General features: G+C 72.6%; 49 protein-coding genes and 1 pseudogene. 20 read left to right on the forward strand and 30 right to left on the reverse strand.

Annotated features, from left to right (window positions below):
• Positions 1-497 (reverse strand): flavoprotein (locus PV721_RS09250; RefSeq protein WP_319722369.1); only part of this gene is annotated, 497 nt, incomplete at its 3' end.
• 59 nt (positions 498-556) lie between these two features.
• Here PV721_RS09250 and PV721_RS09255 point away from each other — a divergent pair.
• The gene (locus tag PV721_RS09255) at positions 557-967 is read left to right on the forward strand and encodes an SgcJ/EcaC family oxidoreductase (RefSeq protein ID WP_319722370.1); all 411 of its coding nucleotides are present in this window, start codon (positions 557-559) and stop codon (positions 965-967) included.
• A 365-nt stretch (positions 968-1,332) separates the two neighbouring features.
• On the opposite strand, the gene PV721_RS09260 is transcribed toward PV721_RS09255, so the two are convergent.
• Positions 1,333-1,518: a hypothetical protein gene (locus PV721_RS09260; RefSeq protein ID WP_319722371.1), complete on the reverse strand. Its 186-nt coding sequence runs from the start codon at positions 1,516-1,518 to the stop codon at positions 1,333-1,335.
• 96 nt (positions 1,519-1,614) lie between these two features.
• Between PV721_RS09260 and PV721_RS09265 the strand changes: the two genes are divergently transcribed.
• Complete coding sequence (locus tag PV721_RS09265) at positions 1,615-2,574, forward strand: hypothetical protein (RefSeq protein WP_319722372.1); 960 nt, start codon at positions 1,615-1,617, stop codon at positions 2,572-2,574.
• 37 nt (positions 2,575-2,611) lie between these two features.
• Here PV721_RS09265 and PV721_RS09270 read toward each other — a convergent pair whose 3' ends face one another.
• Positions 2,612-3,670 carry a VWA domain-containing protein gene (locus PV721_RS09270; RefSeq protein WP_319722373.1) on the reverse strand — a complete coding sequence of 353 codons (1,059 nt, stop codon included), beginning with the start codon at positions 3,668-3,670 and terminating at the stop codon, positions 2,612-2,614.
• A 136-nt stretch (positions 3,671-3,806) separates the two neighbouring features.
• Between PV721_RS09270 and PV721_RS09275 the strand changes: the two genes are divergently transcribed.
• A complete protein-coding gene (locus tag PV721_RS09275; protein WP_319722374.1) occupies positions 3,807-4,499 on the forward strand; it encodes a DUF6882 domain-containing protein in 693 nt (230 codons plus the stop codon).
• Between the two features lie 47 nt (positions 4,500-4,546).
• Here PV721_RS09275 and PV721_RS09280 read toward each other — a convergent pair whose 3' ends face one another.
• From PV721_RS09280 to PV721_RS09305, 6 genes are all read right to left on the reverse strand, one after another.
• Complete coding sequence (locus PV721_RS09280) at positions 4,547-5,791, reverse strand: PP2C family protein-serine/threonine phosphatase (RefSeq protein ID WP_319722375.1); 1,245 nt, start codon at positions 5,789-5,791, stop codon at positions 4,547-4,549.
• Positions 5,792-6,007: 216 nt separating this feature from the next.
• A complete protein-coding gene (locus tag PV721_RS09285) occupies positions 6,008-6,247 on the reverse strand; it encodes a hypothetical protein (protein WP_319722376.1) in 240 nt (79 codons plus the stop codon).
• 349 nt (positions 6,248-6,596) lie between these two features.
• A complete protein-coding gene (locus tag PV721_RS09290) occupies positions 6,597-7,166 on the reverse strand; it encodes a hypothetical protein (RefSeq protein WP_319722378.1) in 570 nt (189 codons plus the stop codon).
• An 83-nt stretch (positions 7,167-7,249) separates the two neighbouring features.
• A complete protein-coding gene (locus tag PV721_RS09295) occupies positions 7,250-7,684 on the reverse strand; it encodes a DUF1963 domain-containing protein (protein WP_319722379.1) in 435 nt (144 codons plus the stop codon).
• Positions 7,657-7,908, reverse strand: coding sequence for a hypothetical protein (locus PV721_RS09300; protein ID WP_319722380.1), 252 nt, complete (start codon positions 7,906-7,908; stop codon positions 7,657-7,659). Before PV721_RS09300 ends, PV721_RS09295 begins: the two co-directional genes overlap by 28 nt.
• Positions 7,909-8,027: 119 nt before the next feature.
• Positions 8,028-8,303, reverse strand: coding sequence for a DUF6355 family natural product biosynthesis protein (locus PV721_RS09305; RefSeq protein ID WP_319722381.1), 276 nt, complete (start codon positions 8,301-8,303; stop codon positions 8,028-8,030).
• A 198-nt stretch (positions 8,304-8,501) separates the two neighbouring features.
• On the opposite strand from PV721_RS09305, the gene PV721_RS09310 reads away from it, so the two are divergent.
• Positions 8,502-8,738 carry a hypothetical protein gene (locus tag PV721_RS09310; protein WP_319722382.1) on the forward strand — a complete coding sequence of 79 codons (237 nt, stop codon included), beginning with the start codon at positions 8,502-8,504 and terminating at the stop codon, positions 8,736-8,738.
• 26 nt (positions 8,739-8,764) lie between these two features.
• Here PV721_RS09310 and PV721_RS09315 read toward each other — a convergent pair whose 3' ends face one another.
• Positions 8,765-9,175 carry a C40 family peptidase gene (locus PV721_RS09315; RefSeq protein ID WP_416371066.1) on the reverse strand — a complete coding sequence of 137 codons (411 nt, stop codon included), beginning with the start codon at positions 9,173-9,175 and terminating at the stop codon, positions 8,765-8,767.
• Positions 9,176-9,621: 446 nt separating this feature from the next.
• Here PV721_RS09315 and PV721_RS09320 point away from each other — a divergent pair, with 446 nt between their 5' ends.
• The gene (locus PV721_RS09320; protein WP_319722384.1) at positions 9,622-10,950 is read left to right on the forward strand and encodes an MFS transporter; all 1,329 of its coding nucleotides are present in this window, start codon (positions 9,622-9,624) and stop codon (positions 10,948-10,950) included.
• Complete coding sequence (locus PV721_RS09325; RefSeq protein ID WP_319722385.1) at positions 10,947-12,137, forward strand: anhydro-N-acetylmuramic acid kinase; 1,191 nt, start codon at positions 10,947-10,949, stop codon at positions 12,135-12,137. The genes PV721_RS09320 and PV721_RS09325 overlap by 4 nt, the downstream gene beginning before the upstream one ends.
• Positions 12,138-12,189: 52 nt before the next feature.
• Here the strand turns inward: PV721_RS09325 and rox are convergent, their stop codons facing one another.
• Entirely contained in the window at positions 12,190-13,635 is a 1,446-nt protein-coding gene (gene rox / locus PV721_RS09330) for a rifampin monooxygenase (RefSeq protein ID WP_319722416.1), read from the reverse strand.
• Between the two features lie 169 nt (positions 13,636-13,804).
• Here rox and PV721_RS09335 point away from each other — a divergent pair, with 169 nt between their 5' ends.
• Positions 13,805-14,359 (forward strand): YbaK/EbsC family protein, encoded by a 555-nt coding sequence (locus PV721_RS09335; protein WP_319722386.1) that lies wholly within the window; start codon positions 13,805-13,807, stop codon positions 14,357-14,359.
• Between the two features lie 86 nt (positions 14,360-14,445).
• On the opposite strand, the gene PV721_RS09340 is transcribed toward PV721_RS09335, so the two are convergent.
• From PV721_RS09340 to PV721_RS09350, 3 genes are read right to left on the reverse strand one after another with little or no spacing between them, the layout of a single operon-like run.
• Entirely contained in the window at positions 14,446-15,423 is a 978-nt protein-coding gene (locus tag PV721_RS09340; RefSeq protein WP_416371065.1) for an ABC transporter ATP-binding protein, read from the reverse strand.
• Positions 15,420-18,305, reverse strand: a complete 2,886-nt coding sequence (locus PV721_RS09345) for a hypothetical protein (protein ID WP_319722387.1) — start codon at positions 18,303-18,305, stop codon at positions 15,420-15,422. The genes PV721_RS09340 and PV721_RS09345 overlap by 4 nt, the downstream gene beginning before the upstream one ends.
• Entirely contained in the window at positions 18,302-21,625 is a 3,324-nt protein-coding gene (locus PV721_RS09350; RefSeq protein ID WP_319722388.1) for an ABC transporter permease, read from the reverse strand. Before PV721_RS09350 ends, PV721_RS09345 begins: the two co-directional genes overlap by 4 nt.
• Before the next feature lie 212 nt (positions 21,626-21,837).
• Between PV721_RS09350 and PV721_RS09355 the strand changes: the two genes are divergently transcribed.
• Positions 21,838-22,599: an ABC transporter ATP-binding protein gene (locus PV721_RS09355; RefSeq protein WP_319722389.1), complete on the forward strand. Its 762-nt coding sequence runs from the start codon at positions 21,838-21,840 to the stop codon at positions 22,597-22,599.
• Here PV721_RS09355 and PV721_RS09360 read toward each other — a convergent pair.
• The 4 genes and pseudogenes from PV721_RS09360 to PV721_RS09375 form a co-directional block, all read right to left on the reverse strand.
• A complete protein-coding gene (locus tag PV721_RS09360; protein WP_319722390.1) occupies positions 22,589-22,786 on the reverse strand; it encodes a hypothetical protein in 198 nt (65 codons plus the stop codon). The two genes, PV721_RS09355 and PV721_RS09360, sit on opposite strands and share 11 nt — an antisense overlap.
• A 63-nt stretch (positions 22,787-22,849) precedes the next feature.
• Positions 22,850-23,179, reverse strand: coding sequence for a glyoxalase/bleomycin resistance/dioxygenase family protein (locus PV721_RS09365; protein WP_319722391.1), 330 nt, complete (start codon positions 23,177-23,179; stop codon positions 22,850-22,852).
• 732 nt (positions 23,180-23,911) lie between these two features.
• Positions 23,912-24,169: pseudogene (locus PV721_RS09370) on the reverse strand (carotenoid oxygenase family protein); the annotation flags it as partial.
• Between the two features lie 204 nt (positions 24,170-24,373).
• Positions 24,374-24,775 carry a hypothetical protein gene (locus PV721_RS09375; protein WP_319722392.1) on the reverse strand — a complete coding sequence of 134 codons (402 nt, stop codon included), beginning with the start codon at positions 24,773-24,775 and terminating at the stop codon, positions 24,374-24,376.
• Positions 24,776-25,183: 408 nt separating this feature from the next.
• Between PV721_RS09375 and PV721_RS09380 the strand changes: the two genes are divergently transcribed.
• A complete protein-coding gene (locus tag PV721_RS09380) occupies positions 25,184-25,564 on the forward strand; it encodes a hypothetical protein (protein ID WP_319722393.1) in 381 nt (126 codons plus the stop codon).
• Positions 25,565-25,674: 110 nt separating this feature from the next.
• Here PV721_RS09380 and PV721_RS09385 read toward each other — a convergent pair whose 3' ends face one another.
• Positions 25,675-26,208 carry an AAA family ATPase gene (locus PV721_RS09385; protein WP_319722418.1) on the reverse strand — a complete coding sequence of 178 codons (534 nt, stop codon included), beginning with the start codon at positions 26,206-26,208 and terminating at the stop codon, positions 25,675-25,677.
• 203 nt (positions 26,209-26,411) lie between these two features.
• Here PV721_RS09385 and PV721_RS09390 point away from each other — a divergent pair, with 203 nt between their 5' ends.
• The gene (locus PV721_RS09390; protein WP_319722394.1) at positions 26,412-27,956 is read left to right on the forward strand and encodes a glutamate synthase subunit beta; all 1,545 of its coding nucleotides are present in this window, start codon (positions 26,412-26,414) and stop codon (positions 27,954-27,956) included.
• 73 nt (positions 27,957-28,029) lie between these two features.
• On the opposite strand, the gene PV721_RS09395 is transcribed toward PV721_RS09390, so the two are convergent.
• From PV721_RS09395 to PV721_RS09410, 4 genes are all read right to left on the reverse strand, one after another.
• Entirely contained in the window at positions 28,030-28,551 is a 522-nt protein-coding gene (locus tag PV721_RS09395) for a hypothetical protein (protein WP_319722395.1), read from the reverse strand.
• 173 nt (positions 28,552-28,724) lie between these two features.
• Positions 28,725-29,723: a type I glyceraldehyde-3-phosphate dehydrogenase gene (gene gap / locus PV721_RS09400; RefSeq protein WP_319722396.1), complete on the reverse strand. Its 999-nt coding sequence runs from the start codon at positions 29,721-29,723 to the stop codon at positions 28,725-28,727.
• 125 nt (positions 29,724-29,848) lie between these two features.
• Positions 29,849-30,805, reverse strand: a complete 957-nt coding sequence (locus PV721_RS09405) for a GlxA family transcriptional regulator (RefSeq protein WP_319722397.1) — start codon at positions 30,803-30,805, stop codon at positions 29,849-29,851.
• Positions 30,806-30,896: 91 nt separating this feature from the next.
• On the reverse strand, positions 30,897-31,862 hold the full coding sequence (locus PV721_RS09410) for a TetR/AcrR family transcriptional regulator C-terminal domain-containing protein (RefSeq protein WP_319722398.1): 966 nt from the start codon (positions 31,860-31,862) through the stop codon (positions 30,897-30,899).
• A gap of 179 nt (positions 31,863-32,041) precedes the next feature.
• On the opposite strand from PV721_RS09410, the gene PV721_RS09415 reads away from it, so the two are divergent.
• A complete protein-coding gene (locus tag PV721_RS09415) occupies positions 32,042-33,259 on the forward strand; it encodes an FAD-dependent monooxygenase (RefSeq protein ID WP_319722399.1) in 1,218 nt (405 codons plus the stop codon).
• A gap of 61 nt (positions 33,260-33,320) precedes the next feature.
• Here the strand turns inward: PV721_RS09415 and PV721_RS09420 are convergent, their stop codons facing one another.
• A complete protein-coding gene (locus tag PV721_RS09420; RefSeq protein ID WP_319722400.1) occupies positions 33,321-35,216 on the reverse strand; it encodes an ABC transporter ATP-binding protein in 1,896 nt (631 codons plus the stop codon).
• A 549-nt stretch (positions 35,217-35,765) separates the two neighbouring features.
• On the opposite strand from PV721_RS09420, the gene PV721_RS09425 reads away from it, so the two are divergent.
• Positions 35,766-36,947, forward strand: coding sequence for a PP2C family protein-serine/threonine phosphatase (locus tag PV721_RS09425; protein ID WP_319722401.1), 1,182 nt, complete (start codon positions 35,766-35,768; stop codon positions 36,945-36,947).
• Between the two features lie 300 nt (positions 36,948-37,247).
• Positions 37,248-38,414, forward strand: a complete 1,167-nt coding sequence (locus PV721_RS09430) for an alanine--tRNA ligase-related protein (RefSeq protein WP_319722402.1) — start codon at positions 37,248-37,250, stop codon at positions 38,412-38,414.
• Between the two features lie 125 nt (positions 38,415-38,539).
• Here the strand turns inward: PV721_RS09430 and PV721_RS09435 are convergent, their stop codons facing one another.
• Positions 38,540-39,157: a TOPRIM nucleotidyl transferase/hydrolase domain-containing protein gene (locus tag PV721_RS09435; RefSeq protein WP_319722403.1), complete on the reverse strand. Its 618-nt coding sequence runs from the start codon at positions 39,155-39,157 to the stop codon at positions 38,540-38,542.
• A gap of 151 nt (positions 39,158-39,308) precedes the next feature.
• Between PV721_RS09435 and PV721_RS09440 the strand changes: the two genes are divergently transcribed.
• The 4 genes from PV721_RS09440 (at position 39,309) to PV721_RS09455 (ending at position 42,164) form a co-directional block, all read left to right on the forward strand.
• Positions 39,309-39,782, forward strand: coding sequence for a hypothetical protein (locus PV721_RS09440; protein WP_319722404.1), 474 nt, complete (start codon positions 39,309-39,311; stop codon positions 39,780-39,782).
• 164 nt (positions 39,783-39,946) lie between these two features.
• The gene (locus PV721_RS09445; protein ID WP_319722405.1) at positions 39,947-40,690 is read left to right on the forward strand and encodes a class E sortase; all 744 of its coding nucleotides are present in this window, start codon (positions 39,947-39,949) and stop codon (positions 40,688-40,690) included.
• A 213-nt stretch (positions 40,691-40,903) separates the two neighbouring features.
• Positions 40,904-41,443: a hypothetical protein gene (locus PV721_RS09450; protein WP_319722406.1), complete on the forward strand. Its 540-nt coding sequence runs from the start codon at positions 40,904-40,906 to the stop codon at positions 41,441-41,443.
• Positions 41,444-41,585: 142 nt separating this feature from the next.
• Positions 41,586-42,164 (forward strand): hypothetical protein, encoded by a 579-nt coding sequence (locus PV721_RS09455; protein ID WP_319722407.1) that lies wholly within the window; start codon positions 41,586-41,588, stop codon positions 42,162-42,164.
• A 42-nt stretch (positions 42,165-42,206) separates the two neighbouring features.
• Here the strand turns inward: PV721_RS09455 and PV721_RS09460 are convergent, their stop codons facing one another.
• Positions 42,207-43,166 (reverse strand): SDR family oxidoreductase, encoded by a 960-nt coding sequence (locus PV721_RS09460; protein ID WP_319722408.1) that lies wholly within the window; start codon positions 43,164-43,166, stop codon positions 42,207-42,209.
• Between the two features lie 577 nt (positions 43,167-43,743).
• Here PV721_RS09460 and PV721_RS09465 point away from each other — a divergent pair.
• On the forward strand, positions 43,744-45,981 hold the full coding sequence (locus tag PV721_RS09465; RefSeq protein WP_319722409.1) for a DUF6777 domain-containing protein: 2,238 nt from the start codon (positions 43,744-43,746) through the stop codon (positions 45,979-45,981).
• A gap of 218 nt (positions 45,982-46,199) precedes the next feature.
• The gene (locus tag PV721_RS09470) at positions 46,200-46,877 is read left to right on the forward strand and encodes a hypothetical protein (RefSeq protein WP_319722410.1); all 678 of its coding nucleotides are present in this window, start codon (positions 46,200-46,202) and stop codon (positions 46,875-46,877) included.
• A 68-nt stretch (positions 46,878-46,945) separates the two neighbouring features.
• On the opposite strand, the gene PV721_RS09475 is transcribed toward PV721_RS09470, so the two are convergent.
• Together PV721_RS09475 and PV721_RS09480 are read right to left on the reverse strand one after the other, a co-directional pair.
• A complete protein-coding gene (locus PV721_RS09475; RefSeq protein WP_319722411.1) occupies positions 46,946-48,178 on the reverse strand; it encodes an FAD-dependent oxidoreductase in 1,233 nt (410 codons plus the stop codon).
• A gap of 189 nt (positions 48,179-48,367) precedes the next feature.
• Positions 48,368-48,715 (reverse strand): putative quinol monooxygenase, encoded by a 348-nt coding sequence (locus tag PV721_RS09480; protein WP_319722412.1) that lies wholly within the window; start codon positions 48,713-48,715, stop codon positions 48,368-48,370.
• A gap of 101 nt (positions 48,716-48,816) precedes the next feature.
• Here PV721_RS09480 and PV721_RS09485 point away from each other — a divergent pair, with 101 nt between their 5' ends.
• Positions 48,817-49,134, forward strand: a complete 318-nt coding sequence (locus PV721_RS09485; protein WP_319722413.1) for a helix-turn-helix domain-containing protein — start codon at positions 48,817-48,819, stop codon at positions 49,132-49,134.
• Between the two features lie 111 nt (positions 49,135-49,245).
• On the opposite strand, the gene PV721_RS09490 is transcribed toward PV721_RS09485, so the two are convergent.
• Positions 49,246-49,419, reverse strand: coding sequence for a CsbD family protein (locus tag PV721_RS09490; RefSeq protein WP_319722414.1), 174 nt, complete (start codon positions 49,417-49,419; stop codon positions 49,246-49,248).
• 101 nt (positions 49,420-49,520) lie between these two features.
• Complete coding sequence (locus PV721_RS09495; protein WP_319722415.1) at positions 49,521-49,886, reverse strand: PRC-barrel domain containing protein; 366 nt, start codon at positions 49,884-49,886, stop codon at positions 49,521-49,523.
• Positions 49,887-50,286 lie beyond the last annotated feature (400 nt).

Here is a 50,286-nt window from a genome sequence, read left to right on the forward strand (position 1 = left end):
GGGAAGTGGGGCGGGGCGTCGGGGCCGGCCGGACCGGGGACGAAGCCGTTCTCGCCGTAGAGGAGTTCGACTCCGGCGCCGCGCAGCGTGGCCAGGGAGGTGTCGAACTGCGGGTGGGCGGCGAGGGCGGTGTTGGTGCAGGGCATGGCGACCGTGGGGGTGTTCTTGCCCAGGGCCTCGGCGGCGACGCCGACCACGAAGCGGTCGGTGAGGCCCAGGGCCCAGGCGTTGATGGTGTTGAAGGTGGCCGGGGCGAAGAGGAGGGCGTCGGCGGAAGGCCATACGTCGGCCTCGCCCGGGAATTTGTACTGCCAGCGCACCGGGTGGCCGGTGAGGGCGGCGAGTCCGTCCAGGCTTTCCGAGACCCAGTGTGCGGCGGTGGGGGTCAGTCCCAGGCATACGTCCCAGCCGCGGGTCTGGGCGTCTTCGATGACGTGGGCGACGTCGAAGACGGGCGGGGCGGCTGAGCAGAGCAGGTAGAGGGTCTTCGTGGTCATGGGGCAATATGATCATATCGCTTGACCTCAAGCATGGTTGAGGCAGCATGATCGCGCCCATGAACATCGAACAGGCGGCCAGAGCCGCTTCCATCAAGGCGATCGAAGAGGTCGTCGCCACGGTCGAGCGCACGCAGCGGGCCAAGGACGCCGAGGGCTTCCTGGCCCTGTTCCATCCGGATGCGCTGTGGACGACGGCGCACGGGAAGGTCCTCGTCGGCTTCGAGGAGATCGCCGCGTTCACGCGGACCGTGCTGCCGGCGGCGAGCTGGGACGGGGAGGTCACCTACGAGGTGGTACACATCCAGTTCCTGCGGCCGGACGTCGCGGCGGTGAAGGTACGCCAGCTCTACCGCGGGGCCGACGAGACCAGTGAGGGTGCGCCGCTGTACGTGATGACCCGCGAGCCGGAGGGACGCTGGCTGCTGACCGCCTGCCAGAACACCCAGGTGGCGTCGACCGCGGCCTGAGCTCCGCCGGGGCCGCGCCGCACGAACGAGTGCGCTCCTCCCGCCGACGGATCAGCTCCTCGACCGCGCTCGGGAGGGTCGTCTCGAAGTCGATCAGCTTCGCCCAGGTCGGGGTCACGACGATCCGGACCATGCCGTCGTAGAGCGAGCGGACCTCGGCCTCCCACGCGGCCCGCTGCTCGGGCGTCATCGTGTACGTGCTGTTCGCCTGAAGGAACTCGTCCGGGATGCCCTCCACGAAGTCCAGCTCGGCCCGTCCGCGGACGAGCAGGTCTTCGGCGGGTGCACCTCGGTGTCGATCTTCAGGGCGACCGCCGGGTTGTGGCGCAGGGTCGGCAGCTTCGGGGCGTTCTTCGGTGTGCACATCACGATCTCCGAGCCGTTCCACGCGAGGCGATCGGAGCGACCCGGGGGGTCCCGTCCTCGGCGACATAGGCCAGGCGGGTCAGATCGCGGGCCAGGAGTTCCCGGCTGATCGGGTGGTTCAGGATCTCGCTGATCTCGTTCGGCTGCACGGTCGGACCCGCCTTCCAGTGATCGTCGGCCAGCACCGCCCAGACTGGGATGTAACAGGTGTCTTCGCTGGATATGGGGCGGGAGCGGCAAAGATATCCCCCGGATGCGTCGCCCTGCCGCGTGACCGGCCGGTGCGTGCCGAAACGCCGCTGGTGGGGGACAGTGGTGTGGTGGTCGACGTCGACGCGGTGGCAACCGAGCTGTACGGGCTCAGGCCGGAGGAGTTCACGGCCGCCCGGGACGCACACGTGGCCGGGGCGCGCAAGGCGGGGGAGCGGGCCGAGGCGAAGCGCATCGCGGCCCTGCGCAAGCCCACGCTCGCCGTCTGGGCCGCGAACCTGCTCGCCCGCGCCGACGCCGACCAGGCCCGGCGCCTGCTGCAGCTCGGCCAGGAGCTGCGCGAGGCGCACCGGACCCTGGCCGGGGAGGACCTGCGGAAGCTGTCGCACCAGCAGCACGTGGTGATCGCGGCGATGGCCCACGAAGCCCGTCGCCTGGCCGGCGAGGCGGGGCAGGAGGTCTCCGAGGCGGTTGAGCGCGAGGTCGAGCAGATCCTCCGCACGGTCCTCGCCGACCCCGACGCCGCCGAAACCTGGGCAGGGGGCGTGCTGGCCAAGGCCCCGCCCCAGGTCGTGGGCTTCGACGAACTGGCACCCGTACGCGTACCCGGCACGGCTGCGCCACAGGCGCAGCCGCCATCACCGTCACCGAAGCGACGGAAGGCAGACAAGGCAGACAAGGCCGAGAAGGTCGATGCCAGGGTCACGGAGGCGCAAGAGCGGGCACGCGCCGAGGCCGAGCGGACGAACCGGGAGGCGGAGCGGGCCGAGGAAGCGCTCGCCCGGGCGGAGGCGGAGCGGGAGCAGGCCCGCGCCGGGCTCGGTGCGCTCGACGAGCAGATCGCGAACTTGCAGGAACAACTGGAGCGGGCCCAGCAGGAGCACGACCGCCTCGGCGCCGCCGCGGAGGCCGCCGACCACCGCCACCAGCAGGCCGCCCAGGAGGCGAAGGCTGCGCGAACAGCCGCCCGGAAGGCCCGACGCGCCCTCGAAGTACGTGATGGCATCACCCCGAGGGCGCGGCGCCGCTGAATTCACGCTCGAGTTGCGCACCGGCTCCGAGTGGAATTCAGAGCATGATGAGCAGGCGCGTCTTCGGCTTGAGCTTTCGGTTCACCGAACGACTCTGCACGTACACCTCCAAGGTGGGATTGTGCCCCGCCTTCACGGAAACGGTCCCCTGAACACCCGTGCCGAACAGAAGGCTGCGGGCCGCGTTCCCGGTATATGCGCGGTCGGTGTCCTTCTCGACCACGATGACTTCCTTGTCGGGCTGAACCTGAACCCGGGTGCCCAACTGGTAATAGCAGGACCCGCGTTCGTACGTCACGCCGGGATGCGAATCGACGAAGGCCCGAATTTCGACCTCCGTATCGACCTTCAGGAGCCGGTACTTGTCGGCCGGGACCGGTTCGAGGTTCGCCCGCACGTCGTCGACGGATATGTCCTGGCCGACCGCGAAGAGGTTCTTCGTGCCGCGCACGCCCTTCTCGCGGCCCCGCAGGAAGCTGGTGGCGGCGGCGCGCACGGTGCCTATCGCCTCCTCGACACCCTCCTGGGAGTCCGCGTCCCAGATGGCGATGTTCCCGGCCGGGAAGCCGTAGTTCTGGGCGGTCCGCTTGGCCAGGGAGTTCGGCACGAGGATCGCGGAAGTCCAGTGCCCCGGAAGCGCACCCATCTTCGCCGCGATCTTGTCCAGCCAGGGGCCGAGGATCGTCATGTCCCCGTCGTGCCGTCTGTCGCCGCCGGAGGCGTTCTCCTCGCCGTCCGTCACCACGATCTGGAGGAAACTGTGCTCCCCGTATTCCTCCCAGATGTGGCCCAGGTCGTCCAGGGACTTCAGGGAGGCCTCGATGAGGGCCGTAGCGCCATTGTTCACCTTGTAGAGGCCCCGCATGGACGGCAGATGCTTCACGTCCATGTCCCAGACCAGGTTCTCCACCCTGTGGTCGAAGGAATAGAGACTGATCCGGGTCTCATGACCAAGGCTGTCCGACTCGGCTTTCAGGCCCGCTACGAACTCGTCCACGACGCGAATGAGTTGACTCTGGTGCTGATGCATGGAACCCGAACTGTCCACGACCAGTGCGACGTGATTCACCTTGTGCTGGATCTTCTTGACAGACATGCTTCCGCTCCCCCTCCGAGGTTCCCCGAGTGATGTCTCCACACTATGGGGAGGCACTGACAATGGAGCTTGACGGACCCTCACCCGGCAGCCCCCGCGGCAGGCGTCGGGACGACAAGGACTTAGGGTCGTGGGCATGATCACGATGAATCAGTTCAGTGACGCGTTCCTCCTGGAGGCGGAACGACATGCGGCCTGGGGCGCCACCCAACTCCAGGCGCTGACGGAGCACATGCCGGAAGGCCCCTGGACGGCGGACCTCGAGGCCTGTCTCTACCGCCAGGGCGGTCTTGAGCTGCGGGTCGCCGTGCTGGGCACGTACGACGTGCAGGACCGGTCCTGGATGTGGGGCTGGGCCAATCCGGGACTGCGCGGCACCGAGGTGGTGGCGCTGACCGGTGCGATCGAGCGCTACGGACGGAAGCACGGGATCGCCGAGTTCACCGCCGAAACCCTCGACCTGTCCGGTTTCGCGGACCCCCGGCGGGCAGCCGAGACACTGGCCTTCGCCGGTATGGGTGTGGCCGAGGCGCCCGGGTACCTGGGCCTCCCGGCGGGACCGGACAGCCTGGTCTACTTCCTGCCGGACGACCCGCAGGTTCCGAGGGCCGGCCTCGACACCGTCGCGCTGCCGCGGGAACTCCTGACCGGGGCCGGCCTGATCGGCCGTTCGGCCCGACGGGTGGTCACCGGCTACCTGGAGCACCACGGCCTGTCCCTGCGGGAGGAGGGCGACCGGATCTTCGCGGATCTACCCGGTGGCAGCGCGGCGGAGATCGAGTTCGACCACGCGGACCGCATCGCCGCCGTGCGCCTGACCGCAGTCTGAGAACAGCCCGATCCTGTGCGCGGCGGCGGCAATGCCCAGCGGGGCGGTCACGATGGCGCGGTCCCGGTCCCGGTCCCGGTTCCGGTGCCGATGCCAACGTCATAGCCGGCGGCCCCGTGGGACGTCCGGGTGCGGAGGCGGGCGGCGAGGACGGCGACATCGTCTTCGGCGTGCTGTGCGTCGAGTCCGCCGCAGACCGCGTCCACCACGTCCGAGACTCCCGCTCCGGCGGTCATGCGGAGCGCGGCGAGCCGGGCCAGGGAGGCGTCGATGTCCTCGCCGCGGCGTTCCACCAGGCCGTCCGTGTAGAGGACGATCGTCTGACCGGCGGTGATCGGCAGGGCGACGGCCTCGTATCCGCCGACGCCCGTGCCCAGCGGAGGGCCGACGGGAACCTCCAGCAGCTCGCCCGGGCCGTCACCGCTGAAGACGGCGGGCGGCAGGTGTCCGGCGCTCGCGTACACGGCCGTACCGCGGGCCGGATCGACGCGGACGAGGAGGCAGGTCGCGGGGCGGCGGCTGTCGTCCGCGGCGGACAACGCGTCCAGCTGACGCAGGACGCGGTGCGGGGCGAGATCCGTGGAGGCGACGTCGCGCAGGAGGGAGCGGTAGGCGTTCATGTCGACGGCCGCTTCCAGGCCGTGGCCCATGACGTCTCCGACCACCAGCAGGGTGCGGCCGAAATGCAGCCGCACGGTCTCGAACCAGTCGCCGCCGACGAGGGCGCGCGCTCCGGCCGGCAGGTAGCGGCTGGCAACCTCCAGGTTCGGGTGCGGCCGGCCCGGTTCGGCCACCAGGGCGCGCTGGAGATCGAGTGCGATCTCCTCGGTCGCCGCCTGGCGCCGCGCGTGTCCGATGTGCACGCACGCGAGCCGAGCGGCGAAGTGCAGCGTCGCCGTCTCGTGGTCGCTGAAGCCACTGTGGGCCCGGGCCGCGAGGAGTCGTCCGTAGAGCTCGCCCCGGCCGATCAGCGGCACGGAGACGAGCTGCACGGGCTCTTCTGTGCCCCGGCCGCCGTACGCGTGTACGGGATGTTCCTCGTCCAGTGCCCGGACCGCGGGGCTGATCTCGGTGGCGGGGCCGCCCAGGAGATCCGTGGCGCCGACCGCGGCCACGCGTTCGTTCCTGGCACCGCGGCCGATCAGTTCCACAGCCGCGGCGTCGCACAGGTTCCGGAACACGAACCCCGCGAGCTCCCGCCAGGTCTCCCGCTCGGCGAAGGACGTTCCGACCTGCTCGAGCGCCTCTTCCATCGCGCGCAGGCGTGCCTCCAAGCCATCCGCTTCCGGCACGACGCCTCCATAACCCCTGGTCCGACCCGGGGAGCCCGACGAGGAAGGCATTCCATCAGCCCCGTCCGTTCCGGTGACGAACGCGGGGCGCGGCCTTGACCCGATCGAGGTCACACCAACCTGTCTGGGGGCGGCCGGACCGTGGTAGCCGCGGGGGCCGGGGGCAAGGACGGCAACGCCGGAAAGGATGGCGAGGACGCGTGGATCCGCGGCACGTCACACCGCGTCAGGCGCGGTCCTGCTCGGGACGGCAGGAGTGGTACGTGCCTGCGAACAGCTCCGGACGCCGGGCCCGGCCGACGCGGCGCACCGGTCGACGGTGGCGTCGGTTCGGGCCGCCCGTGCACGCTGTCGCCGCACGTGGCGGGCGCGCAGGACGGCGTACAGCGCGGCGGTGGCGACGGCGGCGGCGCACCAGGCGCCGAGGATCACGGCGATCGTGGTGAGGACGGCCACGGGTACTCCTCGGGTGGGGAGACGGCGGGGGCAGCAGCGACAGCTGCTGGCGGAGGCACGGGTGAACTCGCCCCGTGGCACCGTGCGTTCCTGCAGTCGCTGTGCGTATGCGCGCCGAGGAACGACGATACATCTGTGAGGGTCACCATGAACCGCCTTCGGGCAACGATCGTGAGCGGCGCCGCCGTTCTTGCCGACGACGCCAAGCCCGGGGGAGCATCACTCGGCGGCGGAGTTCCGAGCCGAGCCGGGCCGTGTGGTGCTCACCGTGAAGGACAAGTACCCCACGGGCGCGGCCTTCACGCTGGCGAGCCCCGACGGCCGGCGTGGGGGCGGGCGGCGCGGGCTGTCACAGCGCCTCGTCGGCGGCTCTGTCCATGTAGGTCTGCAGCGCCGCCAGTTGCCGGTGCAGGGCCTCCGAGAACGCGGCTCCGGTCTTCTTCAGGTCGACGGCCTCGGGACCGTCGGTGTACTCGGCCGTCGCCCACTCTCCTACGCGAGTGGAGCGGGTGCTGATCTCTTCCAGGTCGCGCCTGCCCTCCGGCGTCGTCACCAGGCGCACCGTCGTGAGGGCCCGCGCGAGGTCCGTGTTGGCCGGTGCGTACCTGTCCTCGAACTGGCGCCGCCTCTCCTCCGGCGTCTTGGCGGGGTCGAGGCTCACGCTCAGCAGTTGGGTGGCCTGCTGCACGAACTTGTTCGTGCTCCCCGCGAGCTCGACGTAGGCGGCCCGCCGGATGTCCGCCCGTCGTGCGCCGGCTTCCTCACGGTGCGTGTCCTTGGCCTCGAAGTAGGCGAGCGTGCTGCCCGTGAGGCCGGCCAGGGCGCCGATCAGTGCTCCGGCGAGGGCGGCGAAGACGGTTCCCCGCTGCCTCGGCCGCTCGGCGGTCGCGTCGCCTGCCGTGTCCTTCTTCTGGGTCATGCAGCATCGGTACCGCGGCCGGGAGGGCCCGGCACCCGCAACCAACGGGAGGCACGCATCGCGTCCCGCACCGCGGCGCCGCGTCAGCAGCCCTGCCAGGTGAAGAGGGCTTCCTCGAAGCGGCCCGCCGCCAGGTCGGCGGGGCGGATCAGCCAGTACAGGGTGCCTACGTCGCCCCACGTCATGTCCGCCGCGCAATCGGTGTCGATCTGCGCGAGCAGCACCCACTTGGCGGCCTCTTCGTTCACCCGGGGGTCCTGCCAGGAGGCACCGGGGCCGAGCACGGCGTGGGCGACCTCCCACTCCACCGCCCCTTGCACGGGCACGGCGCGGCCGCCGAGCCCGTGCCCGGAACGGCTGGGTTCGGGATCGAGGGCCGTGAGGGCGTCGCAGAAGGGTCTGGCGTTGACCGGGTGGCGCCTCCACTCGCGGGGGTGGACGGCCTCGCCGAACACCGCGCGCATGCCCGGGGCGTCGGACGCCGGTACGGTCAGCCCCGCCTGCGCGGTGAGCGGCACCTCGGGATACGAGGGCGGCCCCGCGGGGGACGGTGCCGGCGGACCGGCCACGGCGTGCCGACGGGCAGCTCCGGCAGCCCGCCGAGGCGCCCCGCCGCCGCTCCGTCACCGGCGTGTGCCAGGCGCAGGCCCGGGGCGAGCGTGCCGATCCGTCGCGCGGCGTCGTCGGGGGAGAGGAGGCGGTGGGCGAGGTCGTGCAGGGCCTCCGCGGGAGCGTGCGTCATGGGTCGATCCTGCATGCCGGCACTGACAGCGGCCGCGGGGGCCCGGCGCTGCGCCGGCACCGGGCGTGGTTCCCACGGGACCGGTGCGCCCGCGTGCGTCGGCGCACCGCCCGCCCGGCTCAGCAGGTGCGCCCGGCGTACCAGGCGTTGCTCACCTTGCTGCGCGTTCCGAGCCACGTCTTGCCGGGGGCCACGCACTTCTCGTAGTTGGGCCCGAACACCTCGACCTCGATGATGACCCGGGAGCCGTCGTTCGTGCAGTGGTTGTAGAACGAATCGGACCCGGTGGCGAAGTACCCGCACGGATCGGCCGTGGCCGGCGCGGCGGTGACCAGCCCGCCCGCGAGCATCAGGCCGGCGGACAGCAGGGCGGTGGCGAGGCGACGAACATGCACAGGAACTCCTCGGAATCCGGATACTGACAACATTGCGATCACCCTAGGCACCACCCACCTGGCCGAATCGATTCTCTGGTGTGCCGACACACCGGCCGAGTCACATCGGGCAGCAGGGGGATTCCGCCTGCGTCCACTCGGCGGTAGGCGCGCCGGCGAATCGGCGCCAAGCGGGCGTCGGCATGGAACGATCTCCGCATGACAGAGAGCTCGAGCCCGTACATCGCCTCGCCGCGGGTCACGGTGGGGGCGGTGCAGCCCGGCGATCCACCCTTCCGGATCGTGGCGATCGACGGGGAGATGGTCCGTATGGCGGAGTCCATGACCGATGTGATCCTGGCAGCGGCGGCCGAGGGGATCACCATCCACGACCTCGACGATCCGGACGCGGTCCGGTGGGTGGGCGGCGGGAAATTCCACTGGCGCCTGCACTAGGTGTTCCGCCCCCGCCGGACGCCGGTTCAGGTGGCGCGCCCGTAGCGGACCTCTGTGCTCCAGATCCGCTCCAGTCGCACGAAGGTGCCGGGGCGTGGAGCATGCCAGATCCTGTCCTGGCCCGCGTAGATGCCGACGTGGCCCATGGTCGCGCCGCGGGGGAAGAAGACCAGGTCGCCGGTCGCGCGATCGGACTTGGGGATGTGGCGGGTGTGCTCGTACTGCTGCTCGGCAGTGCGTGGAAGACGTTTGCCGGCCTTCTTGAAGGCGTAGAGGGTCAGCCCCGAGCAGTCGAAGCGTCTGGGCCCGGTGGCGCCGTAGGCGTACGGCGAGCCCTGTTTGGAGGCCGCCACCTCGAGGGCTCTGACGCCGTACGGTGCGGCCGCGTCGGCTGGTTCCGCGTGACCGGTCAGTGCACCGGACGTGAGGAGCAGTATGAAGAAGACGGCACGTGCTCGGGGGCAACAGCCCGTGAGGAGAAAGCCCTTGGGGGCCTTTCGGAAGTCGGTCCTGGAGCAGGACATCGTGACACCTCCGCAATCGGTTGGCAGTCGACGGTTCAGATCAGTGGTCAGGTTCCGTTCTCGGTGGCATGTGTCGTGGTTCGGCTCTGACGGCGGACCAGTTTTCTCCGACGCCCTGCGCCCAACGGCATCGGACACGGCGCTATTTGTCTCGAATTTTCATTCGATTCGAGATAATAGTTATGCATGACTTGCTCGCATTCACGCTGACGGCCGGGAGCGGCGACGCGGGATCCCTCGATGGGCCCGACCAAATCCGTTTGATATCCAGTGCTTTCGGAACTCCCTTGCCGCCGCCGATGTGCTGAACCGTGCTGCCGTGAGGCATCGGGTCGCCGCGGAGCGGGCACCCAGCACGCGTGACCTCGACCGACCTGATCCCGGCGCCGCCCCGCGCCGCCGCCCGCCGGGCCCTGCTAGCCGGTTCGGCCGGCAATCTCGTCGAGTGGTACGAGTTCGGCGTCTACGGGTGCTTCGCCACCGTCATCGCGGCCAACTTCTTCACCCCGCACGCGGGCGCAGGAGCGGGGGCCGCGGGCGGTGCCGAGGCGCTGATCGCCACGTACGCCTCGTTCGGACTCGCCTTCTTCTTCCGCCCCGTCGGCGCCCTGCTCTTCGGGCGTCTCGGCGACCGTCTCGGCCGCCGTCCCACCCTCGTCCTCGTCATCGGCCTCATGACGCTCGCCACCACCCTGATCGGGCTCCTCCCCACCCGGGACACCATCGGCGCGGCGGCCCCCTGGCTCCTCACGCTCCTGCGCGTGCTCCAAGGGCTCTCCGCGGGCGGGGAGTTCGGTGGTGCAGTGTCCCTGATGACGGAGTACGCGCCGCCGGGCCGGCGCGGTCTCTACGGCGCGTGGCAGTCCTTCACCGTCGCCCTCGGCCTGCTGGCCGGAGCCGCCACGGCCGCTGCCCTGGCGGTGGCCCTGCCCGCCCAAGCCCTGTACGCCTGGGGGTGGCGGATCCCGTTCCTGCTGGCCCTGCCGCTCGGCATGGTCGCGCTGTGGCTGCGTACCGCGTTGGAGGAGCCGCCGGGTGCGCCCCCGGCCCAGGCCGGGCCCGGGACCCGCGGCGGCGAAGTGCCGTCCGGCGGTGGGGTTCAGGCCCGTGCCGTCGTACTCGGCATCGGGCGGATCATGGGCTGGTCCGCGGCCGGGTACACCTTCCTCGTCGTCCTGCCGTCCCACCTTCAGTCCGCGCTGGGATCCTCCTTCCGGGACGCCCTGCTGACCACCACGCTCGTCACCCTCGGGTTCGCCGCCTCGATCCTGCCCGCAGGGCTCCTCAGTGACCGGTTCGGGCGACGCCCGGTCATGCTCGGCGGCGCGTTCGGGATCGTCGTACTCGCCTTCCCCCTCCTGCACCTCCTCCAGTCACCCGGAACGTCCGTGCAGACGCGGGCCGTTGCCGTGCTGGCGGCGGGCGCGCTCGTCGGCCTGCTGGCCGGGCCGGGGCCGGCCATGCTGGCCGAGATGTTCCCGCGGCGCGTGCGCTGCACCGGCCTCGGGCTGGCCTACTCCCTGGCCAACGCGGTGTTCTCCGGCTGCGCCGGGCTCGTCATCACCGCCTTGACCGCCAGGACGGGAGACACCGCCATCCCCGCCTACTACGCCGCCGGCGCCTGCGCCGTCAGCTCACTCGCGCTGCTGACCCTGCGCGGGAACGACCACCGGGAGCCCCTGCGATGAGAGTGGTCGGCCTGATGTCGGGGACCTCGTACGACGCCATCGACGCCGCGGCCTGCGACCTCGAAGTCCGGGAGGGGGACGGGGCGCTGCACCTCACCCCGCTGGGCATGGTGAGCGAGCCGTACCCGGACGACCTGCGGAACGCGCTCGCGGCGGCCCTGCCGCCCTCGGCCACCACGCTCGCCGACGTGTGCCGCCTCGACACCCGCATCGGGCAGGCCTTCGGGCGGCTCGCCGTCCGGGCTGACCGTGAACTGTGCGACAGCGGAGCCGAGTTGGTCGCCTCACACGGCCAGACCGTCTACCACTGGGCGGCGGACGGCCAGGTCCACGGCACCCTCCAGCTCGGTGAGCCGGCCTGGATCGCCGAGGCCACCGGCTGCCCCGTCGTCTCCGGCTTCCGGCCGCGGGACGTCGCCGCCGGCGGGCAGGGTGCGCCCCTGGTCAGCCTGATCGACCTGATGCTCCTGCGCGGCCGGCCCGGCGTGCCCGCCGCCCTGAACATCGGCGGCATCTCCAACGTCACCGTGGTGCCGCGCAGCGGCGACCCGGTCGCGTTCGACACCGGGCCGGGCAACGCGCTGATCGACGCCGCGGTGCGCGAACTGAGCGGCGGGCGGCTCCCGTACGACGAGGACGGCGCGCTCGCGGCGGCCGGCCAGGTGCACCAGGCGCTGCTGGAACGGCTGCTCGCGGAGCCTTACTACCGGCTGCCCGCACCGCGGACCACGGGCAAGGAGCTGTTCCACGAGGGCTATCTGCGCTCCCGGCTGACGGGCTTCGGCCCGCTCACGCCGCAGGACCTCGTCGCCACGCTCACGTGCCTCACCGCCCGCACCGTCGCCGACGCCCTGCGGCCACTGGGAGCCACCGAGGTCTTCGCGTCGGGCGGCGGTGTGCTCAACCCGACGCTGACGGGCATGCTCCGCGCCGAACTGGGCGGCACGGCGGCCCTGCGCACGTCGGAGGAACTCGGGCTGCCGGCCGCGGCGAAGGAGGCGTACGCGTTCGCGGTGCTGGGGTACCTCACGCTGCACGGCCTCCCGGGCAACGCCCCCGCGTGCACCGGAGCCGCCGGCCCCCGCATCCTCGGTTCGATCACCCCGGGCAGCCGCCCGCTCCGGCTGCCCGCGGAACCGACCCCTGCTCCGCACTCCCTGTCCGTACGGGCCCCGGTGCCGAGCTGAAGCCGGGCGCGTGCGCCCGGCCCATCCGGCCCATCCGGCCCGCCCGGTCCACTCAGCCGACGGGCGCGCCGAACCACTCGGGCAGGCGGCCGTGCAGATCCTGCTGGTCGTCGCCGGCCCACACCACATGGCCGTCCGGCCGCAGCAGTACCGCGGGCACGTCCAGTTCCGCGTCGGCGCCGACGACGTCGACCACGTGGTCGACCCGGTCCGCCCAGCCCTCCACCGAGAGCCGGCCGGTCTGGTCGAGCAGGAGTCCGCGGCCGCCGCGCAGCAACTCGTAGAGCCGGCCCTGCTTCAGGCTCACGTCCCGCATCCGTCGGCCGAGCAGTTCGCGGCCCTCGCCGCAGTCGTAGCGGACGTCGACCGCCGTGATCATGCCGGTCACGTACCGGTTCACCTCCTCGAAGTCCATCAGCTTCGACAACAGCGTGCGCAGCGCCGTAGCACCGGCGTCGGTCCCCAGCAGCGTGATCTGCGCGCGGGTGTTGTCCAGGACGGCGGCGCCCACCGGGTGCCGTTCGGCGTGGTAGCTGTCCAACAAGCCCTCCGGCGCCCAGCCGTTGACCTCCGCCGCCAGCTTCCAGCCGAGGTTGAACGCGTCCTGCACGCCGAGGTTGAGCCCCTGCCCTCCGGTCGGCGGATGAATGTGCGCCGCGTCGCCGGCCAGCAGCACCCGGCCGACCCGGTAGCGCTCGGCCTGCCGGGTGGCGTCGCCGAACCGCGACAGCCAGCGAGGCGAGTGCACGCCGAAGTCGGTGCCCGCGAAGGCCCGCAGCTGCTGCTTGAACTCATCGAGGGCCGGCGCGCTCGTGCGGTCCTCGGCCACACCGTCGGCGGGCACGACGATGCGGAACACCCCCTCGTTCCCGTCCACGTCGGGGATGGCGCCGAACCGCAGTTGGGTCTTGCGGACTTCCTCGACGACGGCGGCGATCACCGCCGGTTCCTCGGTCACCTCCATGTCGCCGAGCAGCGTCTCGACCGTGGCCGGCTCGCCGGGGAACGCGATGCCGGCCAGCTTGCGCACCACGCTGCGGCCCCCGTCACACCCGACGAGGTAGCGCGAGCGCAGGTGCGTGCCGTCGGCCAGCTCGACGCTCACCCCGGCCGCGTCCTGGCTCAGCCCGACCACTTCGCAGCCGCGCCGGATCTCGGCACCGAGTTCGAGGGCGCGCTCGTCGAGCAGCCGCTCGGTGACCGGCTGCGGGGTGGTGAGCCCGTACGGGTGGGCCGTGTCCAGCCCGGCCGGCCACGGCTTCATGATGCCGCCGAAGAAACCGCCGACCTGGAACTTCTCGCTGACCGCGAGGAACCGGTCCAGCAGACCGCGCTGGTCCATCAGCTCGACGCTGCGCGCGTGCAGGCCGCGCCCGCGGGACTGCCCCGTGGGCTCGGGCAGCTTCTCCAGCACGACCGCGTCCACTTGGGCCAGCCGCAGCTCGCAGGCCAGCATCAAGCCGGTCGGTCCACCGCCGACGACGATCACGTCCATCAGGAAAGCCTCATTTCCGCAGGTCCTGGCTTCGGCCGACGATTCTGCGGCACGACGGGGGTCTTGCCGCAAGCCCCCCGGTGCGCTATAAGTTGAGAGTGGCAAGGAGTGGGTGACCTCCTTGCCTTTCCTTTTGCCCTGCGCTGTCCGGGCAGGGTGTTAACGTGCGGACATGCGCGCTCCCATCGGGCCCTTCGACAACGCGGTGCCCGCTCCCGACTGCCTCGCGGATCTCGTCACGCCCGTCGCCGACGCGGTCGGAGGCTGGACCGGGGACGTCCCGGCCGAGCAGATCCTGTACGTGGACACCGACCCCGCCATCGCCGATACCGGCGCCTTCGTCGCGCACTACGGGCAGGAGCTGCTCGGTCAGTCGGCGAACTGCGTGGTCGTCGCCGCCAAGCGCGGCGGCGCGACCACCCTCGCGGCCTGCCTCGTGCCCTCCGCCGGCCGGGTCGACGCGAACGGCGCCGTCCGGCGCCACCTGGGCGCGCGCAAGGTGTCCTTCGCGGCGATGGAGACGGCCGTGGAGCTGACCGGCATGGAGTACGGCGGCATCACCCCGCTGGGTCTGCCGGACAGCTGGCCGCTCCTGGTGGACCCGGTGGTCGCCGACATGCCGTACGTGCTCGTCGGCAGCGGACGCCGACGCGGCAAGCTCATCGCGCCCGGCAAGCTGTTCGCGGAACTCCCCGGCGCCGAGCTCATCGAGGGCCTTGCACTCTGACGTTCCCCGCTCCTGCGGGCCACACCGAGCGGCACGTGAACGGTCCTACGGCGCCGGCACCTTCGGGTGCCGGGCCGTACGACCGATCAGCCGTGGCTCCGGTCCGGGCGCAGTTCGATGTGGTCCGGGGCCAGGTCGACCGCCAGGCGGTGCTCCATGCCCAGGGCCTCCAGGAACTTCGGGGGGAGCTGGACGCGTCCGGAGCGGTCCAGGACGACGTACTCGCGTTCGCTGATCGATTCCTCGCCGTGCTCGTCGGTGACCAGGCGGCGCAGGACCTCGCTGCTGGTGCGGCCGTCGCGGATCGCCACGGTGCGGCGGACCTCGCCCGCCACCATGGGGTCGTGCGTCACGATGACCACCGTGACGCCGAGCTCCTTGTTCACCGTACGGAACGTCTCGAAGACCGCCGCGGCCGTCTCGGAGTCGAGTTCGCCCGTGGGTTCGTCGGCCAGCAGGACCCTGGGGTCGTTCGCCATCGCCACGGCTATCGCCACGCGCTGCTGCTGGCCGCCGGAGAGTTCCGCCGGGCGCCGGTGGGCCAGTTCGCCGATCCCGAGGGCGTCCAGGATCTCCGCGACCCGGGCTGCCCGGCGTGCGCCCGCGGCCCCTCGACGCGCGACGCCGCGGGCGCCGCCACCCCTCAGCTGCATCGGCAGGGCGACGTTCTGCGCGGCCGTCAGGAAGGGCAGCAGGTTGCGGGCCGTCTGCTGGAAGACGAAGCCGACCGCTTCGCGCCGGTAGCGCAGCCGGTCCCGCGCCGACAGTTCCAGCAGGTCGTAGCCGGCGACCGCCGCGCTGCCCGCCGTCGGGACGTCCAGGCCCGCCAGGATGTTCAAGAGGGTGGACTTGCCGCTGCCCGAGGCTCCCACGAGGGCCACCAGGTCGCCCTGGGCGACCGTCAGCTCCAGCCCCTGGAGGGCCTGTACCTCGATGCCGTCCGTGCTGAAGATCCGGACCAGACGGTCGCAGGCGATCGCGGCGTCCGTCGCCGGGGTGCGCGGCTCCGCGGCGGCCGTCGCCCGGCGGCGCAGCTCCTCGTACGTCGGCTGGTCGGTGTTCAACGCTGGTCTCCCGCTCTCAACTCGGTGGTGATCTGCCGTCGCCCGGATGTAGCCGCCTCGACGAGCACGGCCACGGCGACCAGGGCGGCCAGGCCCAGGGCCTGGGTCAGTACGGGCCCCGCCGTGAGCCGTACACCGGTCGGCACGCTCGCTCCGACCAGCGTGGACAGGTCCATCGCCGGGCCCAGCAACGCCACCGCGGCGGCCGCCACCAGGGCCCCGCCCAGCGTCGCGCCCAGGGTCTGCGGAAGGGTCTCGGCGAGGATCAGGGCCACGCCCTGGCGGCGGCGCAGCCCCATGGTGCGCAGCCGGGCCAGCAGCGCCGCCCGCTCGGGGACGGTCCGCATCAGGGTGAGCAGTACGGCCAGCAGCGCGAAGCCGCCCCCTCCGGCCACGGAGGCCCAGAAGAGGCGCTGTGCGGATCGTTGCAGCGGATCGGCGCCGAGCTCGGCGACGGCCTCCGCGCTGGTGCGCACGGGGTACACCTCGTCGGCGGGGTGCGTCCCGGCGGCCGGATCCTGACCCGCGGCGGGTGCCGGAGCCGGGGCCTGGCTCGTCGAGGACGCCGGCGGTAGCGCGGCCCGGACCAGCGCGCGCAGCCGGTCGCCGTCGACGGAACCCAGGCCCAGCCACTGGTTCGGGCGGTCGGCGCCGATGAGGGCCGTCGCCGGGCCCGCCGGCAGGACGACGGTGGCGGCGTCCCGGGCCGGCCGGGCCGGGGTGCAGTCGATCACGCCGACGACCCGTGCCTTCAGCTCTCCGCCGTTGCCGGGCTGCAACGTGTACGTGCCCGGGCCCGCCAGCCGTGCCAGGCCGGCGCTGAACAGCGCGGGCACGGGCGAGTCGGCGGACTGCGCGCCGCCCGCGGTCAGCAGGCCGGGGTCGAAGGAGCCGCAGCCGAGGGTGCGGGAGAGCTCCGCGTACGCGGCCGGCTCGGCGACGATCACGGAGATCTGGGTGGAGCGCTGGGTCGTGCCGATGACGGAGGAGTCGTGATCGATCCACAGCGGCACGGAGGTGCGTACGCCCGGCAGTTCGCCCGCGGCCTTCGCGAGTCCGTCCGGGAGCGAGGCCTTCCCGAACGCGGAGATCGCCGCGTCGCCGCCGACCGCCAGCCGGGCCACCCCCAACCGGTTCGCGTCCACCGAGTCCAGGACGGCGGCCCCGAACCCCCCGGTGGTGATGGCGAGGAGAAGCGCGACCATCGGCAGGACGGAGGGGCCGGTCCGGCCACGGGCGTTGGTCCCGGCCGCCCCCGATCCTCGGGCGGCCCGCGCCAGCCCGAGGAAGCCGACCAGCCCGGAGCTGCGGCCGGCCGCCCGTGCGAGCCACCCGGTCACCACCGGCTGGAGCCGGGCGAGCAGCAGCCCGCCGCACAGGGCGAGCAGCAGCGGAGCCGCGATCAGCAGCGGGTCCGGGTCGCTGCCGGCCGGGGCGACCCCGCGGCGGCGGACCTCCAGTACGGCGGCGGCCGTGGCGATGACGACGAGCAGTTCGGCTAGGGGCCGACGCCACCGCCCGGCCGGACGCGGCGGGGTCAGCAGTACGGCCGCCCGTACGGGGAAGGCCAGGAGGGCGAGCAGGGCGACCACCGCGGCCGAGAGCAGCGCGGGTGCGAGCCGGGGCGTGGGCAGCAGCAGTACGGCGAGCGCGGTGGCGGCCGCGGCCGCCGGGAGCACCGTGACCGCGCCCTCCCCGAGGAGCCGGCCGACGATGCCGGCGCGCGAGCCGCCCCGGGCCAGCAGCAGCCGCAGTTCGGCGTCCCTGCGGTCCGCGGCGAGCGCTCCGGCCAGGCACAGGACGACGAAAGCGACCCCGCCGACCCCGGCGGGTCCGATCAGGGCGAGCGGCGCCGCGGCCTGGCGGCGGTCGTGGGCCTGCTTGAACAGTTCGGGCAGCCACGAGGTGGTCCGCAGCCGAGGGCGGGCGGTCTCCCGCGTGAGGGCGGCGGCGGTGGGCCCGGCCACGTACGAGGCGATCTCCTTCGTCGTGGCGTCGAGCCGGTCGGCCCGCAGGCCGCCGACGTCCACCGGAAGCCGCCAGAAGTCCTCGGCGGTGTCGCCCCAGACGTCCATCCGGGCGAGGTCCCCGGCTCCGATCAGGGCGTCGACGTGCCAGGACAGGTTCTCCCCGTTGTAGTGCTCACAGGCCCGCGGGAGACAGTCGAGGCCCACCCAGAAGTCCTCGGTCGGGTCGGGGACCGCGTAGAGACCGACGACTTCCACGGACGGCGTGCCGTCGACCAGGGGCGTGCTCCTCAGGACGGATCCGAGGCGGGCGCCGAGCGTTTCGGCGGCGCGTTGCGAGAGGGCGACCTGCAGGGGCGGGTCGTACGCGGCGGGGCCCTCGGGGGCGCCCGCGGGCGGGGGCGTGCTGCTCGGCCAGCGCCCCTCCACCAGCTTCACGTGGGCCGGGGCCTGTTGGACGTACAGCAGGGACATGGCGGGCGGGAAACCGGACGGGCGGGACAGTTCCGGATTCAGCAGCGGCTGCCGCTTGGTGGTCCGCGTGCCGTGGACCACCGCGTCCGGGTCGACGCGGAAGGTGCCTCCGGTGGTGGACAGCAGGCTCTTCAGCGTCCCGTCCAGGGCTTCGGCGCTCTGCCCGGACAGCGGGGCCGGAGCGGTCACCTGCAGGCTGGTGTTGGTCTGCCCGCTGCGTTCCAGGAAGGACCTCAGGGCCTGGTCGGCGCCCCGGTCCTGGGCCCGCGGCAGAGCGGCGGCCAGCAGGACGGCGACGAACGCGAGCGCGGCGGCGAGCAGGGTACCCAGGGGAGCCGCCCGCAACCTGGTCCTGACCCAGGGCGCGGGCCGCGGGGCAGCGGCGGACGGCAGCGGGGTGGCTTCCGACGGCGGCGCGGCAGACGGCGGCGGGGTGGTCACATCTCCTCCACGGGACGCAGCCGGGCGGCGATGTCGCGGCCCCGGGGGCCGCTGAGCGCGGCGGACAGCAGGGGAACGGCGGCGATGGCGGCGGCCGTCAGCAGGGTCTGCCAGAACGGCAGGTCCACCCGTACGGGCGGGAACGGCCGCCCGGCGGCGGGTGTCAGGACGACCAGGGGCGCCATCAGGTGGACGAGGGCGACACCCAGCCCGGTCCCGACCGCGGTCCCGATGACGATCAGCACTCCGCCCTCGGCTGCGGACGCCAGGGCCAGCGACCGGCGCGGGGTGCCGAGCGCGAGCAGGACCGAGAACTCCCGGCCGCGCACGCGCCGTTCGGCGGCGGTGGACGTCGCGAAACCGATCGCCGCCAGGACCGCGCACGCGGCGGCGAGGGCGGCCAGCGCGCTCTGCGGGCCGGCGCTCAGCGGATCCTCCAACAGGTGCGCGGTGATTTCCTCGCGCAGTTGGACCCGCTCGGTCCTGGACCCTTCGCGCAGCTTCTCCGCCGCGCGGGCCGGGACCGGATCGGCGGTCGAGGCGGCAGGCAGCCACCACTCGGTCGGCGGGGCCGGCTGCTGTCCGGCGGACTCCACCAGGAACCGTCCGAGCGTGCGCAGGTCGGCGGCGATCCCCGACCGTCCGACCACCGGAAGGGAGTCCACGGCGGCGGTGATCCGCATCGGGACCGCCGCGCCGTCGAGCGTGACGGGGACGGTCGCACCCACGGAGGCGCCTACGGCCCGCAGGTAGTCGGTGGTGGCGACCGCCGGGACCGCGGCGCCGGCAGGGGCGGTGGGCACGGGGAACAGCACGGCGCTGACACCCTTCTCGGTGCCGGCCCCGCCCCAGAACCGCACCTGCAGGTGATCCGTGGAACCGGCCGGAACCGGGGAGAGCGCCGGGGCCCGCAAGCTGCGGGGTCCCTGCGGGGGCGCGGACTGCCAGCCGCTCGTGGTCGCGGGTCCGGGTGCGGCGACCGCCGTCGCACCGCCGTCCGCGGTGTCGGAGACGCCGATCCGCCGCAGGGTCAGTTCGCTGCCGTCGCCCGCGGGGCCTTCGTCCCCGGCGTACGAGAGGCGTATCCCCGCCAGGGTGAGCGGGGCTGCGGCCGAACCGATCGGGGCACCGGTCAGGGTGTCCAGCGGGAACGTGAGGGTCGCGTCGCCGCTGGTGGGGAGCGTGACCGAGGGCGTCCCGTGGGTCGCCCCGAACCGGTCGCGCAGCAGCAGGCTCACGGCCGCCCAACTCGTACCGGCGGACCGTACCGTCACGCCGAGCTCGATGCGGCGGGGGGAGCCGGGCAGGGCGACACCGGAAGCCCGCCCCGGGTCGGCTCCCGCGGCTCCGGCGGCCGCGGCCCCGGTCGGGGCGTCCGGACCCACCGCGGCGAGCGGGGCGAACAGCGCGCGCATCCCGTGGCCGCCGCGCAGGTCCGCGCGCAGCGGTACGCCGTCGCCCACCTTGGCGGCGTCCACCGCGATGAGGTCGGCGGTGCCCCCGCCGGGCAGCGGCTGCGCCCGGCGGACCACCGGAATCAGGCGGTCCGCGCCCGGCAGAGCCCCGTAGCGTCCGCCCTGCCCCATCGGCGCCATGCTGCTCCCGGAGATCCGCAGCCCGCCCGCGGTCGCGAAGTCGGCCTGGTCGCGCTGGGACTCGGACCAGGCGGTGTGCTGGCCGAGGGCCAGGATCCCGCTGGAGACGGCGAGGACGAGCAGCAGCACGGGCCCCGTGGCCCGGCCGGGCCGCCGGGCGAGCTGCCAGCCGAACAGGGCCGGGCCGAGGCTCCGGCCGCGCGCCGCCACCCGTCCGCCGGCCCGCGCCGCGAACGGCAGCAGCCGCAGGACCAGCAGCGTGCCCCCGCACAGGGCCAGGGTCGGGGCGGCGACCAGGACCGGGTCGATGCCGAGGCCGCCGCCGGCGGGGGAGTCGGGCCCCTGGGCGTCCGTGCCCCCGTACTGCGACAGCTGCTGGTAGCCGAGGACGGCGAGGACCAGCACGGCCAGGTCCAGCCCGGAGCGGGCCGCGCCCGTCACCAGGGCCTGCCTGCTGCCGGCGCGGCGCAGTACGGCGGCCGAGGCGCCGCGCAGCACGGACGGCAGGGTGGTCAGCAGGACACAGGCCAGGGCGCAGCCGGCCGCGACCGGCCAGACCAGCCAGGTGTCCGGGATCTCCAGGTGGACCCGCCCGAGCGGTCCGAACCGGCCGAACAGGCGCAGCAGGGGCGGTGTGAGCAGCGGTGCCAGGACGGCCGCGGGCAGGGCGAGCAGCAGCGACTCGGCCGCGCCGAGCGCGCCGAGTCTCCGGCGGGAGGCGCCGCGCGTGGTGAGCAGGATGCGCTCCGGTTCCTGGCGGACCGTCAGGATGTGGGAGACGAGGAGCAGCGCGGCCGTCGAGAGGACGGTCAGCTGGAGCGCGCCCACCAGCAGGGTGGACCGGGCGACGAGCAGGCCGGAGTCCAGCTCGGCCAGGAGCTTCGGCAGTTCGGTGGCGGCCCGGAGCGAAGTGGCGCGCTCCAGGGCCGCCCCCGCCGGGTTCGCCGCGGTCCGGACGGCCTCCGCCTCGGAGGTGCGGATCGTGCTCAGGTCCGGAGTCAGCAGCGTGAGGCGGTAGTTCTGCAGGAGGCCGCCGGTCGTGAACGCGCTGTCGTCCACCAGGAGCGGACCGTAGGTGGCGAGGGTGTTGGACTGGATCTCCCGGCCGCCGAGCGGGTCGAGCCGCCAGTACCCGGCGTCCGGATCGGTGGCCCGGTACACGCCGGTGACCAGCACGGTCAGCGCAGCCCCGTCGAACCGGTCGTCCAGCCGGACCGGTGCGGGCAGCGCGGACTCGGCGAGGCCGAGCCGGGCCAGCGCCGCGCGCGGCACGGCCACCTGCACCGGTGCCGTCGGGGTGCCGGCCCCGGCGGCGACGGGCCCGGGCCACTCGCCGGCGAGCAGCTGTACGTGCTCCCGGGCGAGGGCGGCGAGCAGGGTCAGGTCGGCGTCGCGGCCCGACGAGGCAGTGCCGGGAAGCCCGTACGAACGGCTGCGGGCCACGCTCTCGGTGGTGACCGGAAGTCGCCCGAACACCTCGCCCGCATAGCCGCGGACGGACTCGTCGTCCTTGGCGCGGGAAGAGGCGGGATGGCCGCTGGTGACCACGACGGTGGTCCGGGCCCGTTCCGAGCCGGTCAGGGCTTGCCGCAGTCCCTCCTGCTCCACGCCACGGGTGAATGCCGTCAGCGCGGTCAGAGCGGTCGCGGTGATCAGTACGGTGAGCAGTACGGCGACGGCGAGCGGCCATCGCCCGCGCAGCCGGCGCACGACGAAGCCGAGCACGTGTTGAGTTCCCTCCCCCGTCCGGACCTTCGGTACCGGATAGCGGACGATGCTGTCAGATTCGCGCCAGAGAGGGAAGGGGCTTGCGTGAAAGGTGCGGCGGATGCGCAAATGCGATCAGAAAGCTGCAACGGCAGGGTGCGGACCGCGGGACGGGGCGCTCCACGCGGTGGCGCGAACGATGCGGACAACTCGACGGGGGAGTACATGCGATGAGCAACAACCATGTGGAACCGGACGCGGCGGCGGTCGCGACGGCGCGGGAGGGCGCCGGCACGCCGATCGTGGTGGTGGACGACCTGCGCCACAGCTTCGGCAGCGGACCGCAGGCCGTCCACGCCCTGCGTGGCGTGTCCTTCGAGGTCCGCCGGGGCGAACTCACCGCCCTCAGGGGCCGGTCGGGCTCCGGCAAGACCACCCTGCTGAACCTCGTCGGCGGCCTCGACACCCCGACCAGCGGCCGGATCACCCTCGACGGCACCGACCTGGCCGACCTCGACGAGCCGGACCTGCTCGCCCTGCGCCGCGACCGCATCGGGTTCGTCTTCCAGTCCTTCGGCCTGATCCCCGTCCTCACCGCCGCCGAGAACGTCGGCGTACCGATGCGACTGCGCCGCGTACCCGCCAAGGAGCGCGAGGAGCGCGCCCGGACCCTGCTCGCCCTGGTCGGCCTCGCTGACCACGCCGAGCAGCGCCCCGGCGAGCTCTCCGGCGGCCAGCAGCAGCGCGTGGCGGTGGCCCGCGCCCTGGCCAACGACCCCGACCTGATCATCGCGGACGAACCCACGGGTCAGCTCGACTCGGAGACGGGCCGGTCGATCATGGAGCTGTTGCGCGCGGTCGTACGCAGCGAGTCGGTCACCGTCCTCGTCGCCACCCACGACCCCAACCTGATCGAACTCGCCGACCGGGTCGTGGAGCTGCGCGACGGCCGCATCGTCGGGTCCGGCGCGGACGAGGAGGTCAACCGGTGAGGGTGAGGGTGAGGCAGGGCAGGCCCACGCCGGCGCCCCCGCGGAAGCCCTCCGCGCAGAGCCGGGTGCCCGCGGGGAAGCGCCGTTGCGGGTAGGCGTGGTCCCGGTAGGTCCTGAACCTGGCGACGTCCTCGACCTTGGTGTTGGCGCTCCAGCCGTTGGTGGTCCAGACGCCGCACCGTGGCACGGACCCAGCCGGCAGATGTGCCTCAGGGCCGGACGGGCCCCGAGGGACCAACGCCCAGCAAGATCACGCGTCACGCCGCCCGATCGAGTCGATGTCGACGGTCCGGCCGTCGGGGTCCGCGAGGAGATGGCGGCCGGGCGCGAGCGGTGGGGTCGCGGCGGCGCCGGTGAGGGTGAGGCCCAGGCGAAGGGCACCGGTCTCGCGGTCGGGGCGGGCGGGGTAGATCTCGAAGACCGCACCGTCCGCCAGCGTGGCCGCGTAGTGGCGGGGGCCCTGTCCGTGCTGCTCGCTCGCGAAGTGCAGACCCAGGTCTTCGTAGAAGCGCCGGCACTCTTCGAGCCGGGGCGAGTACAGGACCAGGAGGGTCGCGCGGATGCCGATCGGGTCGCTCATGGGGCTCCTGCGGGCCGAGGGGAGGCGGGTGCGGGCCGCACGGGGCAAGAGCCGCACAGATGGGGCACGTTGCGGGTCCGGAGGGCGCTGCGATGGGCCGATGTCCGGGCCTCGCCAGCATAGTTGCCGGTCCTGGACGGCGGCGCCGGAGTTTTCGCCCCTGCGGCTCCCGCCCGGCGCCGAGGCCGTGGCCGGTTCAACTGCCGTTCACGCCGTGCTCGCCGGGCCTCTCCACCCTCCTCCTGTCCTTCACCCGACCGAGGGGAACCCGGTGTCCTTCGCCCATTCCGTCCGTGCGGCCGCGCTGCCCGCCGCCGTCCTGGCCGCACTGGCCCTGCCGGCCGCCCCGGCTCACGCGGCGGCCGCATCCGTCACCGCCACCCGAAGGACCTGACCGCGTTCATCCGGGGCTACGCGGGCGGCACGCTCGTCTCGGAGCGCACCCGCCGGCAGCAGTTCACGTTCATCCCCGGCGCCCTCTCCCAGCCTCCCGGGCCCGGCCGCACCGCGGCGGGCCTGGCCATCTACCGCTACACCACGCGCTGCGGAGCGGTCTTCGGCCACACCGGCAACACGGCCGGGTACACACAGCTGGTGGCGGCCACGGCGGACGGCCGCCGCTCCCTGACCTTCTCGATCAGCACGCAGACGTCCCTCGACGCCGACCCCGACCTCCTCGCACAGGTCCGGGACGTCCAGGAGGACTTCGTCTGCGCCCTGCTGCGCAGGTGAGTTGCGATAGCGGGCGCGGCCCCCGGAAAGCCAGACCCCGTGCAGCATGCCGTCGCCGTCGATGGGGTACAGGTACGAGCCGATCGGCGTGAAACGGGGATTGGGGCCGTTGCGCAGGTACAGGCCGTCCAAGGAGGCCGGCAGCTCGCCCGTCACCTCCAGATCGGCGACATCGACCTCTTCCGTCACCGGCGCGAACGATCCCAGCAGGTGGGGGACCCGGGTGGGGTCGAAACGGGGTTGCGTGTGCGTGTTCACGGGACCTCCCGGCGCGCGTCCGGCGGGGTCCGCGGTGGACGGAGCAATTCCGCTACGGGCGCGCGGGTGCGGCACTCTCCAGTGAAACGCCGTACGCGTGAGCGTGCCGGAGCACGCGGCCTCCCAGGCCGACCGGAACGAGGGCGTGCGCCGCGGACCGTGCCCCGCACGGGGCGCCCCGGGTACTGACCGCGACCCAGGAGATCAGTCGGACGTGAAGACCTCTGCGTGTGCGTCGTCGAGGACGAAACCGTTGTCGAGGCGTACGCGGACCGTCACGTGGAGCCGCTGCTCCTGGTGGGCGATCCACTCGGGTTCCAGGGAGCCGACCTGCTCTTCGAGCTGCTTCCTGGTCCCCGAGGGCATCTGGTGGCCGAAGTCGTCGAGGAGCGACTTGAGCCGTACGTACTCGCGGACGTCCGGGCCCGGTTCCTGCTGCTGGGGTTCGTTCACCCGCTCGACGGTGCCCCCGGTGCCCGAGGCCAGTGACAGCGACCCGGCGACGGCATCCGTGGCCGCCGCCGGGGAGTCCTCGGCCAACACGACCGGCCCGGCCAGCCTCAGGTCTGCTGCCAACTTCACCCGCTGGCCTGCTTCGAGCATCATCGATCCTTCGTCTCCCCGCTCAGTCCGTCAGGCCTCGGCCGCGCACGCGCACGGTGGCCGTCCGGGTCGGTGCCATTATCCGGGTGCGGTGAGGGCGAATTCTTTCACGAGGGTGGTGCAGGAGGCGTCGAGGTAGTCGGGCTTGCGGCTGGTGACGGGCGTTGCCGGGGCCGCGCGGCACACCCGGGGCGGCGCTCCGGGTGGTCGTGCCGACGGTGCCATGTGGCGGATCCGAGGTGCGGGAATCCGCGTGGCCTCGCAGCATGGCGGTGAACCGTCCCCGCAAGAAGGAGATGCGTGATGCCCCGAGGGGCCGCGATGAACCAGCAGCCGAAACATGCCCACGGCCACTGATCGCCGTCGCCCGGAGGGCGCATGCGCCCGGGCGGACGAGGAAGGCGGGAAGCGATGACCAGCGACGCCGGCGCAGTACGGCAGTCATCGGCGGAAGTGGTGGTCACAGCCACTCGTTGCTCGGAAGAAGCGGCCAGGGTCCTCCTGGACGTTCTCGAGCGGGCCTTTCCGGAGCCCTCGGCCGAAGGCGTGGCGCTCGAACCGGGGCCGCACGGCAAGACCACCGTTTGGTGCACGACCGTGGTCGCGGCGGACCTGCCCGGGACGACGGAGCCCATGGGCCTGGACGGAACCGTCGACGTGGGTCTGCAGGGCGGCCCGCGCGCGGTGGACAGGGTCGTCGCCGCCCTCTCGGACGCTTTCGCGGTTGAGGACCGGGGGACCGTGGCGGGAGATCAAGAGAAGGAGGTCGACCTGCTGATCCGCGCCCGGTGACCTTTCGTGCTGAGCGTCTTCCACTCCTGCGTGGCGGAGTCGACCTGGGAGTCGTTCACGGTCACCACGATGGATCGGGTCCTCTCGCACCGGCGGTTCGAGCAGCGCCGTCAGTGCTCCCGGGCGGGCAGGCCGGCCAGGCCGGTGTCCCGCAGGATGCGCCCGACGGTGTCGTCGAGGGAGCTCGCGGCGCCGATGACCGTCTCCACGCCGCCGGGCAGCAGGTCGAGCGGCCGGTACCAGGAGCCGAGGTCCGCCTCGGAGACCACGTCGGCGATCGGCTTCGTCGCGTGCCGGGCGAGCGTCACCTCGAAGGGCACGTCCAGGTAGTAGCCGTGCGTCGGGCCGCAGTGGTCTGAGCGCAGCCGCGCGAGCATGTCCCCGTAGTGGTCGGCGTAGAGGATGCCCTCGACGACGACGTGGTAGCCGGCGCCGAGGGCGTACCGCGCGACCGTGTCGATCAGGCCGATGTTCGCCCCGTCCGGCCGGTCACGCTCCCGCAGGACGACGCGGCGCATGGTGTCCTGGCCGACCAGGGCCAGGCCCCGGCCGAACCGCTGGCGGATGCCGGCCGCGACCGACGACTTGCCCGAGGCGCTGTTCCCGCGCACTACGACGAGCCGGGTGTCCGGGGTGCCCACCATCATCTGCGCAACGCTACCCGCCCGCGCCCCCGCTCACCGGCCGGTCGTCACCTTCCGCGCCCACGCCGTCACCGGATCCTCCTCCCCTGGTCACATCGTAGCGAAGGCGGCGTAACCTGGTCGGAACGCCACAGAACGCGCGTACGAGGAGCATGGTGCGCCGCTCCGTGCACCCCACCGCGAACGATCCAGGGAGGCGGCATGTGACCGATCCGTTCGGCTTCCTCCGGATCCCCCGCGAGGCCGTCCCGGCCCGTCCCGTAGAGGAGAGGCTGGGCGACTGGCGCGAGGTGTACGCGGGCCAGGCGATGCTGCCGCTCGTCTCCCGGCAGGCCGACCGCTGCATGGACTGCGGTATTCCGTTCTGCCACACCGGTTGTCCCCTGGGAAACCTCATACCCGAGTGGAACGCGTACGCCGCCCAGGGGGACTGGGGCGCGGCGTACGAGCGCCTGCACGCGACCAACAACTTCCCGGAGGTCACGGGCAGGCTCTGCCCGGCCCCCTGCGAGGACGCCTGCGTCCTCACGATCAACGCGGATCCGGTGACCATCAAGAACGTCGAGCAGACCATCGCGGACGAGGGCCTGCGGCGCGGCTACCTGACCCCGAGGCCGCCGGAGAAGCGCAGTGGCAAGGCGGTGGCCGTCATCGGCTCCGGTCCGGCCGGACTGGCCGCAGCACAGCAGCTGACGAGGGCCGGGCACTCGGTCACGGTCCACGAGCGGGCCGACCGGATAGGCGGACTGCTGCGCTACGGCATCCCCGAGTTCAAGATGGAGAAGGCCCACCTGGAGCGCCGGATCGAGCAGATGCGGGCCGAGGGCACGGAGTTCGTCACGGGCACGGACGTCGGCGGTGCGGCCGGCGCCGCAGCGGGCACTGGCGGGGCGGCCGGCACCAACGCGGCCGAATTGCGCAGCCGGTGCGACGCGGTCGTCGTCGCGATCGGCGCCGGCGAGCGCCGGGAACTACCGGTCCCCGGCCGCGGGCTGCACGGCATCCACCAGGCCATGGAGTACCTGACCTGCGCCAACCGGGTGCGGGAAGGGGACTACGCGGTATCGCCCGTCACCGCCGAGGGAAGACACGTGGTCATCGTGGGGGGTGGTGACACCGGCTCCGACTGCCTGGGGACGGCCCTGCGGCAGGGCGCGATCTCCGTGGTCCAGCTCGACATCAACCCCGAGCCCGGCGCGGGCCGGACCGACGGCGAGCCCTGGCCGGTCTACCCGAAGACGTACCGGATCTCCCACGCCCACGAGGAGGCCCGCGGGCAAGCGGGCCGAGACCCCCGGCTGTTCTCCAGCGCCACGCTGCGCTTCGAGGGGGACGCTTCGGGCCGGGTACAGGCACTGCACCTGACCGCCGTCGAGCCGGTGGGCCGCAGCCCCCTGGCCGGCACCGAGCACGTCATACCGACCGGCCTGGTGCTGCTGGCCCTCGGCTTCTCGGGCCCCGAGCGGGCCGGCGGCCTGCGCGAGCAACTGGGGCTGGAGCTCGACGGGCGCGGCAACTTCGCGCGGGACGCCGGCTTCGCGGCGGGCGGCGGGCGGGCGCCGGGAGTCTTCGTCGCGGGCGATGCGGGCCGCGGCCAGTCGCTGGTGGTGTGGGCCATCGCCGAGGGCCGGGCGGTGGCCGCGGCCGTGGACCGCTACCTGACCGGCTCCACCTGCCTCCCGGCTCCGGTCGCCGCTCATGACCGGCCGATGACGGCCTTGGGGCGCATGCGCTACGGGGAGTTCTAGACGCTCGTACGCGGCGCGGGGCCGCCACCGGTGGGGTGGCGGCCCCGCGCCGCGGCGAACCGTCGTACCGGCGTCACCTCTTGGGGGCGGTCAAATCGCCGATGGTGACCACGCCGTCCGGAACGGGCACGTGTGGAACGGGCACGTGCGGGACGGGGATTCCGTCGGGGACGGGCAGGCCGCCGGGGTCGGGCTTGGCCATGGGGTCGTCGCACGGCGCGGCGATACAGGCCCAGGTATGGCGCCTCGGCGGATCGATGAGGATGCCCGTCCCGGTGTCGGCGTCGCCCCGGTCCTTCCCGCTACCGAGGAGGGGGCCGCCCCGGCCGATGGTGTGGAACTTATCGGGGGAGTCGTCCTTGCCTTGGTCGGAGCCGAACAAGGACTCCTGGGCGCGGCCGATGAGCCGGTGGTTGCCCTTGCCGTCGGTGTCGCCTTGATCGTCGGGGGCCATGACACGGTCGTGGGCCACGGCCGCGAGCGGGGCTGCCGGGGTGACGGCGAACGCACCGGTCGGGGTGAGTACGCCTCCCACGGCCACGGCGGTCGAGGCGGCGAGCATGAGGAAGCGCGGGGTGCGGAAGAGGTGGGTCATGGAAGCTCCTGGGGCCGAGGTTGGTGCGGGGAACCTCCAGTAGGCCCCGTCCACCCCGCACGGTCACGTCCCTGGATCCCGTGGCTTGACGTACGCCAGAACCCCCGCTAACCCCGGGCGCCCCTCCGGTCGGCCCGTGCGGCCGACCGGAGCTCCACCGGTGTGCTGTCGGCTCAGCGGGTGGCGAGGAGGGTGAGGGTGTCGATCACGCGGTTCGAGAAGCCCCACTCGTTGTCGTACCAGGCGACCACCTTGACGTGGCGGCCGTCGACGCGGGTCAGCTCCGAGTCGAAGATCGACGAGGCCGGGTTGCCCGTGATGTCGGAGGACACCAGCGGGTCGTCCGAGTACTCGAGCACGCCGGCCAGCGGACCCTCGGCGGCGGCGCGGTACGCCGCCAGGATCTCGTCGCGCGTCACGTCGCGGGCCACGGTCGTGTTGAGCTCGACGATCGAGCCCACCGGGACCGGTACGCGGATCGAGTCGCCCGACAGCTTGCCCTCAAGGTTCGGCAGCACGAGCCCGATCGCCTTGGCCGCGCCCGTCGTGGTCGGCACGATGTTGACCGCGGCGGCGCGGGCGCGACGGGCGTCGCGGTGCGGGCCGTCCTGCAGGTTCTGCTCCTGCGTGTAGGCGTGCACCGTCGTCATGAAGCCGTGCTCGATGCCGGCGAGGTCGTCGAGGACCGCGGCCAGCGGCGCGAGCGCGTTGGTCGTGCACGAAGCGTTCGAGACGATGGTGTGCAGGGCCGGGTCGTAGGCGTCGGAGTTGACCCCGAACGCGAGCGTGACGTCGGCGCCGTCGGACGGCGCGCTCACGAGCACCTTGCGCGCGCCCGCCTTGACGTGGGCGCGGGCGGCCTCGGCGGAGGTGAAGCGGCCGGTGGCCTCCAGCACGATGTCGACACCGAGATCGGCCCACGGCAGCTGCGCCGGCTCCCGTTCGGCGAGCACCTTGATGCGGTGGCCGTCGACGACGAGGACGTCCCCGTCGACGCTCACCGGGCGGCCGAGCCGGCCGGAGGTGGTGTCGTACGCGAGCAGTCGCGCGAGGGTGGCGGGCTCCGTGAGGTCGTTGACGGCGACGACCTCCAGGTCGCTGTCGCGTTCGAGGAGCGCACGCAGCACGTTGCGCCCGATGCGGCCGAATCCGTTGATGGCAATGCGAGTCATGAGCGATGTCCCTTTCGTTCGCCATCAGGTTCGCGCCCGGCGCCCGCCCGCGACAGCGGCGTGATCGCCATGGTTCAAAAGGATCCCGCCACGGCTGCACGGCGGGTCGGCGGGTCGGTGGCGGGCTATTCGCCCTGGGTGAAGGTGCGCCGGTACTCGGTCGGGGTGGTGCCGAGGATGCGCTGGAAGTGCGAGCGAAGGTTCGCGCCGGTGCCGAGACCCACGTCGGCGGCGATCTGCTCGATGCCGCGCTGCGAGCGTTCGAGCAGCTCGCGGGCCACGTCGATGCGGGCACGCATGATCCACTGCATCGGCGTGTATCCGGTGTCCTCGGCGAACCGTCGCGAGAACGTGCGCGGCGAGACCCCGGCGTGCCGGGCGAGTGCCTCCAGGGTGAGAGGTTCGCCGAGCCGGTGCAGCGCCCACTCGCGTGTGGCGGCGAACCGCTCGCCGAGTGGCTCGGGCACGCTGCGCGGCACGTACTGCGCCTGGCCGCCGCTGCGGTAGGGGGCCGCGACCAGGCGCCGGGCCGCGTGGTTGGAGGCCGACACGCCGATGTCACCCCGCAGGATGTGCAGGCACAGGTCGATGCCGGAGGCGGCGCCGGCCGACGTGAGGACGCTGCCCTCGTCGACGAACAGGACGTTCTCGTCGAGCCGGACGAGCGGATGCCGCTCCGCGAGCGCCCGCGCGTAGTGCCAGTGCGTCGTGGCGCGCTTGCCGTCGAGCAGGCCGGTGGCGGCGAGTGCGAACGCGCCCGTCGAGATGGCGGCGAGCCGCGCGCCCCGGTCGTGGGCGGCGATCAGTGCGTCGATGACCGCTCGGGGCGGGTCCTCGCGGTCCGGGAAGCGGTAGCCGGGGACGAACACGATGTCGGCCCACGCGAGGGCCTCCAGCCCGTGGGTCACGTGGTACGACAGGCCGTCGCCGCCGGCCACGAGACCGGGCGCCGCACCGCACACCCGTACCTCGTACGGCATGCTCGCCCGAGTCGTGAAGACCTGTGCGGGGATGCCGACGTCGAGCGGCTTCGCGCCTTCGAGGACGAGGACGGCGACGCGGTGGAGGCGGGAGGCTGGCACGGGGTCGAGGGTACGCGGGGGGCCGCGTCTCGGGGAGCGGTGCGTCGGACGCCGCCTCGTCGGTGGTCGGGGGTTCCTTCGCGCGCTCCGGTCAGCCGGCGGAGCTTTCGTCGAGGAGTGGGGCGAGGCCGTCGAGGAGGCGCTGGAGGCCGAATTCGAAGAGCGCGTCGAGGTCGAAGTCGTAGCCGGCCGTGGCCAGGCGGGAGAGCGCCGGGAAGCGGCCGGTGCCGAGGATCGCCAGGAGCGCGGGCTCCTGGGTGTCCATCCACTCCTCGCTGTCGAGGCCGCTGTGCGCCTCGGCCTCCCGCTCCGTCTCCAGGTTGACGGCGATGCCACGGGCGTAGTTGAAGAGCATGAGGTGCGCGGTGAACGCGGACTGCAGGTCGAGGCCGTGCGCGTGGAGAGTGGCGAGGGTCCACTCGCTGTACGGCAGCGCCGAGACGATCATCTGGGGGCGGGTCACCGACAGGGCCGGTGCGAGCCACGGGTGGCGGCGGAACACGTTCCAGAGCTGCCGGGCCGCCAGTTCGACCGCCTCCCGCCAGCCCTCCGGAGGGTCGGCGGGCAGCGGGTGCTCCGCCATGACCCCGTCCATCATCCGCGTCAGCAGGTCGTCCTTGTCGGCCACGTGCCGGTACAGGGACATGGTCGCCACTTCGAGCTCGGCGGACACCCGGCGCATCGAGACCGCGGCCAGCCCCTCCGTGTCGGCGACGGTGACGGCTGCGGCGACGATCCGTCCGAGCGTGAGCGCCGCCTGGACCGAGGGCGCGTCGGACGGCTCGCCGGGGCGTGCGACGGCCGCGGGCCGGGCGGCCCGCGACGCCGGGCGGCTCGGGGCGGCCACGACCGTCCCGACGCCCGGTACGGCGCGGACCGTGCCCTCGCGGCGCAGTTCGGAGAGCACCTTGGTCGCGGTCGCCATGGCGACGCCCCACTGCCGGGTGATTTCGCGGGTCGAGGGCACGCGGTCGCCCGGTGCCAGCTCGCCCGTCTCGATCCGCCGCCGTAGTTCGGCCACGATCTGGCTGTAGCGCGGTACCGCCTGTCCGCCCACCGACACTCCTCCGCACTAGTGCACCTGAACGGGCGCCATCCTAGCCGCCGACGCCGGGCGAAGCCCGCGGACCGGCCTCTTCCCTGCCGCACCGCACTAGTGCAACGCAGGGCAACGCCTCATGTGTACAGGCTATTTCATGCTTGCGCACTACTCTGCGTACGGCGTACATTCGCAACATGCCGAACAACGAGATACTCATCTGCGGTGCAGGCATCGCAGGACCCGCGCTGGCGTACTGGCTACGCAGGGGAGGCTTCGCGGTCACGATCGTGGAGCGAGCGCCGGCACCCCGGCCGGGCGGCCAGACCGTGGATCTACGCGGCGCCGGCCGCACCGTGATCGAACGGATGGGCCTGATGGACCGGGCCAGGGCGGAGAGCGTGGACCAGCGCGGCTTCGCCCTCGTCGACACCGCCGGCCGGACCACCGCCCGACTGCCCGCCGACAGTTTCGGCGGCGAGGGGATCGTCTCCGAGATCGAGATCCTGCGCGGCGATCTCGCCCGGCTGCTGTACGAGGCGACCCTGCCGGACACCGAGTACCTCTTCGACGACACCGTCACCGGGATCGATCAGGACGCGGACGCCGTCACCGTCACCTTCGAAAGGGCCGCGCCGCGCCGTTTCGCGCTCGTCGTCGGGGCGGACGGGCCGCACTCCGTGGTGCGCGGGCTGGCCTTCGGGCCGGAGCGGGACTTCGTCCACCCGATCGACCTCTACACGACCTGGTTCACCGCCTTCGACGACCTCGACCTCGACGGCTGGTTCGTGATGCACAACGCTCCCGGCGGCCTGGTCGTCTCCGCCCGGCCCGGCCGCCTCCCCGGCGAGATCAAGGCCGGCTTCAGCTTCCGCTCGCCACCGCTCGCCCACGACCGCCGCGACGTCGCCGCCCAACAGGAGCTCGTGGCCCGGCGCTTCGCCCACGTCGGCTGGGAGGCCCCACGCCTGCTGCGGGCGATGCGCACCGCCTCGGACTTCTTCTTCGACTCCATGGGCCAGGTCCACCTCGACAGCTGGTCGCGCGGCCGCGTGGCGCTCCTCGGCGACGCCGGATACTGCGCGACCCCGCTCACCGGCCTCGGGACCAGCCTCGCCCTGGTCGGCGCCTACGTCCTCGCCGGCGAACTCGCCGCCGCCGGCGGCGACCACGCCCTCGCCCTGCGCCGCTACGACACGGTGATGCGCCCCTACGTGAGCCAGGCCCAGCAGCTGCCGCCCGGCGGCGCCGCCGGATTCGCGCCGTCGAGCCGGCTCGGGATCCGGCTGCGCGACCTGTCGATGCGGTCGATGACCCGCTGGCCCGTGCGGAACCTGTTCGCCGCGCAGTTCGCCAAGGCCGGGGACGTCGCACTGCCGGAGTACGGTCCCGCGAGCGCCGGGGCGGAGCAGTGATCGGGCGGCACGGCGCTGCGGAGCACACCTCCGCCGGTGGGCTCCGCAACGCCTCAGGCCGTCAGCGGTCCAGGGAGAGCTCGTACAGTTCGCGGAACCGGCCGTCGTTCAGGGCGACGAGCTGCTCGAACGGGCCTTGTTCCACGATCCGGCCGCCGTCGAGGACGACGATGCGGTCGGCGAGGCGGCAGTTCTCCATCCGGTGAGTGACGATCACAGTGATCCGGTCCTCCTTCATGTCCCGCAGGCCGGAGAAGACCATGTGCTCCCCGCGGGGATCCATCGCGCTCGTCGGTTCGTCCATGACCAGCAGGCCGGGCCTGCGGTGGAAGGCACGGCCGCACGCCAGCCGCTGCCACTGGCCGCCGGAGGGCTCGTGGCCGCCCCAGACCGAGCGGGCCAGCAGCGTGTCCAGGCCGTCGGGGAACTCCTCCACGGTCGTCCGCATGCCGACGGCGTCCAGTGCTTCCCACACGGCCTCCTCGCCGCGGGGGTCCGGCTGGCCCAGGGTGATGTTCTCCCGCGCGGAGAACGGCCAGTACCCGTACGACTGGGTGACGAGGCCGACGTGCGTCCAGGCGGAGCGCTGGTCCGCGTCGGAGGTGGGGACGCCGTCCCAGGAGACGGTGCCGGACGTCGGGGCCGTCAGTGAGGTCAGGAGGCGGATGAGGGTGGACTTCCCGGCGCCGTTCTCGCCGATGACGGCGACGACCTCACCCCGGGCCAGGGTCAGCGAGACCGGGCCGAGGGCGGGGGTGTCCTTGCCGGGGTAGGTGTAGGAGGCCTCCTCCAGCCGGATCTTCTCCGGGGCGCTCTCCATCACCTGCGGGCCGCGCGGGCCGGACTTCTCGGCGGCCTCCCTGACGAAGGTGGTGTAGTCGCCGAGGTAGAGCGCGTGCTGGAACATGGCCGCCCCGTAGACGACCAGCTGGGACAGGGCGGCGGTGGAGGTGCGCATGGCGACGATCGCCGTGCCGGCGGCCGCGAGTGCCATGTACCCGCCGAGAACGAGCCCGGCGAGCGCCCCGTACGTCGCCACGACGAAGACCCCCGAGGCGGTGGCGGCGATCAGGTAGACCACGAGGTAACGGGGCGCGGAGCTGACCATCTTGGAGTCGATGCGCTCGCAGACGGCCGCGTACCAGTGGTGGGCGTAGGGCCGCATGCTGTTGCCGCGCAGCTCGTCGGCGAGCTTCGGGGTGGTCAGGTGCCAGCGCATCATGTGCTTGATGTTGCGGGAGGCGACCGTCTGGTTGTGGAGGCGGTAGTCGAGGCGGGCGGCGTACACGGAACCGAGGCCGCGGGGGACCACCGACAGCAGGAGCAGCGGAAGGAGCACGGGGTGGACCACGGCGAGGACGGACGCGACCGCGATCATGTCGATCATCCCGCCGGTGAAGCCGAGGGCGTCCTGGAGGAGCATGGCGGAGCGGGCGGAGCCGGTCTCGGCGGCCTCCGAGCGTTCGGTGAAGTCGGGGGCGTCGTAGGCGGCGAGTTCCACGTCCATGTGGGCGTCGACCATCGCGAGGTCGGCGAGGGTGGCCATGCCGGGGTTGAGGCGGCGGGCGGCGCTGCCGGAGGCGATGGAGGCCAGGGCGCCGAGCGCGGTCATCGCGGCGGCGACGACCAAGGGCCAGGCGGCGGCCGAGATCCGTTCCTGGACACCGTCTCCGGCGAGGAGCGGGACCATGGCCTGGGAGATCGCGGTGAGCGCCGCCGCCGTGCAGATCCCGCCGAGGACCTGGGCGGCGACCAGTACGTGGAAGGCGGCGCGGTTGACGGCGAGGGCGAGCCGCGCGGTCTGCTGGAGGGCGGACGGGACGCGCCGGGCCATCTGGCCGAGCGACAGCGCCTCCATGGTCTCGTTGTGCTGGCCCCAGGTGTACTTGAACTCCGGAGGGGCGGGTGGAACGGGCGGGGCGGCGGACTTCACTTTCTCGGCCTGCTGGTCGGACATGCTGCTTCTCCTTCAACCGGGTTGCTGTGGAGGCCGGTCGGGCGCACCCGCGCATGGTGAGGAAGCCCGGGTCCGCGGTGGGCGGAAGGGCTGTCGCGGGGTCGCTGCAACTGGGGGAGTGAGTACAGCGCAGGCCGGCGGCCGGAGCAGCGGGATCTGGCCGACCTCGCGGCGGCGGCGCCCTTGGCGTGGCCGCTGATCGTGTCCGGCTGCCGCCGGGCTCCCGGAGCGCGGGGCAGGGCAGGTTGGCTGGAACCGGCCGGTGCGGGGGTGGGGTCAACGGAAATCGCTTGCGGCCTCCGGCGGCTCCACGGCTCCCGCGGGTTCGACTCGTGAGCGCCGGTCCGCGCGCATCCGTGATCCGTCAGTCACCCTCCGCATCCAAGGAGACAGCACAGACACCCTGACGAACGAGGACTACGCGGCGCAGGAGCCGGCGGCCCAGCCGGTCGCCTACGGGACCAGGGCCGCCCACGAGACGGCTACGTGACGGCAGCCCTCGGCGGACCGGAGTGGCGGCCATGCGTCCGGGCAAGGCAGGCTGTACTCATGAGAGCGCCCTTGCGCTCGCCCCCGGGACCGGGAGCCGGCGGCCACCACCAGGTCCTTTTCGTGATCGCGGAGTGCGTGCCCTTCGCGATCGCCCTGCTGGTGCTCCTCATCGAGCTCACGCCCCTGCACGTCGTGTACACCGGCCCCATGCTGGTCGCGACACCCGCTCTCGCGGCGGTGACCATGGGGCCCCGGGGCACCCTCGCGGCGGCGGCGGTGGCCGTCGGCGTCAGCGTGACCACCGCCACCCACAACCATGCCTGGGGCGGCCAGCAGGTCTACACGAACTTCCTCGCCCTGTTCCTGGTCACGGTGGCGAGCGTCATGACGAGCGGCGCAGCGCGGACACGCCGCGAGACCGAGCTCAACCAGGTCCGCCGGATCGCCGTGGCGGCCCAGGAGGCCCTGCTGCGGCCGGTACCGGACCGGCTGGGTCCCGTACGGGCGGCCAGCATGTACCTGGCGGCCGAGGCGGGCGCGCAGATCGGCGGGGACCTGTACGACGTGGTCCAGACCCGCTTCGGGGTCCGGATGATCGTCGGGGACGTCCGGGGCAAGGGGCTGCCCGCCGTACGGGCCGCCGCGGTCGTGCTGGGCGCGTTCCGGGAGTCCGTCCACTACGAGGACGACCTGGTGGAGGTCGTCAACCACTGCGGAGCGGCCCTGCGGCGGGACGCCGCCGTCGCGGGCGTGAGCGAGCACGCCTCCGACGGCGAGGACGCCGGCCTGGAGGGCTTCGTCACCGCGATCGTGGCCCAGATCCCGGACGGCCCGCACGTCGAGGTGATCAACCGCGGCCACCCGCCGCCGCTGCTCCTGCGGAACGGCACGGTCCGGCTCTTGCTGCCCACCCTCCCCCTGCCGCCGCTCGGCCTCGAGGAATTCATCAGCGGACCTCCAGGGCGGACGGACAGCTATGCGTTCGCACCGGGGGACCGGCTGCTGTTGTGCACCGACGGCGTCATCGAGGCCCGCGACCGGAACAACAACTTCTTCGACCTTCCCGAGGCCATGGTCACCATGCGCGACCACACGCGGCCGGCGTTCCTGGAGGGCCTGCACCAGGCCCTGCTCCGCCACACGGAGAGTCGCCTCGCGGACGACGTGGCGGTCATCCTCGTCGACCGTCGAGAAGACGAGGGCCGGCCGCCGGCCACCGGCCCGAAGGACCCGGCGTAGGGTCGGCGCGGACCGCTCGGGCCCGAGCGGTCCGCCCCTTTCCACATCGCCGTTCTGGCCGCAAATCCGGGTGCGCCGCCGGTCAGAGTCGCGTTATGGTCGGCCGCATGAACGTCACCGGCCCCAGCACCACCGCGACCGCGCGAGCGACCAGCTCGCCGGTTGCCGCCGCCTGACCTTCCTCTCTCCCCGGCGACCGGACAACGGTCCGTCGGTAGTGCCGTGGCCTCAGCCCCGGCCGGACGATCGAACGGTCCGTTCTCCGGTGCCTTCCCCGCTGTGACGCGAAGGACGCACCCCATGCACACGGAACACCTCGTCAAGACGTTCGTCGAGTACTTCGAAGAGCGCGACCACCGTCGCATCGTCGGCTCGACGCTGCTCCCGCCACCCGGCGACCCCGTGCTCTTCACCACCTCCGGCATGCACCCGCTCACCCCGTACCTGGAGGGCCGCCCCCATCCGCTGGGGAAGCGGCTGGTCAACGTGCAGCGCTGTCTGCGCACCACGGACCTGGAGGAGGTCGGCGACGCCACCCACCTGACGGTCTTCGAGATGCTCGGCACCTGGTCCCTGGGCGACTACGAAGGCCCACTCAGCCTCGACTGGGGATACGGCCTGCTCACCGAGGGTCTGGGGGTCGATCCCGGGCTGCTGCACGCCACCGTCTTCGCCGGCGACGGCCAGACCGGGCCGGACACCGCCTCACTCAGGCTGTGGCAGGACCGCGGCGTCCCCGTCGAGCTCACCGTGGAGGACAACTGGTGGTCCAACGGACCCGTCGGACCGTGCGGTCCCGACTCGGAGATCTTCCTGTGGAGCGGTGACGGCCCACCCGAATCGACGCCCACCCGCGACGACCGGTGGGTGGAGGTGTGGAACCACGTCACCATGAGCCACCGCCGGCTCGACGACGGTTCCCTCGTGCCCCTTCCCCAGCGCAACGTCGACACCGGACTGGGCCTGGAGCGGCTGGCCTCACTGCTCCAGGGCAAGTCGTCCGTGTTCGAGTGCGACGTCTTCGACCCCTGGCGCCGCCTCGTGCCGAGCCTCTGGCTCCTGGACCGGCCGTCGCTGCGGCTGGTCTGCGACCACCTGCGCTCGGCCATCGTCGTACTCGGCGACGGCGTGCGCCCGGCCAACACCGGACAGGGCTACGTACTGCGACGCCTCCTGCGGCGGGTGCTCACCGTGCTGTGGCGGGAGGACCCCTCGCGCAGCGTCGGCGACCTGCCGGACGAAGTGGTCCAGCACACCCTGGACCACTTCCGGCTGGAGATGCGCCCGGGAGACGTGCTCCGGACGCTGCTGGAGGAGGAACGCCGGTTCCGCCGGCTCCTGGAGCGCGGCCGGAACGTGCTCGCCAGGCCCCGGTTCCAAGGCCCGCTGAGCGGGGAGGACTTCCATTACCTCCACGACACCCACGGCCTGCCGCGCGAGCTGGTCACGAGCCTGCGGCAAGAGTGAGGCGACGGGGTGCGCACGAGCTCGGCCGTGCTCCTCCCCCGGAAGCCGGCCGAGCCGTGCGCGCACCGCTACGGGCTTTCCCGGACAGCCGACCGGCTGAGCACGCCGCACGTCCGGGTCTGCGGTCACAGGCTCGCGAGGAGGTCGTCGAGGGGAGCCGGCACCTGGTCGAGGTCCAGGGCCTCGGCCAGGAGGCGCCCGTAACGGATCTTGCGGCCCTTCTTCGTCCCGAGGAAGCGCCGCAACTGCTCCTGCCGGGACCGGCCGTGCTGTGCGGGCTGGCGCACGAAGGTCTGCCAGGCGCGGAGGTCGCCCTCGGTCTCGACGACCTCCTCGACCCTCGGCGTGCCCAGCGCGCGGATGAGCTCGTCCTCCAGGTCCGCCACGCACACGAAGATGCCCCGGCGCGGCGCCCGTGCCCTGGTCAGGCCGCGGTCGAAGAAGCCCTGCTCGCCCGCGTCGCACAGTCCTGCCAGGCGCAGGCCGAGGCCCGGCGGCCCGAGGAGGCCGGCGTACCGCGCGACGCTCATCGCCCCGCCCATCTGCACGACGCACACCCCCTCGGCGGCGAGGTCGCGGCCACGCCGCTCGGCCAGCGTCTCAACGGCCGCGAGGTCACTCGGGCCTTCCAGCAGAACCGCGGTCCGCACCCCCAGTCGTACGGCCAGATCACTCGCCGGCCCGCCGGAGCCGCCCCCCGCCCAGCCGCTGACCTCGTCCCGGAACATGCGCATGTCCACCATGGAGCGAGTCTCCTACCCCGACCGACGGCACGGTACGGAATATCCGTCGTCGGGAGCGCGGAGGCCCGGACTCCCGCACAGGCCCGTGGTAGGGACTCGGATGTCGGCTGCGGGGGTACCGGCCGACCGTGCGAAACGATGGAATGGCCGCATGACTGCACCCGAGATCGACGAAGAACCCCCCGAGCACGGGCGTTCCGCGCGCTACCTGGAGGTCCTGGACGCCGTCCCGGAGAGCGTGCTGGAGGCGGACGAGGCCGCCCTGGTGGCCGAGGTCCTCCGCGACGCGTGCGTGTCGATGGCGGAGTCCGCGGTGAACCGCCACCTGGAGCGCCGGGCGGCTCACTTGCTGACCGGCCCCGGATTCCCCTCCTGGGCCGCGATGATGGCCGCGATCATCGGGGACCGGCCCTTCCTGACCCGCCGCTTGCGTGAGTGGACCCTCCTGCGGACGATCGCACTCGGCGAACCGTGGGCGGCCGAGGAGCTCACCGGCGCATCCGACTGGTTCCAGCGCACCGCATCGGCCGCGCAGGTCGTCACCGCGCCCGCTGCCCTCACCCTGCTCGCCGAGCACGGACGCACCCGTCGCGTCCGCAACGCGGCGAGCCGCCGTATTCAGTGACCGAGGCAGTGTTCGCGCTGACGCGGTCCCCGGGGCCGGCCGGGGGAGGGAGGTCACAGACCGGGACCCTTATGAACCGCTTGCTCCGTATGTCACTCTGGCCGCTGAACCGGGTCACACACCTGCCGCATGGCCCGGACGACCGACCGACACGGAAAACGCCCATGTCCTTGCCGTTCCCGTCCCGTGCCGTGCCCGCCGTACTCGCCGGAGCCGTGGCCGCCCTGCTGGCGGCGTGCGCCCCCTCGGCTGCCGCCGGTGCCGCAGCCCGCCCGCAGGCGACCGCCGCAGTCCCCGCTCCGGCCCCGGCTGCCCCGTCCGCCGCTGAACCGTCTCCCACAGCCCCCGCATCCTCCGCGCCGGGGTCCGCGGCCGCCTCGTACGCCGGCGTCCGGACCCAGGCCTCGGTCCTGTCCATACCCTCTGTGGGGATCTCCGGCCTGCGCGTGATGCCGTACGAGGGCACCACCGACGACGTACCGGGCACCCGCATCCAGGACCTCGGCCACGCGGCCAGCCCGTACGGGAAGCTGGGCGGGGTCGGACCCGGTCAGGTGGGCAATTTCCTGATCACCGCGCACCGCCTGTCGGCAGGCGGTCCGCTGCGCGACCTGCCCGCCGTGGACAAGGGCGACACGGTCCTCGTGACCGCCGGTGAGGTGGAGTACACCTACGAGATCGTCGCGACCCGCAAGACGTCGTTCCGGTCGGAGCGTTCGCTCGGCGAGCAGCGCGCGGCCGTGCCCGGGGCGCCCGGCGCGACCCCCACCCAGGCCATGATCACGATCTCGACCTGCGCCACGCCGGAGGACCACGCCGAGGGCAACTTCTGGAGCGACGCCCAGGGCAACCCCGAGCACCGCATCGACAAGATTGGCGTGCTGCGCAAGACCTCCGCGGCCCGCTGACGCACCTGGCCCGGACGGGACGGGACCGGGCCGGGCCGGGCCGGCAGCAAGATCTCGCACCGACGGGTAATTCCAGCCAAATCCCGGCATAGCGATGACATGCTCCTGACAGTTGAAGATGGCTGTGGGACTCTCCGGGCACGCACTCCGCACCCTCTGAGAGGCCCAGCGCCTCGCCCACCCCCACCAGTACGTGGCATGGAGGAGCGAATCATGAGGCACATCACGCCCATCAGGCACAGCAGCCGCATCGCACGCATCGCCGGGATCGCGACGCTGGTCGTCGCGGCAGCCTTCACCAGTACCGGAACCGCCCTCGCGCACGGCACCGGAGCCGCGGCCGCCGACCAGAAGGTCGACGGCGTGATCGTGGTCGCCGGCAACAGCTGCAGCTGGACCAACGCGAGCACGAGCGCCGCTGCCCCGGCCGCGCTCACCGTCGACCGCACCACGATCAACGCGCCGGGAGGCAATCTGGCCTGCGGCGGCGGCATCGCCGCCAGCCTCAACAACAACCCCGCCTTCACCTTCGACGACGCCGCCGGAACGGCGCGGACCGATCTGATCGACATCACCGGCAGGCAGAGCTTCATCTCCTGCCGTTACAAGGCGACGAACATCGTGTGGGACCGCGACGGGACGAGCCGGAAGTACGTCAACCGGGCCTTCACCGCCGCCAAGACCTCGGGCAGCTTCCTGTGTCCGGGATCGGTGACCACCCCGACCGGGGACGCGTCCATGCTCTTCCGCTGAGCCGGTCCTTGCGGCGGGGCCCCGGCCCCGGGCCCCCGCCGCAAGATCCCGCCGGGAACGGCCGATCATCGGAGCGGCTACTCACGTGGACCTGAGTAGCCCCCCCGATGTCCGCAGGACGTCTTGCGCCTACCTTCGCACCATGAGTTCCGTTCAGCCCGTCACCAGCACGGTCCCGCCCCGCTCGCATGCACGCCGCCTCGTCCGTACGGCGCTGCTGCTCTGCGGCGTCACACTCCTCACGGCCGTGTCCTGGGGCGGCTACCGCCTGTGGAACGGCGCACCGTACCCGGAGGTCGACCCGAACGTGGTCGGCACTCGGCTCCGCGAGGAAGCCGAGCGCGTACACGAGGACCTGGCTCTGCCCGGGCCGGCTGCCGAGGGGCCGTACCGAGTGGAAACGGGTGCCTGCTACTACCGCGGACTGCGGGGCTTCGCCCACATCGACAGGTCCCGCCGGGACGTGTACAGCTTCGATCTCGACACACGCACCACCGGCGTTCCGCAGGCCACCGCCCGCACCGGTGAGGAACGCGTCCGCAGCCGGCTGTCACAGCAGGGCTGGAAGCTCATCAGCGAGAACATCTCCGACATGGGATTCCGTTTCGAGGACCCGGACACCGGCGACATGGTCGACGTCAACTGGTACGAGCCCACGGGGACGCTCGCCGTCAGCGTCTTCTCGCAGTGCGGGAAGGTCCCCGACGGCTTCGCCGGGTGAGCGTCGACCTCAAGTGCCGGGCGGCGCCCGCGACTCGACGGGTCAGCGAAAGGCGTCGATGTTCTCGCTCAGCCAGTCGTCGTAGGTGCGCGGTGGGCGGCCGGTGATGTCCTGCACGGACGGCCGCTGGTCGCGCGTCCACTGAAGGAGTTCGGCGCATCGGGCGCCGTACTCTTCGAGGGCGTAGAGCGTCACCTCGATCGCACCATCCGGCCAGCCGAGACGCTGCCAGATCGCCCGGCTCCCGTCCGGCGACAGATCGACCGTACCGATGTCGCGGCCGAGAGCGGCGGCGATGCCGCGTATCCGTGCACGTGTGCTCAGCGGGGGGCCCACGGCCTCGATGACCGTCCCGGTGTAGTCGTCGCAGATCAGGGCAGCGGTCGCCACGGCGGCGAGGTCTTCCTCGTGGATGAAGGGGTAGTGGCCCCGGTCGAGGAAAGCCTCCCGGACCACCCCTTCGGCGCGCACGGTGTCGGGCCAGTCCGACCCCGTCGCCGGGTAGGTCCCCTCGATGACGGCACCCATCACGGCCGACGGCCGGATGTGCGTCCAGGCGATGCCCGACTGCTCGACCGCCTTCTCGACGGCCAGCCAGAACCAGGTCTCCGGCGGATTCGCCTCCTCGTACTCCGGCCCGTGAGACGACAGCAGGACGATCCTCCTGACGGCGGCTTCCCGCGCCAGGGCGAGGGCGTCCCGGACCGTGGAGGGATGGGCGCCGGCGAGGAACACGGCCTCCACGCCGTCGAAGGCTCGGCGAGAATCCAGCGGCCGGGTGATGGAGCCTTCGACGACTTCGACCGCGTCGGGCCAGCCGCCGCACTGGTCCGGCTCGGCGATCACCCGCACACGCCTGCCCAGGGTGAGCAGTTGCCGCGCCATGCGCCGGCCGACGATCCCGGTCGGGCTGTTGCCCTCGTCCCGGCGCGGGCTGACGACGGTCAGGAGGTGGACGCCTTCGGTGGGCGCCGCCTCCTCGTTCTGCTCGATTCCTTCCACGACAAGTCCTTTCCGTGGAGTGACTTCTGGCCTTCGGCTGGGCTCCGCCGACGGGCCTTGCTGTGTCCTATCTGTGGTGTGCGCTGTGTCAAGCCCCGAAATCTCGCGGCATGACGTGGCCGGGGCGAGGGGGCTTACTCAGGAGACGGACGTACGCGCAGTGCGTGGTCCCTATCGATGTCGCCGGCGGGGAGCGTTTCCCGTCCGGAGCGCTTCCCGTTCTTCCCCTTGCGCGCGGCAGCGGTACTCCAGGTTTCACCTCCGGGATGTGGAGGCGTTGACGGTTCGGAAGGAGTGAGCGCATGCGAGCCACCATTGTTCACCCGCTGCCCTGTGTCGGGGGGCGATTCTCGTGAGTTCCCTGCCTCCTTCTTCCGAGCGTCCCACCGGCCCTCCCCGCGGCCCTTTGTCGGGCCAGGGCGAGCATGCACCGCCTCCGCCGCCACCGCCTCCGGCAGTGGATTCGCCACCGGGGCCGCCGTCGGGCCCTCTGCCCGCGTCGTCCGCCGGTTCGTCGCTTCCGCCGACGGGCGGTGGGCGGGCTCGCAGGTGGCGGTCGCGCAGGGCCGTGCTGAGCGTGGGTACGGCGGTGGCCGTGGTCTCGGCGGTGGTCCTCAGCTTCACCGTGCTGGGCGGGAACACCGCGGCGGGCGGCGAGGTCTTCCTCCAGGCCGCTCCGGAGGCCGGGCCGGATCCGTTCACTCCTTCGACGGCCACACAGGCCGAGAGCGTCGCCCAGGTCACGCCCATGACCGGCAGCGGGAAGGTGAAGGACGGCACGAACGTCACGAACGCCACGAGGGCTGCGCGCACGCTCGAGGTCGACGGTGGGTATCCGGGGCTGTACGGGGGCACGCGGAACGTCGTGAGCTGTGACGTGGAGAAGCAGATCCGCTTCCTCACGCAGCACTCGGACAAGGGCCGGGCGTTCGCCGTCTCGCTGGGTATCCGGCAGCCCGAGATTCCCTCCTACCTGCGGTCGCTGACGCCCGTCCGGCTGGGCTGGGACACCCGGGTCACCAACCACGGGTACCGGAACAACGCACCCACCAGCTATCAGGCGGTCCTGCAGGCCGGCACCCCTGTTCTGGTCGACGGCCGCGGCGTGCCCCGGGTCCGCTGCGCCTGCGGCAACCCCTTGAGCCCGCCGGTGGCGGTCAAGGGCAGGCAGACGTACAGCGGGCAGAAGTGGTCCTCGTTCCGGTCTTCCGGGCTCGTCGCGGTCAAGCCCGCAGCGAAGCCGGTGAAGACCGTCACGGTTTTCGACCAGGGCAGCAAGGGATGGTACGAGCGCCCGAGCGGAGCGGCGGAGGGCAAGCACGACCGCGAGGTCCCGCCCCCGCAGGGCCAGACACCCGGATCGGCCTACCCGGTCCTGCCGGCGGCCCACACGGGATCAGTGCAGACGCCCCCGGACACGGACACGGGCAAGCTCCCCGGAACCGCACCCGGCAACGTCCCGGGCCGGAATCCGGGGACCGTCCCGGGCAACATCCCGGGCCAGGCCCCCGGCAAAGCACCGCTCCAGGACCCGGGCCAGAATCCGGGCCAGAATCCGGGCCAGGACCCAGGCCAGGACCCGGGCCAGAACCCGGATGTGGACCCGGGTGAGGACGCGGGGCAGGTCCCGGGCCGGGAGCCCGGAAAGGTTCCGCCTCAGGAGTCGGAACAGGCCCCGGGAGTACCCGGCAAGGAGCCTGGCCAGGAGCCCGGCAAGGCGCCCGGCCAGGGTGCCGTGAAGGAGCGAGGCCAGGAGCCGGACAAGACCGGGAAGGAGCCGGGCAAGGACTCCGGGAACGTGCCGGGTCAGGCCCCGGGTGAGGAGTCCCGCCCGGGGGAGGCGCCGGGTCAGGAGTCGGACAAGGGCCCGGGCAAGGAGTCGGGGAAGGACTCGGGGGAGGAGCCAGGTCAGGAAACCGGCCGGAAGGCGAAGCAGGAGTCGGGCCGGGACCCTGCCGAAACGCCCGGCCAGGGCACAGGCAAGGAGCCGGTTCAGGACCCGGACAAGGCTCCTGGAAGGGAACCGGACGAGGGCTCGGGCAAGGGCTCGGGAAAGATGCCGGGTCAGGACTCGGGCAAGGAGCCGAGCAAGGACGCGGACAAGCTGCCGGGTGACGAGTCCGGCCGGGAACCGGGGAAGGAGCGGGGTCAGGAGCCCGGCAAGGACAGGGACAAGGGGCCGGAGAAGGAGTCGGACAAGAGCCCGGGCGAGGAGTCGGGGAAGGAGCCGGGCCGACACCCGGGTCAGGAGTCCGGCAAAGAGCCGGGCAAGGCTCCCGGGAAGGAGCCGGGCCACGACCCGGACATGACCCCCGGCAAGGTGCCGGGCAAGGAGTCCGGCCAGGATCCGGGCAAGACCCCGGACGAGGGCAGCGGCGAGGGGCCGGGGAACGCGCCCGGGAACGAGTCGGGCAAGCCCTCGGGCCAGGAGTCCGGCAGCGGCCCCGGCCCAGGGAGGGTGCCGAGCCAGGAGTCGGGCAAGGTCCCCGGTCAGGAGTCCGGGAGGGTGCCGGGCCAGGACGCCGGGAAGCCGGGCAAGGAGTCCGGCCAGGATCCGGGCAAGGCCCCGGGCAGCGGTGGCAGCCAGGAGCCGGGCAAGGCCCCGGGCAACGGTGGCAGCCAGGAGCCGGGGAAGGCGCCCGGGAACGAGTCGGGCAAGGACGCGAGTCAGGATTCCGGCGGGAAAGTGCCAGGCCAGGATTCCGGCGAAAGGGTGCGAGGCCAGGATTCCGGCGGGAAGGTGCCAGGTCAGGAGTCCGGCAACGGCCCAGGGACGGTGCCAGGCCCGGAAACGGGTCAGGGTCAGGCCGGGTGATCCGGTGGGCCACGTGCCCGGGCGTTGATCCTCCGGTTGAGCCACCGCGGGCCGTGCCTGCGGTGGCTGCAGCCGGTTCGTCCCGCGCACCGGGCCCCCTGATCCGTACAGCGTTCGTCGGGCCGATCGTCGTGATGGCGGGAGTGCGTCGCCTCCGTTCAAGCGGGCGGCGTGGGGCAGGGTTTGGCCGGAACGGGCCGTCCGGGAGAATGGACACCATGGCGCAGGTGCGGGAGTGGACGTACGACGGCACGGAGCTGGCCTGGCTCCAGGAGCGGCTCGGCCGGCCCGTTACCGGCCCCGGGCACGTCGTGTCCGAGCTGGTGCCGAGCGGGTTCGAGGCGTACCTGCGCGTCTTCCACCGTTTCGAGGCCACGGACGGGTCGGGCCGTACCCGGAAGTGGCGGACGTGGGCCGAGGCAGCAGGGATCGATTTCCACCCCGAGTTGTCCCACCTGTCACTCCCCGACCGGCACGGCGCCGGGGGCGAACCGGTGTGGACGACCGAAGCAGGGGACCTCGACGGCCGGAGCCGAGGCGCGCTGGCACGTTGTCTCGCCGACGTGACGGGCGATCAGGACGTCTGCTTCGCCTACGACCTGGCGGCGCTCTGCTGGGGTGAGGCAGAACCACTCGTTCGCCGTGCCTCCATGGCCGGTCTGGAAGCCGTACGGGAAGAAGCCGCGGACAGGGTGGGTTCGGCCGGCCCGGAATTCTGGTGGCCGCGGGACCGCAGCTGGGTGGTCACCACTGACTACGACCTGCTGTCCACCTACGTCGGCTGCTCGCAGGAGACCGCTGAGCGGATCCTGGGCGAAGACGAGCTCGAAGCCCTGCCGGTCACCCCGCAGACACGCGTCGACTGGTACGCAGACCGCCCGCAACACCGGGGATAACACCGCGTAGGGGCCGCCGCACAGGTCGCCGAGCTGAAGGAGGCGGCGGCCTCCGTCCGGGTGGTCGATCAGCGCAGCGATTCCTTCGGGGGGCGCTCGCGCAGGGCTCCGTACGCGATGAAGTAGGCCGGGACCCGGTTCAGCCACCGCGACTCGGTGACGAGCTCCGTCAGCCGCTTGGCCCGTCGGGGATCGCCGAACGCGGTGCGGCCGGCCAGCAGCGGGCCGATGACCTGGGTGTGGGCCAGGCTCTGGAGGCCTTGGGTCGCCACCGTGGTGGGCCAGCGGCGGTGTTGGACGCGGCGCACGTCGCGCAGTCCCACGGTGCCCTCGCGCAGCGGCCGGACGAGGTAGCGGGCCGCGGCCACCGCGTCCTGCACGGCGAGGTTGATGCCGATGCCGCCGACGGGCGACATCGCGTGGGCGGCGTCGCCGATGCACAGCAGTCCGGGGCGGTGCCAGCGGCGCAGGCGGTCGAGCCGCACGTCGAGCAGTTTCACCTCGTCCCAGGAGGTGACGGCGTGGCTCCGGTCGGCCAGCCACGGGACGGCGGCCGTGAAGCGGGCCATGAAGCGCTCCAAGCCCTCGGCGCGGCGCTCGGCGTCGGTTCCCTTGGGGATGAGCGCGGCGCACTGCCAGTAGTCGCCGCGGTCGATGAGTGCGGTGAAGAACCGGTCGCCCAGGCCGCCCACGAGTCCGCTGGGGTCGTCCTCGTGGCGCGGCAGGCGGAACCACCAGGCGTCCATGGGGCACGGGAAGTCTTCCAGGCCGAGCTCGGGCAGGTCCCTGGCCAGGGAGCCACGGCCGTCGCAGGCCACGGTCAGGGTGGCCCTGAGTTCGCCGGTGCTGCCGTCCGCGGTGCGGTAGCGGACGCCGGTGACGCGTCCGCGCTCGGTGAGGAACGACGTCGCCTCGGTGTCCATGCGCAGGCGGAACGAGGGTTCGCGGGCCGCTTCGTCGGCGAGGAGGTCGAGCAGGTCCCACTGGGGCACCATCGCGATGTAGTTGTACTTTCCGCGCAGCGCCCCGATGTTCCCGATCGTGACCAGGGACCGGTCCGGCCCCAGGGGCAGCTGCACCGTGGTCACGCGGCGCTGCGGCAGTTGGGCGAACCGTTCGGCGAGGCCGATGTCGTCGAGCAGCGCAAGGGTGGAGGGGTGCACGGTGTCGCCGCGGAAGTCGCGCAGGAAGTCGCCGTGTTTCTCCAGCACCGTCACCTCCACACCGGCCCGGGCCAGCAGCAGCGCCAGCACCATTCCGGCCGGCCCGCCTCCCACCACGCAGCACGTCGTGCGCTCCACGGCAACCACTCCCTTCGCGGGGATCGGGTGAGCCCCAGGGGAGGTATACCGCACGGGGGGCGGCGGGGCCGGTAGCGGCGACGCCGACCTGACCTGTCTTCAGCAGGCCCTTGTTCCACGCTACTTGCGGGCGGCCGAGGTCAGGCTCGGCGAGATCGCCTGGCGGGGGACTTCAAGACGGGCGCGGCGTCACTGCGGCGCCGTGGTCCGCGCCGCTCCGGACCGGTCGGCCCACTGGTAGGGGCTGTGCATCGTCAGGAAGCGTATGTCGAGGTCGGACTCCAGGTAGTCCATGCGCTGCTCCCAGAAGGCCTGCATGTGGGGGAGGGCGAGGTGGGCGTCGAGATCGGCCTGGGAGCGCCAGGCCTCGTAGAAGACGAAGACGCCGGGGTCATCGCGATCTTCGTGGAAGTGGTACTCCAGGCAGCCGGCCTCCTGCCGGGTCGGCTCGACGAACGAGAGCAGGAGCCGCTTCAGCTCCTCGGCGCGTTCGGGCTTGGGGCGTGCGGTGCCGACGAGTGCGAATGGCTGGGGCATGCAGGGTTCTCCCCCCGATAGGTACAATGAAACTCGTACCTGCCGGACGCTATCGAACTCGTAGGTACGATGCAATCCATACCTGAAGGGAGGTGTCCCGCATGCCCGACGGTGAAGGCCACCCGGACGTCGAGGAGATCGAACTCGGCCCCGTGCTCTCCGCGCTGGCAGATCCGTTGCGCCGCCGAGTGGTGCGCGAGCTGGCGGCCGACCCCGACGGCGCGGCACGGACGTGCAGCTCCTTCGGGCTGCCGGTCTCCAAGGCGACCGTCACGCACCACTTCCGCGCGCTCCGCGAGGCCGGGCTCATCCGTCAGGTCGACCGGGGCAACAGCCGGATGGCCAGCTTGCGCCGGGCCGACATCGAGCAGCGGTTTCCCGGGCTGCTGGGCATCGTGGCGGCCGAGCCGGGGGAGTGAGTCCAGGCGCGCCGTCAGGCGTCGGCGGACAGGCGCGGCGCGGGTGTGCGGACGTGCCTGGGTCCCGAACCCCCCACGGGTTCGGGACCCAGGCACGCCCGTGCGGCCAGGTCACCGCTTGAAGATGTCCTTGATCTTCTCCTTGGCCTGGCGGGCATCGCCCTTCGCCCGCTGGGCGCGGCCTTCGGCGGTCAGTCGCTCATTGCCCACCAAGCGGCCGGCCGCCTCCTTGAGCTTGCCCTTGGCCTGCTCGGACTTGGCCCGGCCCTTCTCGTCCCTCGACACAGCTGATCACTCCCTGTGGGTGCGGGAAATGCCTTGCCCTCCACGTCTGACCCCGATCGCGCCGCGCAAACGTGGGCGGCGAGACCCGGCAGGGCAACCGGTCAGGCGGGCGGGACGCCGAACGGCATGCCGGAGAGGTAGTGCGAGCCCAGCGCCTCGCGATGGTCCGCGTTTCCGAGGTGCTCGTCCCGACGGAATTCCGGAGCGGCCTTGATCTGCTCCTTCGTACGGTCCACGTAGACCTTCTCCGCCGCGTGGTCGATGCGGGTCACCAGCCCGGCCGGCAGCAGGACCTCCTTGCCGAGGATCCACACGCCGGTGTCGACGACCAGATAGGCGTCGGTCACCTCGTCGGAGTGCTTGTCGACCTTGCCGATGCTGCCGTCGACCGCCTCGACCCCGTAGCCGGTGAGGTCGGCCGCCAGGTAGTCGACGCCGGCGCGGTAGGCCCACACGTTCTCCGTCATGCAAAACAACTCCTTCGATCGCAACCGTGGCCCCTCCATCCCCTTGGGGGACGCAGGAACCTCCGTCGACGGCGCGCCTGCCCGGCCACCCCGGTTCCACTCCCGTGCGGTGCAAGGCCGCCGGCCCGCTCCGGGAAAAAGGTGCGCTGTGACCGTTTGAGCCGACGGGGACCGGCCATAAGCGTGGTCACGGGAGTCCGCGACGGTGAGCGGCGCGGAGTTCCGAGCGGACCCGAGCCGCGTGGTGGCATCCCCCCGCCATCACGCGGCCGGGGCTCGTCCGCAACCAGTGCGCCGTGCCGCCGGATCCCGTTCCTGCTCTCCCTCGAGGCCACGAGGTCAGCGCCTGCGTCCCCGCCCACCGCGAGGGGCCGTCCGTCAGGACGCCGGCAGGTGAGCC

Origin of the sequence: Streptomyces sp. MB09-01 (assembly GCF_033794505.1) — a bacterium.
Classification (GTDB): domain Bacteria; phylum Actinomycetota; class Actinomycetes; order Streptomycetales; family Streptomycetaceae; genus Streptomyces.

Coding starts and splice junctions, on each gene's coding strand:
- PV721_RS09395 (WP_319722395.1), bottom strand. CDS start 28,551: ATGACCCACCTCTTCCGCACCCCGCGCTTCCTCATGCTCGCCGCCTCG.
- PV721_RS09290 (WP_319722378.1), bottom strand. CDS start 7,166: ATGACCCAGAAGAAGGACACGGCAGGCGACGCGACCGCCGAGCGGCCG.
- PV721_RS09445 (WP_319722405.1), top strand. CDS start 39,947: ATGTCCTTGCCGTTCCCGTCCCGTGCCGTGCCCGCCGTACTCGCCGGA.
- PV721_RS09355 (WP_319722389.1), top strand. CDS start 21,838: ATGAGCAACAACCATGTGGAACCGGACGCGGCGGCGGTCGCGACGGCG.
- PV721_RS09310 (WP_319722382.1), top strand. CDS start 8,502: ATGACAGAGAGCTCGAGCCCGTACATCGCCTCGCCGCGGGTCACGGTG.
- PV721_RS09435 (WP_319722403.1), bottom strand. CDS start 39,157: ATGGTGGACATGCGCATGTTCCGGGACGAGGTCAGCGGCTGGGCGGGG.
- PV721_RS09440 (WP_319722404.1), top strand. CDS start 39,309: ATGACTGCACCCGAGATCGACGAAGAACCCCCCGAGCACGGGCGTTCC.
- PV721_RS09480 (WP_319722412.1), bottom strand. CDS start 48,715: ATGCCCCAGCCATTCGCACTCGTCGGCACCGCACGCCCCAAGCCCGAA.
- PV721_RS09470 (WP_319722410.1), top strand. CDS start 46,200: ATGGCGCAGGTGCGGGAGTGGACGTACGACGGCACGGAGCTGGCCTGG.
- PV721_RS09365 (WP_319722391.1), bottom strand. CDS start 23,179: ATGAGCGACCCGATCGGCATCCGCGCGACCCTCCTGGTCCTGTACTCG.
- PV721_RS09450 (WP_319722406.1), top strand. CDS start 40,904: ATGAGGCACATCACGCCCATCAGGCACAGCAGCCGCATCGCACGCATC.
- PV721_RS09425 (WP_319722401.1), top strand. CDS start 35,766: ATGAGAGCGCCCTTGCGCTCGCCCCCGGGACCGGGAGCCGGCGGCCAC.
- PV721_RS09385 (WP_319722418.1), bottom strand. CDS start 26,208: ATGGTGGGCACCCCGGACACCCGGCTCGTCGTAGTGCGCGGGAACAGC.
- PV721_RS09430 (WP_319722402.1), top strand. CDS start 37,248: ATGCACACGGAACACCTCGTCAAGACGTTCGTCGAGTACTTCGAAGAG.
- PV721_RS09255 (WP_319722370.1), top strand. CDS start 557: ATGAACATCGAACAGGCGGCCAGAGCCGCTTCCATCAAGGCGATCGAA.
- PV721_RS09375 (WP_319722392.1), bottom strand. CDS start 24,775: ATGATGCTCGAAGCAGGCCAGCGGGTGAAGTTGGCAGCAGACCTGAGG.
- PV721_RS09485 (WP_319722413.1), top strand. CDS start 48,817: ATGCCCGACGGTGAAGGCCACCCGGACGTCGAGGAGATCGAACTCGGC.
- PV721_RS09495 (WP_319722415.1), bottom strand. CDS start 49,886: ATGACGGAGAACGTGTGGGCCTACCGCGCCGGCGTCGACTACCTGGCG.
- PV721_RS09455 (WP_319722407.1), top strand. CDS start 41,586: ATGAGTTCCGTTCAGCCCGTCACCAGCACGGTCCCGCCCCGCTCGCAT.
- PV721_RS09420 (WP_319722400.1), bottom strand. CDS start 35,216: ATGTCCGACCAGCAGGCCGAGAAAGTGAAGTCCGCCGCCCCGCCCGTT.
- PV721_RS09325 (WP_319722385.1), top strand. CDS start 10,947: ATGAGAGTGGTCGGCCTGATGTCGGGGACCTCGTACGACGCCATCGAC.
- PV721_RS09270 (WP_319722373.1), bottom strand. CDS start 3,670: ATGTCTGTCAAGAAGATCCAGCACAAGGTGAATCACGTCGCACTGGTC.
- gap (WP_319722396.1), bottom strand. CDS start 29,723: ATGACTCGCATTGCCATCAACGGATTCGGCCGCATCGGGCGCAACGTG.
- PV721_RS09335 (WP_319722386.1), top strand. CDS start 13,805: ATGCGCGCTCCCATCGGGCCCTTCGACAACGCGGTGCCCGCTCCCGAC.
- PV721_RS09300 (WP_319722380.1), bottom strand. CDS start 7,908: ATGACGCACGCTCCCGCGGAGGCCCTGCACGACCTCGCCCACCGCCTC.
- PV721_RS09415 (WP_319722399.1), top strand. CDS start 32,042: ATGCCGAACAACGAGATACTCATCTGCGGTGCAGGCATCGCAGGACCC.
- PV721_RS09275 (WP_319722374.1), top strand. CDS start 3,807: ATGATCACGATGAATCAGTTCAGTGACGCGTTCCTCCTGGAGGCGGAA.
- PV721_RS09380 (WP_319722393.1), top strand. CDS start 25,184: ATGACCAGCGACGCCGGCGCAGTACGGCAGTCATCGGCGGAAGTGGTG.